We start from the raw sequence: 57,671 nt of genomic DNA, 5'->3' as shown, positions 1-57,671 counted from the left end.
GACATTTAACGACGCTTTATCGTGATTGGCGTCATAAGCTTATGAAGGCGCGTGCTTTTATTGAGGCAGAACTTGATTTTGTTGATGAAGCAGATATTCCCAACGCAATATCTGATAAAGTTTGGAAAGATGTTGAGGATCTTTGTACTTCTATTAGGGAATATATTACTGAAGGAGAACGTGCGAGTATTTTACGTGATGGATTAAAAATTGTTATTGCTGGTGCTCCAAATTCTGGAAAATCAAGCATTATGAATCGTCTTTCAGGAAGATCTGTTGCTATTGTAACGGAAGAAGCAGGAACAACCCGTGATGCTTTAGAAATGAGAATTATTCTTGGTGGTTTACCTGTTTTTTTAACCGATACTGCTGGTTTTAGAAAAACAGAAAATAAAATAGAACAGATGGGAATAGAAGTTGCTAAACAGCATGTTAGAGAAGCTGATTTGGTTATTTTGGTTTATGATATAGGAAATCCTAAGCAAGTTGATTTACCAGAAACATCGGCTGAAATATGGCATGTTGGTAATAAGCTTGATCTTTATGAAAAAAATGATCAGCGTTGGTCTATACAATTTTCCGCATTAACTGGTTTAAATTTTGATTCTTTTATCAAAGAACTTGAATTATTTTGTTATCATCGTGGTTCTGAAATTGGAAATATTGTTCCAGCACGTAAAAGGCAACTTCAATTATTAAAAGAAGCTGTTAAAGAGATTGAGTTTGCTCTCAATTATCATTCTTTTGATCTCAGTTTACGTGCAGAACATCTCCGTCGTGCAAGTGATTTTCTTGGAAAAATTACAGGAGATATTGATGTTGAAGATTTGCTTGATATCATTTTTTCAGAGTTTTGTGTTGGTAAATAATGATTCACGTGAAACATTGATTATTTCATAGACAGATTATAAAGATTATGTAATTTATATCCTGTTTCACGTGAAACCTTAGAAATTTTCTACGGAATGAATTAAATGCGATCATATGATGTTATTATTGTTGGTGGTGGTCATGCTGGCTGTGAAGCGGCTTCAGCTTCAGCACGTGTAGGAGCCAAAACAGCGCTTGTTACACATAAAATATCAGCACTGGGAACAATGTCGTGTAATCCTGCTATTGGTGGTCTTGGAAAAGGGCATCTGGTTCGTGAAATAGATGCGTTAGATGGTCTCATGGGAAGAGCAGCAGATGCTGCTGGAATTCAGTTTAGACTTCTTAATAGACGTAAAGGACCGGCAGTAAGAGGACCACGGACACAAGCAGATCGACAACTTTATAGAGAAGCAATTCAAAAATTATTAAAAGAACAAGAAAATCTTATTCTTATTGAGGATGAAGTACTTGATTTGGTTGTTAAAGATAATTGTGTATCAGGTGTTATTTTAAAAAAACAAGGAACAATTTTTTCTGGTGCTGTTGTTTTAACAACAGGTACATTTTTAAATGGCTTTATTCATATTGGTAATAAAACATGGGCTGCTGGTCGTATGGGAGATCAGTCAAGTGTGAAACTTGCTGAACATTTGAAAAAATATCATATAAAACTTGGACGATTAAAAACAGGAACCCCTGCTCGTCTGAGTAAAAAAACAATTGCTTGGGAAACTCTCCAAAAACAACAAGCAGATGAAAATCCCGTTCCCTTTTCTCTTTTAACAGAGAAAATTGAACAGCCACAAATTGAATGTGCAATAACGCGTACAAATGCACAAACACATAAAATTATTCGCGAAAATATCTATCGTTCTGCTTTATATTCTGGAAATATTGAAGGATTAGGACCACGTTATTGTCCTTCAATTGAAGATAAAATCGTTAAATTTGGAGAACGTGATGGACATCAGATTTTTCTAGAACCAGAAGGATTAAATGATGATACTGTTTATCCAAATGGTCTTTCTACTTCTCTTCCTGAAGATGTACAAATTTCTTTATTGAAAACCATTGAAGGATTGGAAAATGCTACAGTTTTGCAACCTGGCTATGCTATTGAATATGATTTTGTTAATCCTCAACAATTAACGAAAAGTTTGGAAGTACGCTCTTTACCAGGTTTGTTTTTAGCGGGCCAAATTAATGGCACAACAGGATACGAGGAAGCGGCAGCACAAGGTCTTTTAGCTGGATTAAATGCTGCACGCAAGGTAGGTAAATTAGATGAAATACTTATAAGTCGTTCTACTGCTTATATTGGTGTTATGGTTGATGATTTGGTTTCACGTGGTGTTTGTGAACCTTATAGAATGTTTACATCACGTGCTGAATTTCGTTTATCTTTAAGATCTGATAATGCTGATACGCGTTTAACACCTTTGGCAAAAGAATGGGGTATTGTGAGTAAAGTACGTTGGGATTATTATCAGAAAAAGCAACAACGGCTTGATCAAGCACGATCAATATGTCAAAATCTCTTTTTAACACCTAATGAAGCTTCTGCTCATGGATTACACGTTAACCATGATGGAATTCGGCGTTCGGCTTATGATTTTCTTGCATATCCTCATATGACTGTAGAGCGTCTTTCACATTTATGGCCACAATTACAAGAAATTGATTCTAAAACAGTTGAAGCTTTAGAAATTGAAGCACAATATGCGGTTTATTTAGATAAACAAGCACAAGATATTGCCTCTCTTCAAAGAGATGAACGTTTAGAAATTCCTTCTTCTCTTAATATTGAGGCAATTTCAGGTCTTTCAAATGAACTTAAATCAAAAATTCAAGAAGTATCGCCTCGTTCAATTGCTGATGCACAAAAAATTGATGGCATGACTCCTGCCGCATTATCACTTATTATTACATATATTCAACGTCAACGGCGTGAAAAGGCTAAAACAGCTTAATGGATTTTTCTACAGAAAAAAAATATCAACAATTATTAAATATTATTCCTTCTGTTTCACGTGAAACGATGGAAAATTTAATGCAGTTTGAGTCTTTAATACTTCAATGGAATGCACATATTAATTTGATATCTGCTACAACTATACCAGATCTATGGACACGACATATTTTAGATTCAGCACAAATTTTTCCTTTGTATGCTCACTCTTTACATTGGTGTGATTTAGGATCAGGAGGAGGTTTTCCTGCAATTGTGATTGCTATCTTTTTGAAAGAAAAAAAAGCAGGACATATTAATCTTGTTGAAAGTAATGGGAAAAAAGTTGCTTTTTTGCGAACAGTTATTGCTCAACTTAATCTTCCAGCAACGGTTTATCACGCTAGAATTGAAGATATATATCAAAAAATTCCCATATCTGATATTATAACGGCACGAGGATTAGCGCCGCTTGATACTCTTTTACAACTCATTTTTCCTTTATTAACAGAAAAAACAATAGCTCTTTTGCAAAAAGGTCGGGATTACGCTACAGAAATAAAAAATGCCTCTGCCAATTGGCACTTTGATCTGTTAAAACATAAAAGTAAAGTTGATGAAAATTCTGTTATTTTGGAAATTTCTCATATTCGATCATATAGAGGGTAGAGCAAAATGAGCGAAACACGAATTATCGCTATTGCAAACCAAAAGGGTGGAGTCGGAAAAACAACCACAGCAATTAATCTTGCTACAGCTTTAGCGGCTATTGGTGAAAATGTCCTTATTATGGATGTTGATCCACAAGGTAATGCTAGTACAGGTTTAGGGATTGATCGTAATAGCCGTCCTTTATCTTCTTATGATGTTTTGGTTTCGGGCGTTTCAATTACACAGGCGGCTTTAAAAACAGCCGTACCCAATCTTTATATAGTTCCCTCTACACTTGATCTCTTAGGAGTGGAAATGGAAATTTCTTCATCAAAAGATCGCATACAACGCTTACGTAAAGCTCTCTATGATGATCCGGAAATGGAAAAAAAATTCAATTATGTTTTAATTGATTGTCCTCCTTCCCTTAATCTTTTAACACTTAATGCTATGGGGGCTGCGGATTCTGTTTTAGTGCCTATGCAGTGTGAATTTTTAGCACTTGAAGGTTTAAGTCAATTACTTGAAACAGTAAAACAAGTGCGATCCGTACTTAATCCATCTTTAGAGATCCAAGGTATTGTTCTAACAATGTATGATGGACGTAATAATCTTTCAAATCAAGTTGTTGAAGATGTACGCTCTTTTATGGGAGATAAAGTTTATCGTACTGTTATTCCACGAAATGTAAGAGTATCAGAAGCGCCCTCTTTTGGTAAACCTGTATTGCTTTACGATCTCAAATGTGCTGGAAGTCAAGCTTATTTGCGTCTAGCATCAGAAGTGATTCAACGTGAAAAACAAGCACGCGCTGCTGCTTAGTAATATAAAAAAATAATCTAAAAATTCAAAGAGAAAAATTATGAATGATGATCTCTCAAAAAAAAGACTAGGACGTGGATTAGCGGCATTGATTGGAGATATCAATTTAAACAATAATATTGCACGTTCATCAAGCTTTGATAAATTAAATGAATCCGGTAGTCTTTCTGAGCAATTTATTCCACTTGAATCTATTTCATGTAATCCTCATAATCCTCGGCGTCATTTTACTGAAACAGAGCTTGATAATTTGACACAATCAATTCGTCAACACGGTGTGGTTCAACCGGTTATTGTAAGGCCTTTAAGAGATCATCCTCATCGGTTTGAATTGATTGCTGGTGAACGGCGCTGGCGTGCAGCACAACGTGCAAATTTAAACCAATTGCCAGTTATTATTCGCGATGTAGATGATAAAACGGCTTTGGAATTGGCAATTATTGAAAATGTTCAACGTGCAGATCTTAATCCTATCGAAGAAGCAAAGGGATATGAGATGCTTCTAAATGAACATGATTATACACAAGTAGATTTAGCGCAAGTTATAGGAAAAAGTCGTAGTCATGTTGCAAATACGCTTCGTTTGTTAAAACTTCCAGAAAAAGTACAACAATTTTTAACTGATGGACAACTTTCCGCAGGTCATGCACGTTGTCTTATAACCGTTGATAATCCACAAGATTTAGCTGAGAAAATTATTCGTGAAGGGCTTTCTGTACGTCAAACAGAAATACTTGCATATGAGCAAGCTAATCCTAAAACTAAAAAACGTACCAATTCGGAGAAAGATGCTGAAACAAAATCTTTAGAAAAATTACTTGCAGATGTGATAGGAATGAAAGTTATTATTCGACATGGTAAAAAAGGTGGAGATTTAAAAATACATTACTCTTCATTAGAACAATTAGATGAAATTTGTCGGCGTTTACAAAGTTAATCAATTGTTCTAAAAATGTTTTTTAACAGTTATCTTTTAAAATTTTTATTATTCTATACATATACTCTTTAGCAAATTCTATATTGCTTGAAGGTAAAAAGTTTTTTTCATAAGTAGAATTTTCTTCATTAGTAAGTACATACAATGTCGCTTGAAGTGCTAGGTGAGCAACAACAAAATCTTTCGGTGTTATATTATTTTCTTTTAAAATATTCACAAGTTTTGGATTATTAGAAATATAGGCAGCGTATTTTTCAATATTATCATTATAAGTATTTAAATCACTTTTTTTATTTGTTTGTTCTGGTTTTGAATATAAATTTTTACATTCTATTTTGATTTTTTCCAGCTTTAAAAGAAGATCTTCTGTTAAGGGATAATTTGCAATGAAAGGCGATATAAAAGAAAGCTCATCTATTTCTTGTTTTTTTTCTTGAGCGTATGATGCAAAAGGAAAAATGAAGAAAAAGCACAATAGAAGTTTAAACATGACTAAAATTATCCTTTCTTTTTTGAGTTTCAATAAATATTTTTTCGTCTGTTATTCTTTATTTTTAGAAAAACATTTGTTAAATGTAATCGAAATAAACACAATTATTAGGAATGATAAAAACACGGTGATTTTTTAATGCACGGACTTTTTTATTAGATTAATGGGATGATATTTTTTAATGTCTCATAGCTGATTAGTTGCTCAAAATGAGTTTTTCACAGCTATCTAAAAGAATTGTCGCTTTAAAAAAATGTTTTTTAACAAATTCAAGATTGTTTAGAAATATAGTATTTTTCTCAGTAGAATATTCCTTTTCAGGTACAAATATGAGAAGCATTGATATTTCTTTAAGAGCTAAGGTTCCTGAAGCAAAATCTTTCGGTGTTATATTATTTTCTTTTAAAATATTTACAAGTTTTGGTTTACTAGAAATATAGGTAGTGTAATTTTCAATACTAGAATGGATACTAGAATCATAACTTATAAGATTATTTTTTGTTTCTGGAAGTAAATTTTTACATTCTTTTTCAATTTTTTCCAGCTTTAAAAAAAAATCTTCTGTTAAGGGATAATTTGCGATGAGAGATGATATAAGAGAAGAATTATCTGTTTCCTTTTCCTCTGCCCTTGTTAGTTGAATATGTATCACGAAAAGAAAAAGGAGGAACAAACGTAATACGAACTTAAGCATGATTAAAAATTATCCTTTCTTCTTCGAATTTCAGCAAAGACTTCTTCATCTGTTTCTTCTTCCATTACAAGGTTTCTTCGCAACACACTATCATCCCAGCGGAGAAAGGGATTTGTTGTTTTTTCTTGCCCTAAAGTAACAGGAAGAGTCATGGCATTTTTTGCGCGCAGTAAAAAAACATCTTCTACTCTTTGCTGGAGTTTTTTATTATGTGGGTCAATTGTTAGCGCGAAAAGAGCGTTATTTTTTGTGTACTCGTGTCCACAATAGAGGAGTGTTTCATCGGGAAGTTTACGAAGTTTTTTTAAAGAATTTAGCATTTGTGCAGCTGTTCCTTCAAAAAGACGTCCACAACCAAGTGAAAAAAGTGTGTCTCCAGCAAACAGTAATTTTTTTTCAGAAAAATAGTAAGATAGCGCTCCTAGCGTATGGCCAGGTGTTGATAGAGCTAAAAGTGTGTGAGAACCAAAAAAAAGTTTCTCATCATGGTGAAGTGTTTGATCAAGATGATGAATCTTTTCTTTTTCTGCTTCTGGTCCAATAATTATAGCATTGTAAACTTGTTTTAATTCTGCTAGGGCTTCTACATGGTCGTGATGATGGTGAGTCACAAAAATAGTGTTAAGTGTCCAATTACGGCGCTTTAAAGCGTTATGAATCGCTTTGCTTTCTGGAGCATCTATTGCGGCTGTCATACCACTTTTTTCATCATGAATGAGCACACCAAAATTATCTTTTCGACAGATAAACTGTTCAATCAACATGTTTTTTCTCCTGAACAGTGTTTCGCAATGAATCTATAAAATAATTTGTGATGGTAAGTTTTTTAAGAATCAGATTTGTCCTCTTCTGTAAAAAGTCCTTTTGAATGTTTTATAATGATAGGCATTTGGGTAAGCATGAAAAGGACTGTTATAGGCATGACGCCAAAAACTTTGAAACTCGTCCAAAAATTATCGCTAAAATTGCGCCAAATAATTTCATTCAAAAGAGCAAGAAAAATGAAAAAAAACGCCCAACGATAGGTCAATTTTTGCCAGCCTAAATCATCAAGTTTTAAGGTAGAATCAAGAGCATAACGCAAAAGCGGTTTTTTAAAAAACATTCCACCAAAAAGTATCAAAGCAAATAAGCTATTAATGATTGTTGGTTTCATTTTTATGAAAGTTTCATTATGAAGCCAGAGAGTTAAAAAACCAAAAACTAAAACAAATATTCCCGAAATAAGAGGCATAATAGGAATTTGTTTTGCAAGAATCCATGATAAGCTTAGAGAAATAATAATTGCTACCATAAAAATAGCTGTTGCAGGGAAAATAGGCTTGCTAAAATTTTGAAAAAATTCAATGTTTTTTATCAACCATTCTCCTTTATAATTGGCAAAAAAGAAGGCGACCAATGGTCCCATTTCTAAAAGAAACTTAAGTGTTGGTGAAAGGGGCGTTTTTTTATTGTTATTCACATTTTTTTCAGAATTATTATGTGAATTAGAGTTAGATAAAGGCTGTTTCATGCATGTTTTCCTGCGATAGTTTCGGCAAAGTCAGAAGCAGAAAAGGGTTGAAGGTCTTCAATATTCTCTCCTATACCGATAAAATAAACGGGTAATTTATATTTTGCTGCGATAGCGACAAGAATTCCTCCTCGTGCTGTTCCATCCAGCTTTGTCATGACCAAACCATTAACACCAGCAATATCACGGAAAATGTCCACTTGGTTGAGTGCATTTTGTCCGGTCGTTGCATCAAGTGTTTGAAGGATTGTATGGGGCGCTTGGGGGGTGTGTTTTCTTAAAACACGAATAATTTTTGCTAACTCATCCATCAATTCAGATTTATTTTGTAAACGTCCTGCTGTATCAATAATTAATACATCACTGTTTGCTTTTTTTGCTTTCTCAAAAGCATCAAAGGCTAAACTTGCAGCATCTGCACCTAATTTTGTAGAAATAACAGGAGAATCAGTACGTTCACCCCAAATATGCAGTTGCTCAATAGCTGCGGCTCGGAAAGTGTCACCGGCTGCAAGCATAACTTTTAATCCCCCTGCTGTTAATTTGGCTGCAAGTTTTCCAATAGTTGTCGTTTTTCCAGTGCCATTTACACCTACTAGCAAAATAACATGAGGCTTATGGCTGAGATCAAGTTCTAATGGTATTGCAACAGGTTCCAGAACTTTTTTGATCTCATCAGCTACAATAGTATGAATGTCATCTGGAGAGAGGTCTTTTCCATAACGACTGGAAGCTAAAGTATTCGTGATGCGCGTTGCCGTTTCTACACCGAGGTCAGCTTGAATCAGAATATCTTCGAGCTCTTGCAGTGTAGCTTCATCAAGTTTTCTTTTAACAAAGAGGTCACTAATTGATCCGCTTAGGCGTTGTGAAGAAAGCGATAGACCTTTTTTAAGGCGTCCAAACCACGCTGTCTTTTTTTGTTCAACAAAGGATTCAGACAAAATTTCTTCATCCTTTTTTTCACGGATGGTGTTTGTGACAATAATTTTTCCATAAGGGGGAATTTTAACAGAAAGGGAAGCTTTATCAGAATGAGATTCTAAAGGTGGAGATTTTTCATCACACTTTGTAGGTGTTGACTTTTTATTTTTTGTTTGTTCTTCTTTTTCTGTATCTATAGAGATTTCGTTGTTTTTTGTTCTTTCATTTTTGTCCTTCTTTTTTTCTATGATATCACTTTTATCAGGAATAGAAATTTGTTCCATTTCCTGCTCTTTAGATTTGTTAAAAGAAAATATTTTTTTTATAAAAGATTTTGTCATAAGAAATTTCCTGTTCAAGCAGCGTTTAATTTTGGAAGGACAGCAATTAATTTATCGCCATCATGGTCAACGATAAGGGCTTGAACAATTGTTCCTGCTTTTACACCTTTAATTTGTACAAGAGTATAATCTTCCGTTCGTCCGATTTCATCTCTTTCAACGAGAATTGTTTGTTGACTGTTTTTTAAATGAGCAAGATGCTTTTGGTAAGCTTCCTCACCTGCTTTACGTAGTCTTTCAGCACGCATTTTCACTATTCTACGGTTGATTTGTGGCATACGTGCGGCAGGTGTTCCTTCTCTTGGACTAAAGGGAAAGACATGTAGGTGGGTTAAATTACACTCTTTAATCAAAGCAAGACTGTTTTGAAACATCTCTTCTGTTTCGGTAGGAAAACCAGCAATTAAGTCGGCACCATAAACCATTGTAGGACGTTTGGCATGCAATTCTTGGCAAAATTGAATGGCATGTTCACGCAAATGCCGTCGTTTCATCCGTTTTAAAATCATATTATCACCTGCTTGCAAAGATAAATGCAAATGGGGCATGATTCTTTTTTCATAGGCTAAAAGATTTATGAGTTCTTCATCTGCTTCAATAGAGTCAATAGATGAGAGGCGTAATCGCGCTAAGTCAGGAATATGATGCAAAATAGCTGAAGTTAATTTTCCTAGAGTAGCTTTTCCAGGAAGATCGTGGCCATAACTTGTAAGGTCAACACCTGTAAGGACCACTTCTTGAATACCCACATCTGTCAGCTTTTTAATTTGTTCTATGACAGCACCCATGGGAACTGAACGAGATGGTCCACGTCCATAAGGAATAATGCAAAATGTACAGCGGTGATCGCATCCGTTTTGTACCTGTACAAAAGCGCGGGTACGTTCTTGCATTGCACTAACCATATGTGGAGCAATTTTTTTCACTTCCATGATATCATTGATACGCACCTTTTCGGTATGGTTAATACCAAAATCAGGAAGTTGACGATAAGAATGGGCGTGAAGTTTATCTTCGTTTCCTAAAACGAGATCCACTTCTGTCATTGAGGCAAAATTTTGTGCTTCTGTTTGGGCTGCACATCCTGTTACAATGATGCGCGCATGAGGATTTTCACGTCGCGCTTTGCGGATAGCTTGTTTTGCTTGTCGTACGGCTTCGGCAGTGACAGCGCAGGTATTAAAAATAATAGCACCATCTTTAAGCTGGTTTAGCCCTGAAGAAGTGCTTTCTTTGCGAATTATTTCCGATTCGTAGCTATTGAGTCGACAACCAAAAGTTACAATTTCTACTGCCATCAGGAGTGATCCTTTTTGTAGCACCCTGTTAAAGGGCTTAAAAAACCACTAAATTGATATTTTATTGGTCCTGTCATGATAATATGATCGTCTTCTCGGTAAAAAATATTAAGAGCTCCCTTTGGTAAATTCACATCAACATGGCGCTCTGTAAGTCCACGACGATAAGCAGCCACAGCACTTGCACAAGCAGCACTCCCACATGCTTGTGTTAATCCTGCCCCTCTCTCCCATGTGCGTAAATTTAGACTTTTCTTTGACGTTATGCAAGCAATGGAAATATTGCACCGTTCGGGAAACAGGGGATCATGTTCAAGTTTTGGTCCATATTTTTCTAAAGGAAAATGTTGAATATCATTTTCAATAAAAAAGATAGCATGGAGATTGCCAATGGATATAAGGCAAGCATCTTTTAGAGGACCAGCCGTAATTTCTACGTGATTGGTATCAACTATTTCACGTGAAACAGGCATCTCTTTTGCATTGAAATTTGGGCATCCCATATCAACAGAGATAAGATCGCCGGTTTGGCGTTTTCCTTCAATAATGCCAGCAGGAGTTTCTAAACGAAAATTTTCACCAAAATTACGGTCTGTGAGCCATGCAATAACACAGCGGGTACCATTGCCACAAGCTTTAGCTTTTGAACCATCAGCATTCCATATTTCGATGCGGAAGTCGGCTTTTTTCTGGGTTGGTGTGTGGATAGCCATGATTTGATCAAAATGCATTTCGGGATCTACCGATAAAGCAAGGATTGCTTGTGGTGTAAAAGCATGTGCGCTTTCACGCATATCCGCAACAATAATTTGATTTCCAAGACCGTCCATTTTGCTAAATGGCGTTTTCATGAAACTTCTCTATTTCTAATGATTACTTAATTAAGGGATATATGACTGAAAATCTTATAAATTTCTAGTGTTTAATAAATATAAAATTGGGTATATAAATTATTTCATTTAAAATAAGTAATTTAAATCCTGTTTTTTTTCATTTGTTAATTTATCTTTGTAACTATAACAAATATTCACTTGATTTTTTATAAGCTTATTTATTGCTGTGGGAGAGAGTACAGACATGGCGTTTTCAAAAGTTTCGTTTTTCGTTGCACTATCAACTGTAATGTTTTTAGGGGGATGTTCAACAACACGGTTTGATGGTAATGACGATGGTAACGCATTAGAAGTTTTTTATCCATCTCAACAAATGACAATATTAGAAGCGTCTGATCTGTCGTCCACTTCTTCGTCGATATCTGAAGATGCAAACGCTCCGATGTATGAAAAAGGAGATTCTCAGAGCGATGGACGAATGGCTAGTCTCGAATTGCCAAGCAATGCCACTGATTTATTTCCTGCAAGTATTGCTGGGGTATGGAATCTTTCTATGGGAGGAAAAGTTTGCCGGATTGCAACTCCACAAACAAAGTTTGGACAAGGGTACCGTGCTGGTCCTTTACACTGTCCAGGAATTGCTTCCCAAGTGAGATCGTGGGCTGTTAAAGGAAAAAGATTATATTTTTATAATAACTCTGGACGTGTTATCCTCGTTTTTTATTCTTCAAATGTTGATCGTTTTGAGGGACGCACACTTGATGATCATCCCGTTATTTTAAGTCGTTAAATCATTTTTGACCGTTTATGAAAAAGTAAGTTATAGAAACAGATTCGTGAAAAAAATTTGTATTTTTCATTGAGAACGGTTTGAAAAAGGTTGTTTGGATGATTCTCGTTTCAACACGCTATAAGGAGTTGGTCTCTAAAGGAGAAGTTTGTTTTGATCCAGCTCAATTAGTTTTAACAGAGCATTTTGATCATTTATTAAAAAAAATTGAGGAACAAAATGTTTCTCGTCCTTGGTTTTTGGTATTTTTGTCTTTTTTAAAAAGAATACTTAAAAGGAAAAAACAAAATATTGCTCGTGTTGCAAAACAAGGGGCTGAAAATGGATCTTTTCAGGGGCTGTATATTTATGGTGAAGTAGGACGGGGCAAAACCATGCTGATGGATTTGTTCTTTTCTTGTTTGCCGAAAGGTCATAAAAAGCGCGCCCATTTTAATGACTTTATGGCTGATGTGCATGAGCGCATTAATTTGTATCGTCAAGCATCTGGGCATACAAAATCTAAACAGGATAATCCTATTTTAGCTGTTGCTGAAGATCTTGCACGAGAAACAAAGGTGCTTTGTTTTGATGAATTTAGTGTAACAGATATCGCTGATGCTATGGTGTTGGGGCGGCTTATTTCTGCTTTGTTTGATAAAGGAATTTTCTTTATTGCAACTTCAAATGTGGCGCCCGATAACCTTTATTATAACGGTTTAAATCGCGAACTCTTTTTGCCTTTTATTCAAGTTTTGAAAGCATATGTTCGTGTTGTTAATCTTGATGCAAAAACAGATTATCGTCTTGAAAAATCAAATCTACAGCCCGTGTATGTAACACCTTTAGGGAAAAAAGCAGATGAATGCATGGATAAAGCATGGGCACTTGTATTGCAAGGAAATAAGGAGATATCTGATGAGTTTTCTATAAAAGGGCGCCTTATTCCTATTCCGCGTTTTGGTGCGGGATGTGCACGCTTTGATTATCGAGATTTGTGTGTACAGCCTTTGGCCGCGGCTGAGTATTTGGTATTAGGCGAGCGTTATCATACGATTTTTATCGATAATGTACCGGTTATGGATGATACATGTCGCAATGAAACAAAACGGTTTATTTTGCTCATTGATACTCTTTATGAGCGCCACATACGATTATTTATGTCTGCAGCAGCAGATGTGGAGCATTTGTATAAGGGGCATGCGCAGATCACGGAAACATTTGAGTTTCAAAGAACACAGTCACGTCTTTTTGAAATGCAAAGTCACGATTATTTGAAACTTTGGGAAGAACATTTTCTTTTGAAGAAGAAGCATTGATTATACTTTTACCTTTACGTAAACTGTAAAAATAATAACTCTTTGAAATTAAAGATATGCAATAATTCTGTTGTATTTTTTTTAAATTCACTTTATCGATACATCATGATAATTTTCTAATAGTTGTTTGTGCGGAGGGTTATTGTTTTTGTGAAGAGAGAAATTTGTAAATTTCATTGCTTTACTCCTTTTTATGATATTGTTTAAATATGGTTGAAGTCAAAAATATTCAGTATACGGACGCAAATGAGTGTGCGCTGGATTGTCTAAAAGTTAGGAAAAAATAAAATGGCACGAAAAAAAATAGCTCTCATTGGTTCAGGTATGATTGGTGGTACTTTGGCACATATTATTGGGCTTAAAGAGCTTGGTGATGTTATCTTATTTGATATTGCAGAAGGTGTACCACAGGGTAAAGCTCTTGATATTGCTGAGTCTTCACCTGTTGATGGTTTCGATGTTCATTTAAAAGGGGCAAATGCCTATGATGCAATTGAAGGTGCTGATGTTGTTATTGTAACAGCAGGGGTTGCACGGAAACCTGGTATGAGCCGTGATGATCTTTTGGGTGTTAATCTAAAAGTTATGGAACAAGTTGGTGCTGGAATTAAAAAATATGCACCTTCAGCTTTTGTTATTTGTGTTACAAATCCCCTTGATGTAATGGTATGGGCATTGCAGAAATTTTCAGGTCTTCCAGTGCATAAAGTGGTTGGTATGGCTGGTATTCTGGATTCAGCGCGTTTTCGTTACTTTTTATCTGAAGAACTTAAAGTCTCTGTCAAAGATGTGACAGCTTTTGTTTTAGGTGGGCATGGTGATTCAATGGTGCCTTTGGTGCGTTATTCAACAGTTGGTGGTATTTCTTTGCCTGATCTTGTTAAAATGGGTTGGACAACACAGGAAAAAATTGATCAAATTATTCAACGTACCCGTGATGGTGGTGCAGAGATTGTTAGTTTGTTAAAAACAGGTTCTGCTTATTATGCACCAGCAGCTTCTGCTGTTTCTATGGCTGAGGCCTACTTAAAGGATACTAAGCGTGTTATGCCTGTTGCAGCCTATCTTTCAGGGGAATATGGGGTTAATGATACCTATGTTGGGGTACCTGTTGTACTTGGTGCAGGTGGTGTTGAACGAGTCATTGAAATTGATCTTGATAAAGAAGAAAGAGGTGCTTTTGATTATTCAGTAAATGCGGTTAAAAAGCTTTGTGAAGCTTGTATTGCTCTTGTGCCTAGCCTCAAGTAAATTGAACAGGATTTTGTTCATTAAAATTAAAGTATTTAGAATATTATAACTTTAGGACTAATAATAATCCATAAAAGAAAAGGACAAATGCATGAATATCCATGAGTATCAGGCCAAACGTCTGCTTCATGAATATGGAGCACCAATTGCAAATGGTGTCGCTGTTTATTCTGTAGAGCAAGCTGAAAAATGGGCGGAAAAATTACCCGGATCTCTCTATGTGGTTAAAAGTCAGATACACGCTGGTGGTCGTGGTAAGGGTAAGTTTAAAGAACTTGGTCCTGATGCAAAGGGTGGTGTTCGGCTTGCAAAATCTGTTGAAGAAGTTGTTGCAAATGTTCAAGAAATGCTTGGAAAAACTTTGGTAACCAAACAAACTGGTCCAGAGGGTAAGCAGGTCAACCGCCTTTATATTGAAGATGGTGCCGATATTGAACGGGAGCTTTATCTTTCACTTTTGGTTGACCGTAGCGTTGGTCGAATTGCTTTTGTTGTTTCAACAGAAGGTGGAATGGATATTGAAACGGTTGCTGAAGAGACACCAGAAAAAATATTCACGCTTCCCATTGATGCTGTAGAGGGTGTTACTTCTGCTGATAGTGCAAGACTTTGTGATGCGTTGGAACTACAAAGTAGTGCGCGAGAAGATGGTGAAAAGCTTTTTCCGATTCTCTATAAGGCATTTTGTGAAAAAGATATGAGCCTTTTAGAAATCAATCCGCTTATTGTGATGAAAGATGGTCACTTGCGCGTTCTTGATGCAAAAGTTTCTTTTGATAATAATGCTCTGTTTCGTCATCCAGATATTTTAGAATTGCGCGATCTTTCAGAAGAAGATCCAAAGGAAATAGAAGCATCAAAGCATGATCTTGCTTATGTTGCTCTTGAGGGTACGATTGGTTGCATGGTTAATGGTGCTGGGCTTGCTATGGCAACAATGGATATCATTAAGCTTTATGGAGCAGAGCCAGCGAATTTTTTGGATGTTGGTGGTGGAGCATCAAAAGAAAAAGTGACAGCTGCTTTTAAAATTATTACGGCCGATCCGAATGTTAAGGGCATTTTGGTTAACATTTTTGGTGGTATTATGCGTTGTGATGTCATTGCTGAAGGTGTGGTTGCTGCTGTTCGTGAGGTTGGTTTAAAGGTTCCCTTGGTTGTTCGTCTTGAAGGTACTAATGTTGAGCAAGGTAAAGCAATTATCAATGAGAGTGGTTTGAATGTTATTCCTGCTGATGATTTAGATGATGCTGCCCAAAAAATTGTTGCAGCCGTGAAGGGAGCTTAAGTTATGTCGATTCTTGTGAATAAAGAGACAAAAGTTCTCGTTCAAGGGCTTACAGGAAAAACAGGAACATTTCATACAGAACAGGCGCTTGCTTATCATGGTACGCAAATGGTTGGTGGCGTTAATCCTAAAAAGGGTGGAGAAACATGGGAGGGTTCAAAAGGCGAAACTCTTCCTATTTTTGCTAATGTTGCAGAAGCAAAAGAAAAAACAGGCGCGGATGCTTCTGTTATTTATGTTCCTCCTGCAGGGGCTGCGGCAGCTATTATAGAGGCTATTGAAGCTGAAGTTCGTTTAATTATCTGTATTACGGAAGGTATTCCCGTTATGGATATGGTGAAAGTAAAGGCGCGATTAGAAAACTCAAAGTCGCGTCTTGTTGGTCCTAATTGTCCCGGTATTCTTACACCAAATGAATGTAAAATTGGTATTATGCCTGGTTCTATTTTTAGAAAAGGTTCTGTTGGCGTTGTCTCGAGGTCGGGAACTTTAACTTATGAAGCCGTTTTTCAAACGAGTCAGGAAGGTCTCGGGCAAACAACTGCTATAGGGATTGGTGGCGATCCTGTTAAGGGTACTGAATTTATTGATGTGTTGGAAATGTTTTTAGCGGATGATGAAACCGAGTCTATTGTTATGATTGGTGAGATTGGTGGTTCTGCTGAAGAAGAAGCAGCACAGTTTCTGCAAGATGAAGCAAGAAAAGGTCGTAAAAAGCCAGTTGTTGGCTTTATTGCTGGCCGTACGGCTCCTCCAGGACGCACAATGGGACATGCTGGTGCTGTTATTTCTGGTGGTAAAGGTGGAGCAGAAGATAAAATTGCGGCAATGGAATCAGCAGGGATTCGTGTGTCTTCTTCGCCATCACAGATAGGTAAGACTTTGATGTCAGTTTTGAAAGGCTAAAAGAAAGTTTCACCTGAATAAGAAAAGGTTCTTAGATTCAGGTGAAAAAGCTTGAGTATAAATAAGGTAAAACTTTTTTGAATGTTCGATCACTGCTTGTTTGTAAGCATTTAAAGATCAAAAAGAGATATGAGATATAAGGAGACGGAATAAATGTTCCGGAGAAGTATATGGCAAGGCAGGACGAAATAAATAGCCTTTTTGCACAGACATCATTTCTTTATGGTGGGAATGCGGATTATATAGATCAACTTTATGCTCAATATGAAAAAGATCCTACCAGTGTTGATTCACAGTGGCGTGCTTTTTTTGAAGGACTTCATGATAACAAAGAAGATGTTCTTAAAAATGCTGAAGGAGCAACATGGCAGCGTGATCATTGGCCATTAAAAGCAGAGGGTGAATTGATTTCTGCTCTTGATGGTGATTGGTCTTCTCTTGAAAAATATTTTGGCGATAAATTAAAGGAAAAAGCAATAACAGGTGTTGCACAAAAGGGAAAAACTTCCAGTGAACAAGATATTATTCGTGCAACACGTGATTCTGTTCATGCAATTATGATGATTCGTGCGTTTCGAGAACGGGGACATCTTCATGCACAACTTGACCCTCTTCAATTGGCCGAAAAACAAGAAGATTATAAAGAACTTTCTCCAGAAGCTTATGGTTTTACTCCAGCTGATTACGAGCGTCCCATTTTTATTGATAATGTTTTAGGGTTGGAATATGCAACTATTCCGCAAATGCTTGAGATTCTCAATCGTACCTATTGTTCAACAATCGGTGTGGAATATATGCATGTTTCTGATCCGGTTCAGAAAGTATGGCTTCAAGAACGCATTGAAGGGCGAGATAAAAAAAATTCTTTCACACAACAAGACAAGAAAGCTATTCTGAATAAGCTTATTCAGGCAGAGGGATTCGAACAGTTTTTAGACACTAAATATAAAGGTACAAAGCGTTTTGGACTCGATGGTGGTGAGGCGCTGATTCCCGCTCTTGAACAGATTATCAAATGTGGTAGTGCTTTGGGGGTTAGGGAAGTTATTTTAGGAATGGCACATCGTGGTCGTTTAAATGTTCTTTCACAAGTTCTTGCCAAACCGCATAGGGCTATTTTTCATGAATTCAAAGGGGGATCTTACAAGCCTGATGATGTGGAGGGATCCGGTGATGTCAAATATCATTTGGGAACTACCGCTGATCTGGACTTTGATGGTAAAAAAGTTCATTTATCGCTGTTGGCCAATCCATCTCATCTTGAGATTGTTGATCCGGTTGTTATGGGAAAAGCACGTGCTAAACAAGATCAACTTATGGGACCTGCGCATACTGATTTACTCCCATTAAGTGAGCGTTCAAAAGTGATGCCATTGCTTATTCATGGTGATGCTGCTTTTGCAGGACAAGGCGTTATCCAAGAAACTTTTGGTCTTTCAGGTCTTAAAGGTTATCGTGTTGCGGGCTCACTTCATGTTATTATCAATAACCAGATTGGTTTTACAACATCCCCACGTTTTTCACGTTCTTCGCCTTATCCATCAGATGTCGCAAAAATGATTGACGCACCAATTTTCCATGTGAATGGTGATGATCCTGAGGCAGTTGTTTTTGTTGCCAAAATAGCAACAGAGTTTCGCCAAATTTTTCATAAACCAGTGGTTATTGATATGTTTTGTTATCGCCGTTATGGGCATAATGAAGGTGATGAACCTTCCTTTACGCAGCCGCTTATGTATAAAGCAATACGTAATCATAAAACAACACTTCAACTTTATAGTGACCAATTGGTAGAAGAAGGAATGGTTACTTCAGAAGAGATTGAGCAACAAAAAAAATTATGGCGCGATAAGCTTGAAGGTGAACTTGAAGCAAGTGCTTCTTACAAACCTAATAAGGCTGATTGGCTTGATGGAAGCTGGACGGGACTCAAGGCTTTTAGTAGTTCTGATGAGCAGCATTCTAGAACAACTGGTGTTGAATTAAAAACTTTAAAGGAAATTGGTCAGAAAATTGTTGAAATTCCAGCAGATTTTCACGTTCACAAAACCATTCAACGTTTTTTAAATAATCGTGCTAAAATTTTTGAAACCGGTGAGGGTGTTGACTGGGCAACTGCTGAAGCTTTAGCTTTTGGTTCACTTTGTTTGGAAGGAGCACCGGTTCGTCTTTCCGGTGAAGATGTTGAGCGAGGAACTTTTTCACAACGTCATTCAGTTCTTTATGACCAAGAAAATGAGGCGCGTTATATTCCTTTGAATCATTTACAAAAGGGGCAAGCACTTTATGACGTTGTTAATTCTATGCTTTCTGAAGAAGCTGTTCTTGGTTTTGAATATGGATATTCTCTTGCTGAACCACGAGGATTAACACTTTGGGAAGCACAATTTGGTGATTTTTCTAATGGTGCACAGGTCATTTTTGATCAATTTATTTCATCCGCAGAGCGTAAGTGGCTTCGTATGTCTGGTCTTGTGTGTTTATTGCCTCATGGTTTTGAAGGGCAAGGGCCGGAGCATTCTTCTGCACGTTTAGAACGGTTTCTTCAACTTTGTGCGGAAGATAATATGCAGGTTGCTAATTGTACAACCCCTGCAAATTATTTTCATATTTTGCGTCGACAAATTAAGCGTGATTTCCGTAAGCCATTGATTTTGATGACACCGAAATCACTTTTACGTCATAAGCGAGCTGTTTCTCTTCTCAATGAAATGGGGCCAGAAACAAGTTTTTGTCGTGTGTTACTTGATGATGCAGAATGTCTCAAAGATTCTGTCATTAAGTTGCAAAAAGATAATAAGATTCGCCGTGTCGTTCTTTGTACTGGTAAGGTTTATTACGACCTTTATGAAGAACGTGAAAAAAAGGGTATTGATGATGTTTATCTCCTTCGTATTGAACAGCTTTATCCTTTCCCTGCAAAAGTTTTGGTGAATGTGTTGTCGCGCTTTTTGCAGGCGGAAGTTTTTTGGTGCCAAGAGGAACCAAAAAACATGGGGGCTTGGTCATTTATTGAGCCTTATTTGGAATGGGTTTTGACGCATATTAATGCGCAATATTCACGTGCTCGTTATGCAGGACGTCCTGCGAGTGCGTCACCGGCCTCTGGGTTAATGGTGAAACACCTTGAACAACTGGCTGCGTTTCTTAAAGACGCGTTAGGTTCTTAATTTATTACTACTCTGATGTATGGAAAAATATTATGACTACTGAAATTCGTGTTCCTACTTTGGGCGAATCGGTTACCGAAGCAACGGTTGGCAAATGGTTTAAAAAACTTGGCGAAGCTGTCGCTATGGATGAGCCTTTGGTTGAATTAGAAACTGATAAGGTAACCGTTGAAGTTCCTTCTCCTGTTGCTGGGAAATTATCTGAAATCATTGCAAAAGAAGGCGATACGGTTGAAGTAAATGCTCTTTTAGGAGTGGTGAAAGCTGGCGAAGCTGGTGTCTCCCAATCATTTTCGTCTTCTGCTGCACCTGTTCCAGTTGCTTCATCTGAATCGGAGAAGCCTGCTTTGAGCAGTGCAATGCCTCCTTCTCCTTCAGCAGCAAAATTGATGGCTGAAAATAATGTTGCAAAAAGCGATATTTCAGGTTCTGGAAAACGCGGACAAATTCTTAAAGAAGATGTTCTTGGTGGATTAAAACAAAGTACAAATGCTCCTACACCCTCTTCTTCTGCGACGAGTTCTTCGGCAACTCCTGTCCAAGAAACACGTGAAGAGCGGGTTCGTATGACGAAATTGCGTCAAACAATTGCTCGCCGTCTTAAAGATGCACAAAATGTAGCAGCAATGTTAACCACATTTAATGAGGTTGATATGTCAGCGGTGATGGATTTGCGCAAGCGGTATAAGGATCTTTTTGAAAAGAAACATGGTGTTAAGCTTGGTTTTATGGGGTTTTTTACTAAGGCTGTTTGTCATGCATTAAAAGAACTTCCTGCTGTTAATGCAGAGATTGATGGGACAGATATTGTTTACAAAAACTATGTCAATGTTGGAATTGCTGTTGGAACGGATAAAGGACTTGTTGTCCCAGTGGTGCGAGATGCAGATCAAATGTCATTGGCAGAGATTGAAAAAGAGATTGGTCGTTTGGGGCGTCTTGCGCGTGATGGAAAATTAGCCGTTTCTGATATGCAGGGCGGAACTTTTACCATTACCAATGGTGGTGTGTATGGATCGTTGATGTCAACACCGATTTTGAATGCACCACAATCTGGTATTTTGGGAATGCATGCGATTAAAGAGCGAGCAATGGTTGTTGAGGGTCAAGTTGTGATCCGCCCCATGATGTATTTAGCGCTTTCTTATGATCACCGTATTGTGGATGGGCAAGAAGCTGTGACTTTCCTTGTGCGTGTTAAGGAAAGCTTAGAAGATCCGGAACGCCTTGTTCTTGATTTGTAAAATACAGTTTTCAGGATGAAAGGAGAAACGGATGTCTTATGATGTGGCTGTGATCGGAGCGGGTCCAGGTGGTTATGTAGCAGCAATAAAGGCGGCGCAACTGGGACTTAAAGTAGCAATTATTGAAAAGCGTACAACATTAGGAGGAACATGTCTCAACGTTGGTTGTATTCCTTCTAAAGCGTTGTTGCATGCTTCAGAAGTGTTTTCTGAAACCCAACATGGTTTTGAAACGCTTGGTATTTCTATTGGTAAATCTAAGCTTAATCTTGAACAAATGATGGTTCATAAGAAAGCTGTGGTGACGGCCAATACGAGTGGTGTTTCTTTTTTGATGAAAAAAAATAAAGTTGATACTTTTTTTGGGACAGCCAAAATTTTGAGTGCGGGTCATGTGGAAGTTGTTGCCAGAGATGGTAATAAACAAACAATTGAAACAAAAAATATTATTATTGCTACCGGTTCAGAGAGTTCAGGCATTCCAGGAGTGAATGTTGAAATTGATGAAAAGACTATTGTTTCTTCTACGGGAGCTCTTTCACTTGAAAAAGTACCAACGCATATGATTGTCGTGGGTGCTGGTGTCATTGGTTCAGAACTTGGATCAGTTTGGAGCCGTTTAGGTGCTAAGGTGACCATTATTGAGTATCTTAATAAAGTTTTGGGCTCAATGGATGGTGAAGTTTCACGGCAATTTCAGAAGTTAATGGAAAAACAGGGGATTGAATATAAAACGGGTGCAAAGGTAACAGCTGTTACACAATCTGGCTCAACTGCTCAGGTGAGCTTTGAATCTGTCAAAGGTGGTGAATCTGAAACTTTAGAGGCTGATGTTGTGCTTATTGCTACTGGACGTTCTCCTTATACAGAGGGGCTTGGCTTACAAGAGGTTGGTATTCAGTTAGATGAACGCGGATTTATTGCAATTGATGCTCATTGGCAGACGAATGTTCCAGGAATTTATGCGATTGGTGATGTTGTAAAAGGACCAATGCTAGCACATAAAGCAGAGGAAGAAGGCGTTGCTGTGGCAGAAATTTTGGCAGGTCAAAAAGGGCATGTTAATTTTGATGTTATTCCTAGTGTTGTTTATACACAGCCGGAAATTGCGAGTGTAGGAAGGACAGAAGAAGAGCTAAAAACTGCTGGCATTGAATATAATGTTGGCAAATTTCCTTTTATGGCCAATGGTCGTGCACGTGCAATGCAAAAGAGTGATGGGTTTGTTAAAATCCTTTCTGATAAAAAAACAGATCGGGTATTAGGGGGGCATATTCTTGGATTTGGTGCTGGTGAAATGATCCATGAAATTGCAGTTTTAATGGAATTTGGTGGTTCATCAGAAGATCTGGGACGTTGTTGCCATGCACATCCTACCTTATCAGAAGCTGTGCGTGAGGCAGCTTTGGCAACATTTGCTAAACCACTTCATATTTAAAAAGCTTTTAAAAAGTAAATTTTAAAAGGTACGGGGGGCAGAAAATATTTGTGAAGCATGCAACAACATTTTAAAACTTTAAAAAAGAATATAACCAATTGTATTGAAGTGTTCCGTTTGTTGTATGCTTTTCGATAATTACTGTTTTAGATATCTGTTGTGCAGTTTTGATTGATTATTCTGTTGTGCACTATCGTTTAGAGAGGTGGTGTTTAGTCTATGTAAAGTTTTATATATGGGGTAGTTTTTATACTGTTATAAAATATTTAAGATAGGATTCTGAGCCTATCTGCGTGCTTTGTGTTAAGAAAACATCTCTCAAAATGCCCAAATCTACTTCGCAATGGTGCTCGTGAATGGTATAGCTGTAAAGTTTCTCTTGAAATATATGAAATTCATTCAAACTGTTATAAGACCTATTGTGCACCATCATCTTTATGTTTAGTAAAAGTACACGCTGACATTGATAATACACTTTTTCAGTTCTCAATATTGCTAAAGCTTTTTATTATTTGAGAGTTTTCATAAGAGAATTTTTATTCTGTTCTTTTATCATTTTACCTCACACGCTCGCTTTGTTTGTGATGTGCAGAAAAAAGATTTTAATTGCTTCAATGTGAGAGAGTTTGTGATTAAGAGAATTTTACAGTATTCAGCGTTATGAATCAACATGTTATATATGATGATGAATCATATGAAAAGGGAAGCCAAGAGGAATTCATTCACCCGAAGAAATTGAATTGTTTAATGATTGGTATAGGTTAAGGATCTTTGTCATTTAAGATGAAGAAGGGAGGAATTGAATATTCTACAAAATACCGCTCTTCTTTAAAAGAGCGGTATTTTTATATCTTTTGTTTATGACACTATCTTTTTGATGATAATGACAAGTTATACAGTGTGATTAAATTAGTTTTTTCTTCTCTGTTTTTCTTGATCATTGCTCGCTATGTCTTAAAAAGATGCTATGTCTCTTCTTTACGGTTGTTAAGAAATCGCAATGTTGCCAAAACATAACGAATAGCTAAAATTTTTTTGAAAACCATAATTACACGAGAATATTAAGTTTGTTTTCATTGGGCAGTTTTATGATAACTTAAAAAATTAAGCATATGCTTTCTATAGGTATTAAAATTGTAATTTTTTATCCTCTTGTTGTTCTCTTATAAAAGTGGGAAGCCCCATATGATCAAGATATTTAAGGAAAGGGTGGGGTGGTAACTCTTCCACATTGACCATAGTTTTAACATCCCATTCACCTGTGGCAATAAGAAGAGCTGTTGCGGCTGCTGGTACACCAGCCGTATAGGAAATGCCTTGTGCCCCAGTTTCATGAAAAGCTTGTTTGTGATCGGCTATATTATAGATAAAAATTTCTCTCGGTTTTCCATCTTTTTCGCCTTTAATAAGATCTCCAATACAGGTTTTTCCTGTGTAGTCTGGGGCGAGAGAGGAAGGGTCGGGTAAGACGGCCTTTACGACTTTCAAGGGAACGACTTCTTGTCCTTCTGCTGTCTTAATGGGCTGTTCAGATAAGAGACCAAGATTTTTTAGAACCGTAAAAACAGTGATATAACGATCACCAAATCCCATCCAGAAACGGACATTCTCTACATCAAGATTTTTGGAAAGTGAATGAATTTCATCATGTCCTGTCATATAGGCTTTTTGTTTTCCCACAACGGGAAGATCCCATTCATGGCTGACTTCAAACATTTTATTGGAAGTCCATTTTTTATTTTGCCACGACCATACTTGTCCTGTAAATTCACGGAAGTTAATTTCTGGATCAAAATTTGTAGCAAACCAACGTCCATGATTTCCGGCATTAATATCAATAATATCAATATCTGTGATTTTATCAAAATAATCATCGCGCGCTAATGCTGCATAAGCATTCACTACACCTGGGTCAAAACCTGCTCCTAAAATAGCGGTTATACCAGCTTTTTCACATTCTGGACGCCGAGGCCATTCATAATTTCCATACCAAGGAGGTGTTTCACAAATTTTCAATGGGTCTTCATGAATTGCGGTATCGATATAAGCGCATTTGGTTTCAATACAAGCTGAAAGAACAGACATATTAAGAAAAGCAGAACCAACATTAATGACAATTTCGCATTTGGTCTTTTGGATGAGCTTTATAGTTTCTTCTACATTCATGGCATTGAGCGAATAGCTTTTGAGAACACCTTGCTCTTTCATTGTGTTTTTTTCTTTAATAGAAGAAATGATGGCTTCACATTTTTTGAGTGTTCGTGAAGCAATATGAATTTCACCAAGAATATCATTGTTTTGAGCACATTTGTGTGCAACAACTTGTGCAACACCTCCAGCACCAATAATGAGAACATTTTTTTTCATTGTAGGTCCATCTCCCTTTTTAATACTGTTGTATGACGTTTTTATGGTTGGTCTTTATGAAAGGCTTTCCTGATAGTCGTTATAGCTGAATTGGCGTTGAAGTATTAATGTACCATCGCACTCTTTGAGAACAATAGCAGGCATTGTAACGCCATTAAACCAGTTTTTCTTGACCATTGTATACCCTGCTGCATCCTGAAAAGACAGTCTATCGCCTATTTTAAGAGGTTTTTGAAATTGAAATGTTCCAAAAATATCGCCGGCGAGACAAGATTTTCCACAAATCATAATTTCGTGTGGTCCTTGATTGGGTTCTAATTTAGCATTTTCACGATAAATGAGAAGATCGAGCATATGTGCTTCAATTGAGCTATCAACGATGGCTAGATTCTTTTCATTATACAATGTGTCAAGAACACTGACTTCTAATGTGGTACTTTGGGTAATAGCAGCTTCTCCTGGTTCTAGGAAAAGAGTGACACCATGGGTTTCAGAAAATTGTTTTAAGCGTTTTGCGAAAGCTTCTAGAGGGTAATTCTCAGCCGTAAAATGGATTCCGCCGCCAAGGCTTATCCAGTCAACAGCAGAAAAAAGTTCTGCAAATTTTTCTTCCATATATCCAAGCATTTGGTTAAAAAGATTAAAGTCAGCATTTTCACAATTGTTATGGATCATCAATCCGTTGATAAGAGGCAGAACTTCTTTAATAGCGCTTTGGTTTGTTTCTCCTAAGCGGCTAAAAGGGCGGGATGGATTGGCAAGATCAAAATTTGATGCACTGATTCCTGGGTTTAACCTTAAACCTCTTTGAATGGTTTTTGTTGCATCAGAAAAGCGTTGGAGCTGTTGGATGGAATTAAAGATGATTTTATCTGCATAACCACAGGCTTCATCAATTTCATTATCTGCCCAAGCCACTGAATAAGCATGGGTTTCTTTGCCAAATTTTTCTCTTCCTAAACGTAGTTCATAAAGGGATGATGATGTGGTTCCATCCATGAACTCAGACATTAAATCAAAAACACTCCATGTGGCAAAACATTTTAAAGCAAGTAAAATTTTAGCTCTGGACATTTCCCGTAAACGAGAAATTGTTTGCATATTTTTGATGAGTTTCGATTTGTCTATAAGATAATAGGGGGTTTTTATCATCATTTATTCATTCTTTTTTGAAGGATCTTATTGCCAAGATCAACGTTTAGTACAAAGAGTAACAGAATGTCTCAAGAAAAAAGAGTCTTAAGAAAAGAATCTGTTTCTGTCTAGCAAGAGAAAGGCTTTCTGTAATTACTGTTGTTTATTATGTTGAGTTTTTTGTTATGAGTATGAAAAAAAAATTATATTATGCTTTAGCTTTTGTATTTGTTAGCAGTTTTTTCATTATAACAACCACTTTTGTTAATTGGGGGCAAAATAGAAGTGACGCTAAAGCCAAATTGGTTAGTCAGACTTCTGTCCTAGATAGTTCGGTGCCTCTGATTTTTACGGGGCGTAGAGAGCTTAATGGTTTCAAAGGTTATCGTCATTATCGGCGTGGTTATCGTAAATACAGTGATAATTGGTGGTATCCTGAAATGGCATTTGTTACATCACTACACTTAAGCACAAAAGGCGCATCATTAAAAGTTGTACCAGATGCTAAAAAAGTGTTTTTAACGTCTTCTTCGGAAAAATTAGAAAAAAAAGAGCCATGGATGCTTAAACAACACATTGAATCTTGCCGTGTACGTTATCGCTCTTATAATAAAAATGATAATAGTTTTCAGCCTTTTCATGGGGGGCGTAGGCAGTGTCTATCACGCTTTTTTAAAGGATAGAAATTAAATAAAATTTTAATTGCTTCTTGTCGTGAGCGTTATTGTTCTTACAATAAAGAGAAGACTTGTGTGGTGCGCAGTATTTTCATGCAAGCATTGTTTTTTTTAAATTTAAATGCTTTTAAGTTTTATTAAATCTTATTATCATTAAGTGTAGAATGGGGGGTGAGAATATAAGTTTTTGTTTTGTCGATGACAAAATATTAAGGTAAAATGGAGTTTAAAGAATGACAACACGGGAAGCAATGTTGGTATTGCTCGTTTTGCTTCCCTTTGGTGGAAGTGCTGTCATTGGCTTTTTTCGTTCGACAGCAAAAAATAATGAAGCTTGGTTTGCTGGGGTTGTCGCACTTTTCTGTCTTATTTTTACAATAATGCTTTATCCGGAAGTTCGTGGAAACCACATAGTGCGTTTAGATATTTCTTGGCTTCCAGAATGGGGAAGCAATTTGATTCTCCGCATAGATGGTTTGTCGTGGCTTTTTTGCTTGCTTATTACAGGGATTGGGCTGCTTGTTGTCATTTATTCACGTTATTACATAGATCCAGCGGATTCTGTACCGCGTTTTTTTTCCTTTTTTTTGGCCTTTATGGGATCAATGATAGGAATAGTTTTATCAGGTAATCTCGTCTTTTTGGTTGTTTTCTGGGAACTCACCAGTATTTTTTCTTTTTTGCTGATCGGCTATTGGTACCATAATGCAAGTGCGCGTGAGGGTGCGCGTATGGCTCTAACGATCACAGGTTTTGGCGGCTTTGCTCTTTTTATTGGCGTTTTATTGATTGGGTATACTGTTGGCAGTTTTGATTTGGATAAGGTGCTACAGTCTGGAGATATGATCCGGTTAAGTTCTCTTTATAGTCCTATCCTTATTTGTATTTTATTGGGAGGGTTAACAAAAAGCGCGCAATTTCCTTTTCATTTTTGGCTACCCAACGCGATGGCTGCTCCAACCCCCGTATCGGCTTATTTGCATTCGGCAACAATGGTAAAAGCGGGATTGTTTTTGCTCGTTCGTTTATGGCCTGTGCTCTCTGGAACAGAATCTTGGTTTTGGCTGGTTGGCTTTTCAGGACTCTCAACTCTTCTTCTAGGTGCCTATTTTTCCATGTTTCAGCAAGACTTGAAAGGACTGCTTGCTTACTCGACTATTAGTCATCTTGGATTAATTACAACACTTTTAAGTCTTGGTAGTCCACTTGCATGTGTTGCGGCGATCTTTCATATGGCCAATCATGCTACTTTTAAAGCTTCTTTATTTATGGCTGCTGGCATTATTGATCACGAGACGGGAACACGTGATATGCGTAAACTGTCAGGGCTTTATCGTTCTATGCCTATTACAGCAACTCTTGCTTTAGTTGCGAGTGCAGCGATGGCTGGGGTTCCTTTGTTGAATGGTTTTTTATCGAAAGAGATGTTTTTTGCTGAAGCTGTTGAAACGCATATGGAATCATGGCTCGATTGGATTGCACCTTATGTGGCAACGCTGGCCAGTCTGTTTAGTGTGACCTATTCTATACGCTTTATTCATGGCGTTTTTTTAGGATCAAAGCCTGACAATTTGCCCAAGACTCCCCATGAACCACCGCATTTCATGCGTTTACCAATGGAGCTTTTGGTGTTTATTTGTTTAGCGGTTGGTATTTTTCCTAATTTAACAATAGGACCTATTTTAGATAATGCGGTCGTGTCTGTTTTAGGACCAATGACAATTCCTTATAGTTTGGCTGTTTGGCATGGGTTTAACACTCCATTAGTGATGAGCTTTGTTGCATTATTAGGGGGCGGATTGCTCTATGCTGTTGGGCATCGTTATTTTTTATCCTGTGATGATGGGGCTCCTTTTTTCCGTCACTTAAAAGGGCCGCGTATTTTTGAACGCATTCTCGTAATTATTTCTTGGAAATGGGCACGTGCGGTGGAGTCTGCTTTGTCAACACGCCGTTTGCAGATCCAATTGCATTGGATTTTTTGGGTCTGTTTTGCCTTTGTTGGTCTTTTACTTTGGTGCGATGGTTTCATTCCAGTGGGGACATTACCGCTTTTTCCACTTGATATTCCTTTTCTCGCTCTTTGGCTGGTTGGCGGATTATGTGCGCTTTTAGTGGCTTGGCGAGCAAAGTTTCATCGTCTTGCTTCACTTATGCTTTTAGGGGGAGCTGGTTTGATGACTTGTACAACCTTTTTATGGCTTTCTGCTCCTGATTTAGCAATAACACAATTGGTTGTTGAGGTTGTTACAGTCGTTTTATTATTGCTTGGTTTACGGTGGTTGCCTAAACGTTTGCATGACCCTGGGCCAGCTGCTGTTCATTTTTGGGTTCGCTTGCGTCGTTTCCGTGATTTCATCATATCCCTTGTAGGAGGTGCTGGTGTAGCATGGCTTTCTTTTGCAGTGATGACACGTCCTCAAGGTACGACGATTTCTGATTTTTTTCTAACACATGCTTACTCAGATGCTGGTGGTCGCAATGTTGTGAATGTGTTATTGGTTGATTTCCGTGGTTTTGATACCATGGGAGAAATTGTGGTTTTGGGTGTTGTTTCCCTTACTGTTTTTGCACTCTTACGACGTTTTCGTCCTGCGCCTGAGAGTATTGATGCGCCTTTTCAACAACGTATCCAGAAAGCCTTTGATATAGCACAGCCTAATCGAAATGTGGGAGATACAGTATTGAATTATTTAGCTGTTCCTGCTGTTATTATGGGTTGGCTCTTTCCGATTATTATCGCTTTTGCTATTTATTTATTCATGCGAGGGCATGATCTGCCAGGAGGTGGATTTGTCGGTGGTATTACTTTGGCTATAGGATTTATTTTACAATATCTTGCACGCGATATTCGGTGGGTGGAAACGCATTTGAGAGTTTTACCTTTGCGTTGGATAGGCTTTGGTTTATTATTGTCAGTCGTAACGGGGATGGGCTCTTGGTTTTTTGGATATCCTTTTTTAACATCCTTTTTTCGATATATTCATCTTCCGTTAATTGGGAAAGTTCCCATGGCATCTGCTTTTTTGTTTGATTTTGGTGTGCTTTCTCTTGTGTTAGGAGCAACTGTTCTCATTTTAATTGCACTTGCACACCAGTCAATTCGGAGTTACCGAATCGGTAAGAAACCTATTTTAAAAGAGAAGGAAAATTAATGGAAATTGTTCTTTCTTTGGGTATCGGTGTTTTTGTCGGATCAGGTATTTGGCTTGTTTTGCGTCCACGTACTTTTCAAGTCATTCTTGGTTTGTCCTTGATCTCCTATGGTGTTAATCTTTTTATATTTTCAATGAGTAGACCGCGTAGTAATGCTGCTCCAATTGTTGATTCTACCACTGTTATTAATCCAGCTAATTATGTCGATCCTCTCCCACAAGCCTTGGTTTTAACTGCGATTGTGATTGGTTTTGCAACAACAGCTTTATTTTTAGTTATCTTGTTGGTTTCACGTGGTTTAACGGGTTCTGATCACGTTGATGGACGTGAGGTGCAATAATGGAAATAGGAGTGCATCATCTCCTTATTTTGCCTATTCTTTTGCCGTTAATCACTGGAGCACTTCTTCTTTTTTATGATGAACGTCGTGCAAAACTTAAATCATTCATCAGTCTTTCTTCTGCGGGATTGTTGGTTGTTACTGCCATTTTATTGATTATACATACTCTTGAAATAGCACCGGCTTGCGATGTTTATCGACTTGGTAATTGGCCGTCTTCTTTTGGAATTGTTTTAGTCCTTGATCGCTTAAGCGCTATGATGCTTTTACTTTCCAGCTTGTTGGTGACTAGCGTGTTGGTTTTTGCGCGGGCTCATTGGTACAAAGCTGGCTCTCATTTTCAGTCACTAATGCAATTTTTTATGGTGGGGATAAATGGTGCTTTTTTGACTGGCGATTTATTTAATTTATTTGTGTTTTTTGAAGTTATGTTAACGGCTTCCTATGGGCTTGCTTTGCATGGTTCTGGTCAGACACGCGTGCGTGCAGGGTTGCATTATGTTGTGGTTAATCTTGTTGCTTCATTATTTTTTTTAGTTGGTATAGCGCTCATTTATGGAGTCGTTGGTACTCTTAATATGGCCGATTTGGCTGTTAAAATAAAATATATATCTTCTACAGATATTGTTTTGTTCGAAATAGGTGTTGCACTTTTAGGTATTGCTTTTTTGCTTAAAGCGGGTATGTGGCCGCTTAATTTTTGGTTGGTGCCAGCTTACAGTGCAGCAGCAGCGCCTGTTGGAGCTTCTTTTGCACTTTTGAGCAAGGTTGGTATTTATATTATTTTACGTTTAACGTTGCTATGGTTTGGTCCTGAAAGTGAATATTTTAACCATTTTGGTCATACAGTTTTGTTTTATGGTGGGCTTGCCACTATGATTATTGGTTTTATTGGAGTATTGGCGAGCCAAGTTTTGGTGCGTTTGGCAGCTTATAGCGTTCTTGTCTCTTCTGGCACATTGTTGGCTGCGATCGGGATAGGCAATGCAGCACTGACAGCAGGCGCACTTTTTTATATTGTTTCTTCAACTTTAGCACTGGGAGCTTTTTTTCTTTTGGTAGAGTTGGTTGAACGCTGTCAAGATGTGGCTGCTAATGTTCTTGCTGTCACAATGGAGGTGTATGGTGACGATGAAGAGGAGGAAGAAGATGAAGTTGGCATCTATTTTCCAGTAACCTTGGCAATTCTTGGAGCTTGTTTTGGTATCTGTGCCATTTTGATTATTGGATTGCCGCCTTTTTCTGGTTTTGTTGCTAAATTTATGATGTTCATGGCAATTTTAAATCACAGTAGAGAGGATTTTTCTGCCTCTCTACCGGTTTACCAAGATTGGCTTTTTGTAGTTTTTGTCACTCTCTCTGGTTTTGCGGCTTTGATTGCATTGACACGAACGGGTATCCGAACTTTTTGGGTTTCTCTTGAAGGGCGTATTCCCCGTGTGCAAGTGATAGAATTTGCGCCTATTGCCGCTCTCCTTGCTTTGTGTTTTCTTATAACAATTGTAGCCAGTCCTGTTAGTCATTATATGTCTGAAACTGCTAAGACTTTGTATGAACCTCAAAACTATATTAGGAGCGTTTTAACGGATTTTTCTCTCGAAAATAGGGAGGTGAGTAAATGAATCGTTTTTGTCCTTCCCCTTTTTTCAGTGGTGTCATTGTCCTTATGTGGCTTATTTTAAATGGTTTTAGTTTAGGGCAATTGCTTTTAGGGATTTTAACCGCTTTGTTTTGTGGTTGGATGATACGGCTTCTGGAGCTGGAGAAGGCTGTTATTAAAAGCTGGAGTGCGGTTTTTCGTCTCGTTTTTCGAGTATTTATAGATTCTATATTCTCAAATGTTTCGGTGGCTTGGTCTGTTTTAACAAAAAGGTCTCGAGAGCAGAAATCTGGTTTTATTGTAGTACCTCTTCTGCTTCATAATCGCACTGCTTTGGCTATTTTAGCATGCATCCTTTCGGCAACCCCTGGAACTGCTTGGGTTGCCTATAATAGTAAAAAGGGTGAACTTTTGCTTCATGTCTTAAATTTAAAAAATGGATATGATTACAAACAGTTGATCAAACAACGGTATGAGCAATTGCTTTTGGAGATTTTTTTATGAGTATGGTGATTCTTTATTGGGGACTTTTCTTTTCACAGTTTTTTTTAAGTTTAGCGGTGATTTTTGCGCTGTTTCGGTTGATTCGTGGTCCACGGGCGCAGGATAGAATTGTTGGTTTGGATGCCCTTTATATAACCACTATTCTTTTGTTTCTTACATTCGATATTCGTTCAGGAACAACCACTTATTTTGTCGCAGCTCTCATTATTGGATTGTTGGGATCTGTCTCAAGCATCGCTTTGGCGAAATTTCTTATGCGGGGGGAGATTATTGAATGAAAGATGATATATCGCTTTTGGTTGCTATTGCTATCACAGTTTTCTTAATATTAGGGTCTGGATTGACATTGATCGCAACGATAGGTTTGGTGCGTTTTTCCAATTTTTATAAGCGTTTGCATATGCTTTCAGTATGTACGAGTTGGGGCGTTGGTAGTATTCTTATTTCTTCATTTCTTTATTCAATATTTGTGGACCATTATTTTGTTTTTCATGAAGTTTTGCTGATGTTTTTTTTGTTTTTAACAGCACCGGTAGCTTCTATGTTGCTTTCACATACAGCAGCTTATCGACATCATTCAGAAGAACAGTCAGAAAAACCGCTGGCTCTTTTATTACACCAGACGGAGGAAAAGTTACCCACGTCAGAAGGAACATCAAGAGATGAGAGCCAGCGCGGTTCTTGAAATCTTCTTTATTCTGTGCTTTTTTCTTCTACACAGTGGATGGGTTTTTCTTCTTTTGGATCATTAATAAGATCGTAAAATATGGCTTCATTTTTAGTTATCCACCAAATGTATTGACCACCCACATATTTTCCTCCAGAAGCGGCAATTACATTAGAACCAACGATGCGCTTACCGTTCCATTTTAAATCAACAAGTGCAATATTGCCAGCATTATGATAAGTTGCCTCAACATGCTCTTTACTTGTTCCCATGTCGCATTGATAGGAGACGGTCTCTGTTGTTGGTTCTGGATCATCTGGTACTTCAATGACTAAAGAACTTGCTAATGCATTAATTGAACCGAGGAGTAAAACACTTAAAGTAATGAAAAATTGTTTAGTAAAAGAAATTTTTTTCATAATATTTCCCGTATTATTTAAAATAATAATGTTGACTCATCTTTACAGAGGATAGGTTTTTTTTCTTCTGGATCCTGAGCAAGGTCATAAAGCGTGACTTCTTTGTTCTTCTCCCACCAGATATACTGAGCTCCTGCAAATTTTGCTCCTGTTGCCGCGATGACATTAGCAGCAATGACACGGTTACCGTTCCATTTGAAATCAACCAACGAAATATTGTCAGCATTAAGATAGACTGCCTCTACGCGCTCTTTACCTGTTCCAGTATCACATTGATAGGTAATGGTCTCTGTTTTGGGCTCTGGATTGTCTGGTACTTCAATGATTAAAGAACCAGCTAAGCTATTGTTTGAGCTGAAGAGTGATAAACTTAAAGCGGTGAAAAATCCTAAAATGTGCAAAGTTTTTTTCATGATGCTTCCCTATATTCCTAATATTGTGCACAAAGAATAATTTGACTGATACGATGGTGTCTACGGCAGGATTCGAACCTGCGACCCCAGGATTCATACCACTTCGATTTTCACCGCCAGCCTTATCGGCTGTTTGTGGTCTGGACTGTCTCTTCACCTTGAAGCTTTTGCTCTTTAGGTGCTGCCCGTTCAGTCTCTACACCTTTCTCTCATTTGAAAAGAGACTTGGCTCGGGATTGGCATATAGTCGCCCATGAAGCTTTCCCCGAATTTGAGCAGATTCACTTTGAGGATTTCTCCTCAAAGTGCCCAATTTCTTTAGGAATCCTGTGCTCTATCCTACTGAGCTACGCAGACATCATCATATTTAATCTTTAATAGAAGTATAAAAACGAATCAATTATATTCAATATGAATTAACGAATTTCTGTTAATTTTTGTTCCAAAAAGGATAAAACTGCATCTGGTGAAATATTTTTTGCAATAAATGATTGGCCAAGTCCGCGTGTTAAGATGAAAGTCAAATTGTTTTGCGAAACTTTTTTATCTTGGGCAATGAGAGTCATTAAAGTTTCAGCATCTGGTAGAGGCCCTGGGATATCCTTTAATTGTGTAGGCAATCCTATAAATTTGAAGTGCGCTTCAATGCGTTGTGTAAGCGTGGGGCTTATTAAATTTAATTGAGCAGAAAATTGATGAGCTAGAATCATCCCAATTGCTACACTTTCGCCATGGATTAAACGGTTAGAGTCATAAGCGGTTGCTGTTTCAAGCATGTGTCCAAATGTATGGCCGAGATTTAAGAGTGCGCGCTCTCCGGTTTCGTATTCATCGCGTGCTACAATGTCAGCTTTAAATTGGCATGAGCGAACAATGGCCTCTGTTCGCATAGGGCCATTAGAGAAAATTTTCTGCCCATTTTTTTCAAGCCACTCAAAAAAGTCAGGTTGGTTAATGAGACCGTATTTTACTATTTCTGCGTAGCCAGCGCGAAATTCGCGCGGCGGCAGGGTATCAAGAAGACACGTGTCAGCAATAACGCATTGTGGTTGATAAAAAGCACCGATAAGATTTTTGCCATATTGGTTATTGATTCCAGTTTTTCCACCAACAGAGGAATCAATTTGTGCAAGAAGCGTTGTGGGCATTTGAATGAAGTTCATACCACGGCGGATTATACTTGCTGCAAATCCTGCTAGATCGCCAATGACACCACCGCCAAAAGCAATAACACAGTCGCCTCTTTCTAAACGCGCAGCAAGAATTTGATCGATGACAACTTGCAGGGTTGAAAATGATTTTGATTGTTCTCCCGCTTCTACAATAATAGGGACAGTATGAATTTTATTTTTTGTCAATTCTGCTTGCAATATCTCCAAATAAAGGGAGGCAACATTTGTATCTGTAACAAGTGCCAAGCGCGTTTGATGAGGATCTTTTTTGTTAAGAGCATGTTTAATCTGTGAAGCAGCTTGTGTAATCAGACCCGGACCAATGATGATATCGTAACAGTGTTTGTCCAGTTTAACAGTGACGGTTTTGGTTTGCATGCTGGTTATCCCTATTGTTAATTTCTGTGTATAGGTAGTGCTGTACGGATCGTATAACATTTTGTGCTACGGTATGACGGCTTTCTTTATGACTGTTAATTGTTAAGTTTGCCTTTGCATAGATAGGATAACGCTGTTCCATGAGTTTTTGCATAGTTTCTTTAGGATTGGCTGTTTGAAGCAGGGGACGTGTTGGGTGTTTTGAGACACGTTGCATGAGGATATCAAGATCGACTTTTAGCCATATGGATATACCATTTTGGTGAATGGCTTTTCGGATATTTTCATTTATGTAGGCACCACCACCTGTTGCTAAAACAAGGGGACTTTTTTTCATGAGGTTTAGAATAACACGCTGTTCAAGAGCACGAAATTCGGATTCACCATAAATTTCAAAGAGTTCCGTGATTGTCATTTGTGCAGCTTTTTCAATTTCTTGGTCAGAATCATAAAAAGGTAAACGAAGCATGGTGGCGACGCGTTTTCCGATCACTGATTTGCCTGCCCCCATAAGACCAACAAGGACAAGTGCTCTTTTATCAAGGGACGATAAGAGCTGATTCTTTATTTGTGTTATGGGGACGCGTTTTTGTCGATTGCTTTTCATAACTTTATTTCGGCATTTATCCATCTTAAAGTCAATTCCTGTTAATCTTTGTGAGGCATAATACGAGATAGAATATTTTTGGGTAGGTTATTGTCTTATGCCAACATTGACTAGATTTTTGATGATTCTTTTCATTTTGCTTTCTGTTCTTTTCATTATAATGGGTGCTCTTGTGGTTTGGGTTGAACCAGTAACTGTGGATATGTACATTGATGTTCCTTTGGATTCATGGAATCTTTCTACGGGAGCGAATCAATGAAATGAAAAGTGATGCTGTGATAGATCATTTTCTTGAGATGATGAGTGCGGAGAGAGGGGCTTCGCCTCATACGCTTGCGGCTTATCAGCATGATTTGCAGTGGGCACAAGACGAATTGTCTTCACACTCTGTTTCGCTTTTTTCAGCACAAAAAGAAGATTTAATTACCCTTTTGTCGCTTATGCATACTTTTGGTTTTGCGGCATCGTCGCAAGCGCGCCGTTTATCGACTTTGCGTCAGTTTTATCAATTCCTTTATGCTGAAGGGTTGAGAGCAGATGATCCCTCTCATGATATTGATGCACCTCATCAGGGGCGTCCTTTGCCCAAAATCATGAGTGAAGATGCAGTGATAAAATTGCTTGATTTTGCGGAGTTAGAAGTCAATCAAGCAGACTATGGGTCCAAAGGTTATTTCCGTGCACTGCGTCTTCAGCTATTGATTGAAATGCTTTATGCAACAGGGTTACGTATTAGTGAGTTGGTGAGTCTGTCGGTTCAGTCTGTTCGAAGGAAAGAGTACAGCGTTTTGGTTCGTGGTAAGGGCAAAAAAGAACGAATGGTGCTGTTATCAAAAAAAGCATGCCAAGTTCTTTCACAGTGGTTAAATTTGCGTGATCAGGGAAAGGATGCTACGAGTTCTTATCTTTTTCCGGCGCATTCCGAGACAGGATATATTGCTCGTCAAGTCGTTGCACGGGAGTTGAAAAATCTCGCTAGAAGAGCAGGGATAGGAAGTGATAGCTTTTCTCCCCATGTGTTGCGTCATGCTTTTGCTAGTCATCTTTTGCAAAATGGTGCTGATTTGCGTGCCGTTCAACATTTGTTAGGTCACTCTGATATTGCTACTACTCAGATTTATACCCATGTGTTGGAAGAGGGACTTTATCGTTTAGTCAATGAGCATCATCCACTTGCCGATGAGCAAAAGGCTCGTTAAAGAAAAGGTGATGTTTTTGAAAAAGACTTTATAAAGCAAATTATAAGTGTATAAGTGACACTGAATGAGTTGACACAAATGTATAATTATCTTGATTTTGAAAAACCAGTTGCTGATCTTGATGGGAAAATTCTTGAATTAAAAAAAATTTCTCAGGAAAAAGGCAGTCTTGATATGAGTGACGAGATTGCTCGTCTTGAAACGCGTTCCCAAACAGCGTTGCGCGATATTTATAAAAAATTATCGCCGTGGCAGAAAACACAAGTTGCTCGTCATCCGGATCGTCCCCATTTTATGGACTATTCTAAACGCCTATTGAGTGACGTTACGCCTTTGGCCGGAGATCGCAAGTTTGCTGAAGATGAGGCTATTCAAGCGGGGTTTGCACGCTTTAAAGGTGAGGCCATTGCTTATATCGGTCAAGAGAAAGGTCACGATACGCAAACACGTTTGCGCTATAATTTTGGTTCTGCACGTCCAGAAGGCTATCGTAAAGCTGTACGTATTATGGAAATGGCTGACCGCTTTGGTTTGCCACTCCTCACTTTTATTGATACAGCAGGTGCTTATCCTGGGGTAAGCGCTGAAGAACGTGGGCAAGCGGAAGCAATTGCTCAATCAACAGCTACAACTTTGCGTTTGAAAGTTCCTGTGGTTTCCGTTGTTATTGGAGAAGGCGGTTCTGGAGGGGCGATAGCAATCGCGGCTGCCAACAAAGTTTATATGTTGGAGCACGCAATTTACTCTGTTATTTCACCAGAAGGAGCAGCTTCTATCTTATGGCGTGATCCAGCTCGTGCAAAAGATGCTGCAATGAATATGCGTATTACCGCTCAAGATTTGTATCGCTTAAAGATTATTGATGGCATTATTTCGGAACCTTTAGGGGGAGCGCATCGTGACAAAGAGATTGTCATTGATGCAACGGGTGATGTTATTTCAGAGGCTTTAAAAGCTATGGCTGGAAAAGATGGTCAAGTGCTTAAACAAGAGAGAAGGGAAAAATACCTTCAAATTGGTCGATCTCTAACATAGGTTATTTTTTGTGAGGGGTGTTGGATTGGAGTTTTATTCGATGACATTTAGCAGATTCCTCGCTGTGTGTGTGTTGTTTGTAATGGGACTATTGACAGCATGTGAAGGAAGATTACCAGCCTCTATTCGCGCTAAAGTTGAGCAGCCATTGCCGCAAGAAATTAAAAATAGAATGGTTCTGTATGATATAGATCCCTATGCACCGATTATGATGCGGTTTTTTAAGGAAGAAAATCTTGCTGAAGTTTGGAAGCAATCTCGTTCAGGACCTTTTATATTGGTTGCTCGCTATGGCATTTGCAAATGGTCTGGTAAGCTTGGACCTAAATATAAAGAAGGGGATCTTCAGACACCAGAGGGTTTTTATACTATTAGCGCAAACCAAATGAATCCTTATTCAAAATATTATCTCTCTTTTAATATAGGATTTCCTAACCTGTATGATCAGGAAAATGGTCGCACAGGAAGCAATCTTATGGTGCATGGTTCTTGCTTTTCCGCAGGTTGTTATTCTATGAGTGATAAGAACATGGCTCAGATTTATGCGTTTGCACGGGATGCTTTTAAAGGAGGACAAAGAGAGTTTCAGTTGCAGGCTTTTCCTTTCCGCATGACCGAGGATAATATGTCACGTCATAGCAAGAATCCTCATTATCAATTCTGGGTTATGCTTAAGAAAGGTTATGATTTTTTTGAAAAAAATCGTCAACCTCCAACTGTTGAGGTTTACGGAAAACGTTACGTTTTTAATCGCGATATTGATAAAACTTCAGTTTCTCTAATGCAGTGAGTGTTATTGTATCCTACAGCACCGTAAACACTATTACTTAATAATGGTGATACAGGATATGCAAAAACTTTGCACATAAGGTATTTAAGCGAGTAGTCAATATTTTAAAGCGCAGAGTTTTTTCATAGAGCTTTATGTAAGTAAATCATATGAAGTGAGAAGCCAAGAGGAACTTTCTCAAGGAAGTTGGATTGTTTGCACATCGTTACTGGTATCAACCTTCGTTTGAGTAAGTTAACATGAAATGTACCTCTCTTTTTATTCTTTTATGCTGTGAAATATTGTCTTGTCGTGCTGTTATATAAGATACATTCACATATTTTAAAATGCGATATTGCCTCTGTCTGATTTTGGTTTTTTTCTTAACAGGGATTTTGATTTCAATTAGCTTGAATAAATATAGAGTTGAGCAGAATATTTTAGAACCAAGAATTTGGCCAATCGGTCTGTGAAATGAATCACATGAAGTTATTTGCAGATGAAGCGCATTTAGAGAGAAAACAATCTGTTTTCAGATTGATGGGTATTAATTTTTTTATCGTAACAATTTGATTTATAATGATAATTTAGTTTTTTCAAGTCAAATTAGAGCCCTGAATGCCGTAAGATTTTCTCATTTCAAAGCCGTTCCATGTTGAATAAATTAAAACCATTTGCTTGCACGTTACAAGCGGGGATCGCTGCGTGGGTGAAATTGTACAAGAAAGACTAAAATGCTTTTTACAAACCGTTTTAAGTGCCAAGAGCTTGTTTCAACATTGGGAATTAGCAAAGTGTGTAATGGTGCCGGTTTGCTCCTTTAAAAGCATAAAGATGGTGGTGCCAATGAATTTAATGTTATATCATTGAAGGGGCGAAAAAATTAAAATTTTATTCCTGGAATGACCAGAGGATTTTCTAAGAGAGCTGTTTTATCTGCAGTATCTATTGCTGGTTTATTAAAAAAAGCATTGAGGAGCTTTTGTATTGCTTCTTTTTCAACACCATCGGCAATGATGACAAAACGTGTTTGTTTTATTCCTTTTGGCCATGCTGGCAATCTTATGGGAGGATGAAAAAATGTTTGTACGCCATGTAATACAAGTGGGCGATAAGGGTCATCACGCAATGCGATAATTGCTTTAATACGTAATAATTTTGTACCATAGCGCTCTTGTAGGAGATCTAAAAAAGCTTCAATTGTGGCGTAATCAACAGGATCCTCACAGTTTAGTGAAAAGGTACGAATGGTTTTATGGGGGGTATGATCATGTGGGGTAGTCGTAAGATTTTGTTTAAGTTTTGTATTTTCTCCTTTTTCATCCCATAATGTGTTATTTATTAATAGATTTGAACAGAAACCTTCAGAATGGGCGTCAATGATTTGTGCTGTGGGATTCATTGTTTTAAGTGTGCTAAGGAGTGTATCTGAAAGCGTTTGTGGGTCTCTAAGATCTGTTTTGGTGAGAATGATTTTATCAGCAAATATTAATTGTTTATATATTTCAGGGTAGCGCTTACATATGGAAAGTGGGCTTAATGTATCAAATGTTGCAATAACAGCATTTATGGACAATGTTTGAATAAACAATGGGTGGCTTAAAAGTATTTGTAAAATAGGGGCGGGATCAGCCATCCCTGTGGTTTCAATGATAATATGATGGAGTTGTTTGATCTGTCCTGTCTGAACGCGATTTATTAAATCAATTAATGTGTCGATGAGATCACTGCGTAAATTGCAACATAAGCAACCATTGGCAAGCTCAATAATTCCTTCTGTCGTTTTTTCAACCAGAAGGTGATCAATACTGATTTCGCCGAATTCATTGATGATAACAGCACATTCTGTTAGAAGAGGGTCTTGTAGCATACGGTTGAGCAAAGTTGTTTTGCCAGAGCCTAAAAAACCCGTAATAAGCGTGAGAGGGATGCGCTTTATTTTCATGTTAATCATCAATCATAGTTTTGTTTTTAAAAAATATATCTCAGTATGTCGAACCAATTTATAATGGTGTCCGTGAGGGATATAATGGTTAATCCCCCATGAAATCTACTTTACCACTATCTTTACGCTTATAAAGGTAGGTGCACGTGGGTATATCATACACTTTTTAGCGTCAATTTTATGATAATTCTTGGTTCTTAAAAGGATTTATAGGAAGGATTTTTATTCCTTGTTTTAATTATTTTATCTACATGTTCATCCATCTTGTGGCGCGCAAGAGACTGGTTTTATTGATTCAACAAATACAGATTTGAAATGAGAGAATCTTACAATACTTGTGGGTCTGACATAAGGTACAAAATAATTAATTATCATTATAAATCAAAGTATTATAATTAATTGTAGATTATGATTTATGGCTTTTTATAGAATGGTTTGCGTGCTTTTTATACGGAATATAGGGTTTTCTTAGTGGTTTTACTGTCATTTTAGGTGCTTGTGGCGTACGAATGAGGTGTACTGATAAAGGATGAGAAAAAGAAGGTGGAGCAGTGATAAAAGGTGAGGTGAGAATAATATTTCCTTGATCATCATATGAATTTGCATGCATTTTTATGGCTTCAGGTGTGCATGTTTGTTGTCTCATATTGTTGGCTTGTGTTATGTTGCTCCCATAAGGTTTTAATGTTGCTAGTGTTAATTGGGGGCTTCCTTGGTGCAAAAATCCTATTTCAAGAAGTTGTGCAGCTTTTTCTTCTCTTTCGCTTATGTTGTTAGCACCTAGAATGACAGCAATAATTGTACGTTTATTGCGGGTGGCTGAGGCAACAAGATTAAAACCAGAGGCACAGATAAAGCCTGTTTTCATACCGTCTATCCCATAAAAACGGCCAATGAGGTTGTTTGAGTTATGCTGAATTTTTCGATTATTACCAAAATCAATGGCTGGAATAGAAAAATAATGAGCATATTGTGGAAATTCTCGACGTATTTGAACGGCTAAAAGAGCAATATCGCGTGCCGTGGAGTAGTTTTGAGGGTCTGGTAAACCACTTGCGTTTGCAAAATGGGTGCCAAACATGCCTAAACGTTTAGCTTCGCTATTCATTTTACGTACAAAATCTTTCTGTGAACCTGCAATGGCTTCACTCATGGCAATAGCTAAATCATTGGTAGATTTAACCATGGTGATACTTAAGGCTGTATCAAGTGTGAGTACAGAACCAGCTTTATAGCCTGAACGATATGAGGGAGCTTTTGCGGCGTATTCGCTGATGGTGATATGTTTGTTTGGTGAAACTTCTCCTCGGCTCATGGCACGAAAAATAACATAAGCGGTCATTAATTTTGTCAAGGAAGCAGGATACCAACGCTCAAAAGCTTGATTATGTTTTAAGATACGCCTCGTTGTAACATCAACAGAAATAAAAGGCTGCGCTAGAGCGACAGCGCTGGATAAACTCAAAATCACAGAAAAAAATAAATTATAGAAGAGACGTTGCATTAATTTAAATCTAGTTCCCTCTTATTCGTTATTTAGAATTGTTTTAATGTAGCACACAAAGCTTTTAAGTCTAGGATAGGGAGGAAAGATGGTTAATTGCTGTATCCGTTGTGTCTGTGGGATAAAAACCAACACTCATTTTTATTTTCCCCTTGAATTTGGTTTGATGACTTAAGTATCTCAAGAAATACTTTTTAAATAATGAAGATTGTACAAGATTTCATGTTCTTGGAGGGATTGAATTTCTCAGAAAAGAATGAATCTGCATAATCATGCATTTTTCTTGCTCTCCTGTTAGGATAGCCCTTGGCACTTGAGACTGTTCGTAAAAAGCATTTTAATCTTTTCTTGTATCGTTTTATTCACACAGATATCCCCGCTTGTAATGTGTAAGAAAATGATTCTAATTGATTCAACCTAGAATAGATTTGAAATGAGAGAATCTTACGGTATTCAGGGTTCTCATTCAAGTTGAATAACGCTAAAACATCCTTATAAGTCAATGAGATGTATGTTATTTAAATGATTTTAAAGAGAGGAAGAATTCTTTTTCAAAAAAATTTACACATTGATTATTTCTTATCATGTACATGTGTTTTATAATTTTGAATTAGAAAGTTTGAAGTATCTTTCTTATATTTTTGTTTCTTATACTCCGCTCAATATACAAAGTGATACATTATTCTTATCAATCAGTGCATTGTTTCATGATGATTTAGTTTTTGAAGTTTCTGAACAGCGTATGGTGGCATAGGAGGAGGGCTAGGATCTTGAGCTGCTAAGAGAAGCAGTTCATCACACGCTTTTTCAGTTTTTTGGACAAGTTGATCTAGAAAATCACGTTTGCTTAAACCTGCCTCTATCGGGGGAAGAATACGGACACGAATTGTTCCGGGATAGCGGCGAAAATTATTGCGTGGCCAATATAAACCCGCATTGTGTGCAATAGGAACAACTTGAAGTCCTAATTCATTATAGAGCGCGACAATTCCTGACTTATAATCTGGTTTTTGACCGGGTTGTCGGCGTGTTCCTTCGGGAAAAATCAAGATTTGGCGCCCTTGTTTTACTTTCTCTTTTGCTTTTTGTATAACCATTTTTAAGGCTTTGATGGGGGTTGTACGGTTAATAGGGATAATTTGTGTTTTTGCCATATACCAGCCAAACAATGGAATCCACATCAATTCACGTTTTAAAATGAGAGTGGGATCATCAAAATAGGGAACAAGACTGAAAGTTTCCCAAGCCGATTGATGCTTTGGAGCAATGATATAGGGTCCTTTGGGAAGATTTTCTAAACCTTCAATCTCATAACTTGTGCCTGCGATGTATTTTTGCAAAAAGAGTGTAACGCGTGCCCATGTTTTAGGGACAATCCATGCCTTTTTGCGGGGCATTAAAAAATAAACGGGAGCGTAAAGAATCATTTGTATGAAAGTTGTTGTATAAAAAGCGAACGTAAAAAGAATAGAACGAAGGATAAGCACTACATTTTCCATTTTATATCTATAAGAAGACTTCATATATAATATAATTCACATGAGAAAACATCTTCTTTATGTTTTTTCAAGCATCTATTTTTTCGGTAACTCATTTTCCGATATTTAAAAACAGAAGGGAAGAGATTAATGGAATTACAAAAAGATAAACTTTTTATTCCACGGATTTTATCTATTGCGGGAACAGATCCTTCTGGTGGCGCTGGAATGCAGGCGGATTTGAAGGTTTTTTCAGCTATGAAAACTTATGGTATGAGTGTGGTTACAGCTGTTGTTGCACAAAATACTCAGGGTGTGCGTTCTTTTCAGGCATTAGATGCTTCTTTTGTTGCAGATCAAATTGATTCTGTTTTTGAGGATATCCATGTTGATGCCGTTAAAATTGGTATGGTTGCAAATGCTCAGATTGCACAGGTTATTGCAGAACGTCTTGCTTATCATAAAGCGCGTTTCATTGTTTTTGATCCGGTTATGGTTGCAAAAAGTGGTGATGTTCTTTTAAAGTCTGATGCAATTGAAATTATGCGTGATGTTCTTTTGCCGATGTCAACTTTGATCACGCCAAATTTGCCTGAAGCTGCACTGTTATTGGGAGGTGAAGTGCAATGGTCTTTAGAGACTATGTATCAATATGCTCCACGACTCTTGGCGCTAGGGTGTCATGCAGTTTTGTTAAAAGGGGGACATTTGAATACGATTACCAAAAATAGTACAGAAAATTACGATTGTTCTAGTCCAGATCTTTATTGTGATTGTGAAAACCTTTTTATACTTGAAGCCTCTCGTCTTTCAACCACTCATGATCATGGGACAGGGTGTACCATTTCTGCTGCCATTGCAGCTCTGTTACCTACTCAACCTTTGGATTGCGCTGTTAAACAAGCAAAAGATTATTTGCATGGCGCTTTAACTGCTTCAGATGCTTTAAAAGTAGGGAAAGGGCGAGGGCCGCTTCATCATTTTTATGCATTATGGAAAGATTAATACAACGGTTGATTGTGAAAAATCTTCATTCTATGAATTTGTGTCGTCATTATATGATGTTTTGGGCTTATGATTGATAAGTGTTAGCGCATTGTAGCTTAACAGTTATTTTGTATTAAGAAGGATAAGAAAAAATGTTATAATTTGCTTCTTTTATATATTTTTTACGATTAATCTATCCTGTTTCAGAGGCAATTTTGAGTATAAAAAAGAGAGCAAGGAATTGTAAAATCAGGATTTGATAGCAAAAAGTGTAGAGGGAAAGACCTTTTACAAGGCGATATTAAAGCTGGCGGATCCACTATATTTGCTGTTTCTTATATTGGTGGCAAAACAGGATGAGCCAAAATCGTCATCAAAATTATTATATATCTAACATTTACATAGTTTTTGTCGGCACGGATAGGGTTTTCTAAATAGAAATTGATACTTCCTGATGGAATTATCAATGATCTTTCAGGTGATATGGTAAATTTTTTTCGGATATTACAACGTCATTATCCTTTTTTATGGAGATGCTTTATGGAATTATTGGCGTTTCAGATGAGTAGCCATGAGGAGTTTCAACATTTATACAGCAAGATCTAGAAATTTTTACGAATTTAGAGCGGACTTTAAGGTTTTTATATTTATAGTGATTAAATTTTAGCAAAAAGGTAGTCGATTGCACAATCGGAGTTTCAATAGACCTGTAGCGTGTGGTTTAATCTTTTCAAAATTGAATTTTTATTCTGTTGTTTAGCAGATGTTACCATTAAACATTTAAAATGGTCTAATTTTGTTGTGCACTATGACGATTTCAATACTTTATGTTACCTTATCTTGATTTGAAGTTATGCTTCTCATGTAAAATAGGATGCATTTATATTGTTAATCCACATGTCTATTTTAAAGAGATTTCTCTCAAAGTGTGTCACATCCATTTTATAATAACGTTCGTGAATGGTCTAAAGCCTCTATGAAGTGTATAAAGCTATTATGCTTCCCATTTTTACATTTTCAAGGTGAAAGGGGTACCTCCTATACTATTTGGGCTCCCAATTTTGCGATAGTCTTTGGTATTTCAGAGCGTTCAGAAGAAGAGTTTTTATTCCTTTCTTCAAGTGAATTTTATTGATGCCTCAATTTTTCCTGTTATGTGTGAGCAGATGATTGTGAGTGATTTTAATGTATAGAGATTTGAAATGAGATAATCCTATGATATTTGAGACGCTTGCTCAATATGAATAATGATAAATTATCTTTATAAACCAAGTTATTAATTTATTTTTGTATTGAAGATTATTCTGGATAAGAATTTGTTCAAGAAAGAGGATTATCAAATGATGTGCCAGAAATCCCAAAAATTTAATTTACTCTAAATAATAGGTGAAAACAGTTTATTTCGTTTGAAAATAATTACAATTAGCGTGAGAGATTTTTCATCATCAACTGTGATATAGAAAAAGAAACAATACATATAAAGGACCTTTAAAAGTTTTTTTAAGCTCCTTTGGTTATTGTATAAAGCAAAAATTTTTTCTATTAATTAACTAACAGACTAACCATCTAACAAACTATGATGCAACTGTCGTTTTAAATGTTTTCTTTCGAGTTCTTCATAATTATCAGTAACATACAGTAGATTATCGATCATATAAAAAATTACATTTGTTCAACTTAGATTTGTGATAGATATCTTTTTAAGACAAATTAAAAAAATAAGAAAATTTGAGTGCGTCATTTGAAACAATTATGTTTGTAATAACTGATTTTAGCTTTTCACTATCAGTATTAAAGGGGATTGGTCAAGCTTCCTTGGTTATATCGATTGCTTGATCATATTTGAGTTTTGTTGAAAATAATAAATTTTTTAATTGATGAGCAAAAAAAGAGTTCATAGCTAAACCACTACGTGTTTATTGGAATAAATTTTAAATTTACCAAAGTTTGTAAAACCAAATTTTTTATAAATGCTAATTCCCTCGTGAGAGGCTTGCATACCAATTACATGACATCTCCTTCTTTTTAAATGCTCAATAGCAATTTTTGTCATGAATGTCCCAATACCTCTTTTCTGAAAATCCGGCTTGGTGACAATATCATACACTCCACCAATCCCATCCGCTTTAATACAAAAACATATTGCTACAGGATTATTATTTATATAACCAACGAACATCTCTACATCAGAGTCTTTTTTATAATAATGGCCTATTGCTTCATAAAATATAACCGCTTCTTCATCAAAAGGCTCGAATACTGATGCCATAACATTTCCGTAATCTCTAAAATCTTGAAGGGATTCAACTTCTTTGATTTTGAAGTTATCCGGCATAGAAGTAACATGTGAGTCTATATCTTGCGCTAAAGCTGCCATTCCTACCTCTGTTTCAACATGCTCTAAGCCAATAGATAAGAGAACTTCATCAACTTTATAATGAGACGAATGAGGTCAACCCACCAAGCTAAAGGTAGTTTCTGCGCATTAAAGGAATCGATAATAGACTTTGCCTGCTCTACAGGTATAGTTTTTTGTAAATTTTTAGCAGAGATAATATTGAATGTATCTGAAGCAAATGTTGAATTAATAGAAGACACGCCATTTGGAAAATCAACAATCTTTATTTTAGGGCACAATTTTGGTAAAAAACATACTTTTGAACAAAAATTATTCTCTAATGATAAGTCAATTTTTGATTTGTTTAACATTTGTTTTTCTTATCATTGCTCATCATTTTTAATTAATCTTTTATATGGTGGCTGTAAAAAATCCGTCTAAGTTCAAAATTATTATCTTAAATCTAAGCCCCCCAATCCAATAGATGTTTCATAAGAAATTACGAATCTTAGAAAAACTTTGAAAAAAATAAATTGATACAAAACCGAATGGAAAAATATACAAAACCTGCTGGCAAGCTACATACAGCTACAACAACCGATGACAAGCTATAACTCCACACAAGAACGAATAAATACAAAATTCAATGGAGCGGGCGATGGGATTCGAACCCACGACCCCAACCTTGGCAAGGTTGTGCTCTACCCCTGAGCTACACCCGCTTACCGATTCGATATATGTCTTGTCTGTATGGCGTAGGCTTCTACGAATTGCAACAAAAAAATATCATTTTAGTTTGATTTATTTTGTCCATGTTTAAATAAAATGAAATAAAGATTGATTTTAGAAAATTCTTCAGTAATAAATTATTCCTTTTTTAATTTTTGCATGAAGAGGGGTGGAGTATAATGTTGAAGAGAATAAATATATTAGGGATTATCATTGCAACTGTTTTTATGATGAACAGTGTTGCAAAGGCCGATGACCAAGTTAAACACGTTAAAGTTGCAATAACGCAAATTATGGTCCATCCTGCTGCGGATGCTGTTCGTAAAGGTGTGGAAGATGTGCTTGCAGCAAATGGTTATAAGCAAGGTGAAAATTTTCACCTTACCTTTTTATCAGCGCAGGGTAATATTTCAACAGCAACGCAAATTGCACGTAAATTTGTTGGTGATAAACCCGATGTTATTGTCGCAATTACCACGCCTTCAGCACAAACGATGCTTGCGGCAACAAAAACAATTCCTATCGTCTTTGCAGCAATTTCTGATCCTATCGGAGCTAAAATCGTTTCTTCGCTTACCAAACCTGGCGGTAATATGACAGGGAGTTCGGATCGTATAGATGTTGCAGAAAGTGTTAGACTTTTACAAGAAGTAAAACCAGATTTGAAAAAAATTGGTTACCTTTATAATGCTTCTGAGGCAAATTCTGTTTCGACACTTAAGGTATTAAAGGATGTAGCAAAAAAAGCAGGAATTGAAATCATTCCTTCATCGGCACCAAAACCTTCAGATGTTCAGGCAGCAACACGCGCTTTAATCGGTAAGGTCGATATTATTTTTGTTCCTGCTGATAATACGATTTTATCTGTTTTAGAAGGTGCAATAAAGGTCTCAGAGGAAGCCAATATGCCTGTATTTACTGTTGATGCTAATACTATCGGGCGCGGGCCTTTTATGACGCAAGGTGTGAATTTCTATGATGTAGGGGTTGATGCTGGGAAATTGGTTGTACGTATTCTAAAGGGTGAAAAGCCTGGTGATATTGATGTTGTGCAGGCGGCTAATAATGACATTCGAATTGATTTGAAAGCAGCTAAAAAAGCAGGGATTGTTATTCCGCAGGCAGTTATTGATCGTGCAACAAAAGTGATTCAATAACTTTTATTGATAGAGTGTTGATACAATAAAAATACGTTAAGTTTTCATGGGGATTGTCTTTACATGAATATATTTGCGTTTTCTGGCGCTGTGGAATTAGGCCTTATTTATGCGTTTGTTGCTATAGGGGTTTATCTTTCATTTCGGGTTTTAGATTTTCCTGATTTAACGGTTGATGGCTCGTTTCTTCTTGGTTCCTGTGTCTGTGGTGTTTTGATTCTCTTAGGTTTCAATGCGTGGACAGCTATGGCTTGCGCTTTTTGTGCAGGTATGGCGGCTGGTTTATTAACAGCTCTATTGAATTTGCGTTTTGGCATTTTGAATCTTTTAGCTTCTATTTTAACAATGTCAGCACTTTATACAGTTAATCTTCGTATTATGGGAATTATGGGAGGGTCTAATGTTAATTTAGCACTTGCTGATACGGCGTTAACGCCCTTTTATAATCTGTTTGGTTTGTCCGATATTTTTGTGCGTCCTCTTTTCGTTGGTATTGTGTTGCTAGTTATGGCGTTTTTGATTTGGCGCTTTTTGGAAAGTGAAATTGGTCTTGCTATGCGTGCAATGGGCGCTAATCCACGCATGGCGACGGCGCAAGGTGTTCATACATCAGCATTGATTTATTTTGGTATGGGGCTTTCTAATGCGTGTGTTGCTCTTGGTGGTTCTCTTTATATTCAAACTGCCATCGCAACAGATATTACTGGTGGAATTGGAACAATTGTTTTTGGATTGGCAGCCGTGATTATCGGTGAAACTCTCTTTCGTACGCGCAATATTTTTTGGATTATAATCAGCTGTATTGTAGGGTCTGTGCTTTATCGTGTGGCGGTGCAATTTGCATTTGAAGCAAATGGCATTGGCATTGATACATCGACAGATCTTCAGTTGATTACTTCGCTGTTGGTTGTTTTAACTCTTATTGTGCCACGTTATTGGAGGAGGCGTAAACGTGATTGAGTTGTTTCATGTTGGGGTCACATTTAAACCGCAAACGCCTTTGGAAAAACAGGCTTTAATTGATATTAACCTCAAAATTGAGCAGGGTAGTTTTGTTACGGTTATTGGTTCAAATGGTGCTGGTAAATCCACTTTGCTTAGTGTTTTGGCAGGTGCAACGCTTCCCTCGACAGGAAGAGTCGTTATTAATGGACAAAATGTTTCTAGGCAATCAGTCAGTGAACGTGCGGGAAAGATTGCTTGTGTTTTTCAAGATTCCTTAGAGGGAAGTTGTGGTTCTTTAACAATTGAAGAAAATTTGGCTCTTGCTGCTCTTCGAGGAAGTCGTCGTGGTTTGCGTTCAGCTTTAAACCATGAAAAACGGCAACTTTTTCGAGAAAAAATTGCTCAATTAGGCATTGGTCTTGAAGCATATATTCATAATCCTATGGATAGTTTATCAGGTGGGCAACGCCAAGCAGTTTGTCTTGTGATGGCAACATTAGCACATGCGGATGTTTTATTGCTTGATGAACATACCTCAGCACTTGATCCTGGAATGGCTGATTTTGTGATGCGATTGACTGAAAAAATCGTTGAAGAGAAAAAATTAACGACTATCATGGTGACTCATTCTATGCGTCAGGCTCTTGATTATGGCAATCGTACCTTGATGTTGCATGGTGGAAAAGTGATTTTGGATGTCTGTCATGAAGAGCGTAAGGGCTTGGATGTCAATGATTTAATTGGCATGTTTCAGAAAGTTCGCGGGGAAGTTCTTGATGATGATGAACTGTTAATAGGTTAATAATGTGGCTCAGAAAAAAGCACATGAAGTTGATCAATTTCTAACGCGTTTTTCACGTGCTTTTCCTATTGTTCTCATTTATGGAACGGATCGTGGACTGATTTGTGAGCGTGCACAACATTTTGCTAAGCTTACACGGGTGGCAATAGAAGATCCATTTTCAACAGTTCGTTTGGATGCTGGTGAAATTGATAAAGATCCTGCACGTTTGGAAAATGAAGCGCGTACGTTATCGCTTTTTGGGGGAGATCGTTTGATATGGATCTCTAATGCGGCTAACCAAAAAGGTTTTCTTGCTGCTTTAAAGCTTTTAATTGAGAAGCCACCAGAAGCTTGTTTTATTCTCATTGAGGCAGGAGATTTAAAAAAAGGAACAGGGTTGCGCAATGTTGTTGAAACATCGTCAAAGGCAATGGCTTTGCCTTGTTTTGCTGATGATATGCGTTCTCTTGACAGTTTAATTGATGAGGTTTTAGGACAGTTTAAGAAGACTCTTTCTTTGGATGCACGTAGATGGTTGCATGAAAGTTTAGGGGCGGATCGTCTTGTGTCTCGCGGTGAATTAGAGAAGCTTTGTCTTTACGCTGAAAATGTTCATATTACTCTTGAAGATGTGAAAGCTGTTGTAAGTGATGTAAGTGTTCTTTCTCAAGATGAAGTCATTGATGCTCTTTTATTGGGCGATATATCAGGCTTTGAAGTGCATTTTAACCGACATGCAGCATTGCATGGGACGCTTTTTTTTATTTTAAGTACAGCACAGAGGCATTTTCAGCAATTACAGCTCTTGCGTTATCAGGTAGAGATTGAAGGAAAATCGCCTTTTACGGTGGTTTCTCAAGCACGTCCTCCTATTTTTTTTCAACGGAAAAAGATCGTTGAACAAGCTTTAAAATATTGGAAGTTAGAGCAAATTTCTTATGCGATGGAAAGAATTCAGAGTGCTGTTTTAGACAGCCGTAAAAATCCGCTTTTGGCTGAAGCTATCATTCGTCAAGTTTTGTTAGGGCTTACAATTATTGCACGACGCCAGATGGCCGCTTAGTGTTTTAAAAATATTATGATTTTTTATTTTAAATACAATACAGAAGCATTTTCAGCAATTACAGCTTTTGCGTTATCAGGTAGAGGTTAAAGGAACGCTATTTTTGAGGAGGCGTTTTAAGAGCTTGAAAGTTTGATAAAAACTTTCCTTCAAAAGACAATCTTGATACAGTTTTATTATCTTATTGTGCCGCAAAACACTGTTCTTTAGGTTAGTAATATAAGGCTCAGGTGAAATTTTACGCATTCGGTGTTTTTTGTGTGGGGATGTGGTGAATATTAGGTTGGTTCATAGAGTCTTAATGGAGTAACACCCCCATGTAAAACAGAGTGTCTCAAACAAAAGAAGACACTTGTATGGTAGATTCATACGCTTTCTTAGAAATATTTTTCAATGCGCGTCATATCTATTTCGCGTCGGTGTTTATGAATGGTTTAGAAGTAAAGTTCCTTGTGAAGAATATAAAACCCATAGAGCAACTTTATCTTTACGCTTAATAAAAGTGCAAGTCGACACTCATTATATACTTTGCTAGCCTCTAATGTTGCTACAGTTTTTAGCATTAGAGAGCGTTTTTCATCATTTTGCTCACATGTCTTCTTGTGACGTGTAGACAAGAGATTTTAATTGATAAGAGGGTTTGTGATGGAAAAATTTTACAGTATTCGAAGTTATGATTTAAATTGAAAACAATAATTATATTTATAAATCAATGTATTATAGATTAATTGAATCACATAAAATAGTGAGCTAGAGGAATCTTTTAGACAAGAAAATGAATTGTTTGCAGATCGGTATGAATTAAGAATTTTCTTGGGATGAGGAGAAAGTCAAAATAGATTATGATGAAAACGACAGCACCTATGGGGAAACTTTTATGTTTGATACAGAGATGATAATCTTAGCAATGAATGTGTCTCATAAACAGAACTAGCCATTGTTTATTATTAATAATTTATTATTTTTCATATTGAATCAATCAGAACAATGTCTTTTGCACGTCATAAGTGGGGGCGTGTGGATAAAAACTGTACAAAAAAGCAATAAAAATGCCTCTTATGAATGCTCTCAAATTCCAAGGTTTTTTGCAACATTGGGGGTAGGAAAATATAATGATAGTGTTTTATTAAGTGTGAAGAGGGTCGTGCTTAATAGATTATAGTTATAACATTTATGAACACTGTCGTGAGATAGGCTAGGGAGCGAGATGCCTTTTAAAACAAACCCATGAATTTGTAATCCAAATTTATTCTGTTGAGGGCGTTCTATTTTACGTGAGGGGTGTGATTCCATTAAAGGGATATTCGGTGTTTTTGTTATCAAACTTTTTCTTTATTGAGAGGGCGTGTTTTTCTCATATTTATTTGATTTATGGTATCCGGAATCGGGAGAGGAAAATGTTTTTAATGGTATCTGTTGGTATGCGTTGTTTTACGGTGTTTTCAATATTCGCGAAACTTATGTTGATGTTGTAGGTGGAGGCGTAATACGTTTTTATATAGGTCTAATGTACAAATTAATGAACGTATCGGGATAATTGGAGAAGAGTTAGTGTCTGCTTACGCTTTTGATGTGTTTTTTTGTGAGTAAATTAGTAAGATAAAGTAAACTGATGGGATTTTATGTAGAGTCGTTGTTATCCTAATTGAGAGTGCATTTTATTTTGTTTCGGTGATGCGCTTTGATCAGTAATTAAGAGGGAGCTTTAGAGCGTGATGTTAGATTTCTCGTCATTTATTTTTTATGTGTTTTCTAGGTAAAGTGATCTGTTGTCAGCTTGTGCAGATGATAATTGGTAAATTGCGTTATTCTTTATTTCCTAGTTGTCATTTTTTAATATTTTACGCATAACTCGTGAACAAACAAACAAGAAAATTGTGATTTTACGATTGTCTTTATTGCCATTTGCAAAGAATCTTTGAAGGTGAAAGATGCTCCATATTCAGTTTGAAAAAATAGCACTCATTGGGATCGGTCTGATTGGGTCTTCTTTAGCAAGAGTGATTAAAAAGAAAAATCTTGCAGCTCAGATTTCTATTGCAACACGTCGTACAGAAACCCTGAAAAGAGCGCGTGAATTGGAGCTTGGGGACTTTTATACGACAGATAATGCAAAAGCTGTTGAAGGAGCAGATTTGGTTATTCTTTCTGTTCCTGTTGGGGCTAGTGCAGAAGTGGCAAAAACCATTCGTGATCATTTAAAACTTGGGGCGATTGTAAGTGATGTTGGTTCTACAAAAGAATTGGTTATTACAGAAATGGCACCTTTATTGCCCAAAACGGTTCATTTTATTCCAGGGCATCCTATTGCTGGAACGGAATATTCAGGTCCAGACGCTGGTTTTGCTGATTTGTTTATCAATCGCTGGTGTATTTTAACGCCTTTTGCAGATAGCGATGTTGCTGCTGTCGCACAATTAACAGCGTTTTGGGAAGCTTGTGGTGCGCGTGTCAAAAAGATGGAGCCTAAGCATCATGATCTTGTTTTGGCTATTGTTTCGCATTTACCACATTTAATTGCGTATAATACTGTTGGGACAGCGAGTGATTTAGAAAAAGTAACAAATTCAGAAGTGATTGCTTATTCTGCTTCTGGTTTTCGTGATTTTACGCGTTTGGCCTCTTCTGATCCCGTTATGTGGCGGGATATTTGTTTGCATAATAAAGATGCTATTTTAGAAATGTTGGGTCGTTTTAGTGAAGGGCTTGCTTTTTTAGAACAGGCAATTCGTTTAGGGGATGGTGAAACACTGTTTAATTTTTTTACGCGTACGCGTGCTGTACGTCGCAATATTATTGATGCCGGACAGGAAATTGATGCTCCTGATTTTGGACGTCAGAGTGTTTCTAAAAAAGGGTGAATAAAAGCAAGGGGGGTTGTTGAATTTCGTTGGTTTTTTCTAGAAATCGATAAGAAGTTTTTTCTTTATTCAGTCATAGATTGCAATAAAAAAGAGTGGCGATTGCTTCGATACAGATAACCATGACTTCAAAAGGTTTTATGTGTGCACGATCATCTTGCTTAGTTCTCTATAGGGCATGTGATGTACAGAAGAGGTTACTGATCTGTAGAAGTAACAAAAAAATGAAGTCGTTGTAGAACTTCATAGAGTGGGTTATTGTTTTTGTTTTGGTATAAAGTCGGGCTTGACCGTATTGATTATTGACCTTTATATTGCAACATTGCAAAATGTTTATTTGCAGAGTTTTGATGATTTTTATAAAACTTGAAATAGACTGAGGAAGAGTTTTACCAGAAAGTATTGAGTTTTGTTAAAAAATATCTTTTGGTATAGCTATCGTATTTTTGGTGACGCAGTAAGTCATTATTGGCGTGATAATGGGAGTGCTTTTGCAAGCCATGTTGCGCTATCGGGGCTTTTAGCATTTTTCCCTTTTTTTATTTTTGGAACATCTTTTGCTCGTTTTCTAGGTGCTTTTACCTATACACCGCAAAAAATTAAAGCACTGGTGCAGTTATTGCCTGATGTTATTGCAGAGCCTTTATCTCAGGAAATTGTCAATGTTTTAACCATTCATCGAGGAGGTGTGTTGACGCTTTCTGTCATTGGAGCGGCTTATTTTGCTTCTAATGGGATAGAGGCTTTGCGTACGGCTTTAAATAAAGCTTACCGTGTTACTGATCGACGGAGTTTGTTGTTTTGTCGTTTTCAAAGTCTGTTTTTTGTAATCCTTGGAGCTTTTGGTCTTGTTGTGATTAGCTTTTTATTGATTCTGGCGCCTTTGCTGACCAAAATTATGCAAAATCATTCTTTTTTTATGACTGAATACATTGGTGTTATTCGTTTATGGCGTTATACAGTTGCAGTCGTTATTTTGTTTATCAGTCTTTTGATTGTTCATAAATGGCTTCCAGCAGGACAGCGGAAATTTATAGATATTTTACCAGGAATCGTGGTGACAATGTTTGTATGGTTTATGGCTTCTCTTGCTTTTGCACAATATTTGACGATGTTTGATTATATTTCAACCTATGCGGGGTCAGCATCTATTATGGTTGCCATTATTTTTCTTTACATCTTAAGCGCAATTTTTATTTTGGGAGGTGAAATAAACGCCGCAATAATGTTTTATCGTAACTATTGGCGCTCTCTTCGATGAATGAAAAAAACAGTAGATCGTACGAAAATCAAAAGATAGATAGAGGAATAAAACTTGCCATTACTTTGTTGGTTGATGCGGATGCTTGTCCCGTAAAAGATGAAGTTTATCGTGTGATGAATCGTTATCAGCTTAAGACATTTGTTGTGGCAAATCGTTCTTTGTTCCTTCCAGATGAAGCGCTCATTGAGAGAGTAGTCGTTGCTGGTGAATTCAATGGTGCTGATGATTGGATCGTAGAACATGTGCATGAGGCGAGTATCGTTATTACCAGTGATATTCCTTTAGCAGCAAGGGTTGTGCAAGCTGGGGGTTTTTGTCTTTCGCCAACGGGGCGTATTTTTGATGTAAATTCAATTGGTCAGGCTTTGGCGATGCGCAATTTGATGGAAGATTTGCGTGGACAGGGCAGTATAATAGGTGGTCCCCGTCCTTTTTCTCGTAAAGACCGTTCTGCTTTTTTGTCAGCACTGGATCTTGTTATACAACGTTTAAAAAGACGCGGTTATTAAAGTTATAGGGCTTCTTTAATCACTGCTTTTATAAGTGTTTTGGCATCGTCATTGGCCCATGGAGCTGCACCATTGAAGGAAGCAATGAGATATCCCTCTTTATCAATGAGCAATGTAATGGGGAGTCCTAAAGCAAGCCCCTGTTTTCTAACATTATTGAAAATATCCATTGTTTCATCGCGATAGTAAAGCAAATTATCTGAATGAATATCTCGTAAAAATTGCTGAATTTTTTCAGGAGAAGCAGTTTTATCGATATTAATCGCTATGACATCAAAGTTTTCTCCACCTAATTCACGTTTTAATTGCGCAAGTTCGGGCATTTCTGTGCGGCAAGGTGCACACCAAATAGCCCATAGATTGACCAGCATTGGTTTTCCGGTAAATTCGCTGAGTGTACGCTCTTTTCCTAGAATATCCTTGAAAGAGAGTTTATTCATATCCGAGGGTGTATCAGCAAATCGTATGTGGCTAAAAAAGCCTTTTGCTGCTTTTCGTATCGCCATCATTTTTTCTGCTCGTGCTTTATCAGTGTTTATTTCTTGTGCTTGTGCTGCTGAAATGAAATTGAAAAGAAAAAACTCTCTTTTAGTATCGTAGTTTATGGTTGCGTATAAACTCAATGCAATGATAAAGAATGCAAGGGAGAGTTGCCTTTTTTTATTGTTTTTTTCGCTGATGAAAATTTGAAAAATCATAATTTTGTCCTTTGGATGGGTGTTTTCAGAATATGACAGATGAGAAGTTAAAGAACCAAATATGGGGTGGTCGGTTTACGGCAGGTCCTGCTGCAATTATGGAAGAAATTAATGCCTCTATTGATTTTGATCAAAAACTTTATCGACAAGATATTGAAGGTTCTCTTTCTCATGCGGCTATGTTAGCGCAAACGAAAATCATTTCACAATCAGATTATGAAAAAATTGTTCATGGTTTGAAACTTATTCGCCAAGAAATTGAA

At 37.2% G+C, this 57,671-nt stretch carries 51 protein-coding genes and 1 tRNA gene (2 of these 52 cut by a window edge); 32 read left to right on the top strand and 20 right to left on the bottom strand.

What is annotated here, in order from left to right:
- The 5 genes from mnmE to ACFILZ_RS00470 form a co-directional block, all read left to right on the top strand.
- Positions 1 to 869: the 3' portion of a tRNA uridine-5-carboxymethylaminomethyl(34) synthesis GTPase MnmE gene (mnmE, locus tag ACFILZ_RS00490; RefSeq protein ID WP_375609983.1), read on the top strand. The gene continues 439 nt to the left of window position 1, outside the view; only the last 869 of its 1,308 coding nucleotides appear in the window; its start codon lies off the left edge, out of view; it ends in the stop codon at positions 867 to 869.
- Between the two features lie 105 nt (positions 870 to 974).
- A complete protein-coding gene (gene mnmG, locus ACFILZ_RS00485; protein WP_375609982.1) occupies positions 975 to 2,843 on the top strand; it encodes a tRNA uridine-5-carboxymethylaminomethyl(34) synthesis enzyme MnmG in 1,869 nt (622 codons plus the stop codon).
- A complete protein-coding gene (gene rsmG, locus ACFILZ_RS00480; protein ID WP_375607902.1) occupies positions 2,843 to 3,490 on the top strand; it encodes a 16S rRNA (guanine(527)-N(7))-methyltransferase RsmG in 648 nt (215 codons plus the stop codon). Before mnmG ends, rsmG begins: the two co-directional genes overlap by 1 nt.
- Positions 3,491 to 3,496: 6 nt before the next feature.
- Positions 3,497 to 4,294 (top strand): ParA family protein, encoded by a 798-nt coding sequence (locus tag ACFILZ_RS00475; protein WP_375606091.1) that lies wholly within the window; start codon positions 3,497 to 3,499, stop codon positions 4,292 to 4,294.
- Positions 4,295 to 4,334: 40 nt separating this feature from the next.
- Positions 4,335 to 5,231, top strand: a complete 897-nt coding sequence (locus ACFILZ_RS00470) for a ParB/RepB/Spo0J family partition protein (protein ID WP_375606090.1) — start codon at positions 4,335 to 4,337, stop codon at positions 5,229 to 5,231.
- Between the two features lie 22 nt (positions 5,232 to 5,253).
- Here ACFILZ_RS00470 and ACFILZ_RS00465 read toward each other — a convergent pair whose 3' ends face one another.
- The 7 genes from ACFILZ_RS00465 to dapF form a co-directional block, all read right to left on the bottom strand.
- A complete protein-coding gene (locus ACFILZ_RS00465; RefSeq protein WP_375609981.1) occupies positions 5,254 to 5,721 on the bottom strand; it encodes a hypothetical protein in 468 nt (155 codons plus the stop codon).
- A 196-nt stretch (positions 5,722 to 5,917) separates the two neighbouring features.
- A complete protein-coding gene (locus tag ACFILZ_RS00460) occupies positions 5,918 to 6,415 on the bottom strand; it encodes a hypothetical protein (RefSeq protein WP_375609980.1) in 498 nt (165 codons plus the stop codon).
- Positions 6,416 to 6,417: 2 nt separating this feature from the next.
- The gene (gene gloB / locus ACFILZ_RS00455; RefSeq protein ID WP_375609979.1) at positions 6,418 to 7,179 is read right to left on the bottom strand and encodes a hydroxyacylglutathione hydrolase; all 762 of its coding nucleotides are present in this window, start codon (positions 7,177 to 7,179) and stop codon (positions 6,418 to 6,420) included.
- 62 nt (positions 7,180 to 7,241) lie between these two features.
- Positions 7,242 to 7,928: a septation protein A gene (locus ACFILZ_RS00450; protein ID WP_375609978.1), complete on the bottom strand. Its 687-nt coding sequence runs from the start codon at positions 7,926 to 7,928 to the stop codon at positions 7,242 to 7,244.
- A complete protein-coding gene (ftsY, locus tag ACFILZ_RS00445; protein ID WP_375609977.1) occupies positions 7,925 to 9,193 on the bottom strand; it encodes a signal recognition particle-docking protein FtsY in 1,269 nt (422 codons plus the stop codon). The genes ACFILZ_RS00450 and ftsY overlap by 4 nt, the downstream gene beginning before the upstream one ends.
- Before the next feature lie 14 nt (positions 9,194 to 9,207).
- Positions 9,208 to 10,491, bottom strand: coding sequence for a tRNA (N(6)-L-threonylcarbamoyladenosine(37)-C(2))-methylthiotransferase MtaB (gene mtaB, locus ACFILZ_RS00440; RefSeq protein ID WP_375609976.1), 1,284 nt, complete (start codon positions 10,489 to 10,491; stop codon positions 9,208 to 9,210).
- Complete coding sequence (gene dapF / locus ACFILZ_RS00435; protein WP_375609975.1) at positions 10,491 to 11,342, bottom strand: diaminopimelate epimerase; 852 nt, start codon at positions 11,340 to 11,342, stop codon at positions 10,491 to 10,493. Before dapF ends, mtaB begins: the two co-directional genes overlap by 1 nt.
- A 226-nt stretch (positions 11,343 to 11,568) precedes the next feature.
- On the opposite strand from dapF, the gene ACFILZ_RS00430 reads away from it, so the two are divergent.
- The 8 genes from ACFILZ_RS00430 to lpdA all read left to right on the top strand — a co-directional run bounded on the left by ACFILZ_RS00430 (position 11,569) and on the right by lpdA (position 22,709).
- Positions 11,569 to 12,114 carry an AprI/Inh family metalloprotease inhibitor gene (locus tag ACFILZ_RS00430; protein ID WP_375606082.1) on the top strand — a complete coding sequence of 182 codons (546 nt, stop codon included), beginning with the start codon at positions 11,569 to 11,571 and terminating at the stop codon, positions 12,112 to 12,114.
- Positions 12,115 to 12,212: 98 nt separating this feature from the next.
- A complete protein-coding gene (gene zapE, locus ACFILZ_RS00425) occupies positions 12,213 to 13,412 on the top strand; it encodes a cell division protein ZapE (RefSeq protein ID WP_375606081.1) in 1,200 nt (399 codons plus the stop codon).
- A 288-nt stretch (positions 13,413 to 13,700) separates the two neighbouring features.
- Complete coding sequence (gene mdh / locus ACFILZ_RS00420; protein WP_375609974.1) at positions 13,701 to 14,663, top strand: malate dehydrogenase; 963 nt, start codon at positions 13,701 to 13,703, stop codon at positions 14,661 to 14,663.
- A 91-nt stretch (positions 14,664 to 14,754) separates the two neighbouring features.
- Positions 14,755 to 15,951: an ADP-forming succinate--CoA ligase subunit beta gene (gene sucC, locus ACFILZ_RS00415; protein ID WP_375606079.1), complete on the top strand. Its 1,197-nt coding sequence runs from the start codon at positions 14,755 to 14,757 to the stop codon at positions 15,949 to 15,951.
- Between the two features lie 3 nt (positions 15,952 to 15,954).
- Positions 15,955 to 16,857 carry a succinate--CoA ligase subunit alpha gene (sucD, locus tag ACFILZ_RS00410; protein ID WP_375606078.1) on the top strand — a complete coding sequence of 301 codons (903 nt, stop codon included), beginning with the start codon at positions 15,955 to 15,957 and terminating at the stop codon, positions 16,855 to 16,857.
- Positions 16,858 to 17,027: 170 nt separating this feature from the next.
- Entirely contained in the window at positions 17,028 to 20,027 is a 3,000-nt protein-coding gene (locus ACFILZ_RS00405) for a 2-oxoglutarate dehydrogenase E1 component (RefSeq protein WP_375606077.1), read from the top strand.
- A gap of 32 nt (positions 20,028 to 20,059) precedes the next feature.
- Positions 20,060 to 21,271 carry a 2-oxoglutarate dehydrogenase complex dihydrolipoyllysine-residue succinyltransferase gene (gene odhB, locus ACFILZ_RS00400; RefSeq protein WP_375609973.1) on the top strand — a complete coding sequence of 404 codons (1,212 nt, stop codon included), beginning with the start codon at positions 20,060 to 20,062 and terminating at the stop codon, positions 21,269 to 21,271.
- A 31-nt stretch (positions 21,272 to 21,302) separates the two neighbouring features.
- Positions 21,303 to 22,709: a dihydrolipoyl dehydrogenase gene (gene lpdA / locus ACFILZ_RS00395; RefSeq protein ID WP_375606075.1), complete on the top strand. Its 1,407-nt coding sequence runs from the start codon at positions 21,303 to 21,305 to the stop codon at positions 22,707 to 22,709.
- Positions 22,710 to 23,837: 1,128 nt separating this feature from the next.
- On the opposite strand, the gene ACFILZ_RS00390 is transcribed toward lpdA, so the two are convergent.
- Together ACFILZ_RS00390 and ACFILZ_RS00385 are read right to left on the bottom strand one after the other, a co-directional pair.
- The gene (locus ACFILZ_RS00390) at positions 23,838 to 25,076 is read right to left on the bottom strand and encodes a saccharopine dehydrogenase NADP-binding domain-containing protein (RefSeq protein ID WP_375609972.1); all 1,239 of its coding nucleotides are present in this window, start codon (positions 25,074 to 25,076) and stop codon (positions 23,838 to 23,840) included.
- 54 nt (positions 25,077 to 25,130) lie between these two features.
- Positions 25,131 to 26,228 carry a carboxynorspermidine decarboxylase gene (locus ACFILZ_RS00385; RefSeq protein ID WP_375606224.1) on the bottom strand — a complete coding sequence of 366 codons (1,098 nt, stop codon included), beginning with the start codon at positions 26,226 to 26,228 and terminating at the stop codon, positions 25,131 to 25,133.
- 167 nt (positions 26,229 to 26,395) lie between these two features.
- Here ACFILZ_RS00385 and ACFILZ_RS00380 point away from each other — a divergent pair, with 167 nt between their 5' ends.
- The 7 genes from ACFILZ_RS00380 (at position 26,396) to mnhG (ending at position 33,172) form a co-directional block, all read left to right on the top strand.
- The gene (locus ACFILZ_RS00380) at positions 26,396 to 26,893 is read left to right on the top strand and encodes a BA14K family protein (protein WP_375609971.1); all 498 of its coding nucleotides are present in this window, start codon (positions 26,396 to 26,398) and stop codon (positions 26,891 to 26,893) included.
- A 227-nt stretch (positions 26,894 to 27,120) separates the two neighbouring features.
- Positions 27,121 to 30,042: a monovalent cation/H+ antiporter subunit A gene (locus ACFILZ_RS00375; RefSeq protein ID WP_375609970.1), complete on the top strand. Its 2,922-nt coding sequence runs from the start codon at positions 27,121 to 27,123 to the stop codon at positions 30,040 to 30,042.
- The gene (locus ACFILZ_RS00370) at positions 30,042 to 30,383 is read left to right on the top strand and encodes a Na+/H+ antiporter subunit C (RefSeq protein ID WP_375606071.1); all 342 of its coding nucleotides are present in this window, start codon (positions 30,042 to 30,044) and stop codon (positions 30,381 to 30,383) included. The genes ACFILZ_RS00375 and ACFILZ_RS00370 overlap by 1 nt, the downstream gene beginning before the upstream one ends.
- Positions 30,383 to 32,005: a monovalent cation/H+ antiporter subunit D gene (locus ACFILZ_RS00365; RefSeq protein WP_375609969.1), complete on the top strand. Its 1,623-nt coding sequence runs from the start codon at positions 30,383 to 30,385 to the stop codon at positions 32,003 to 32,005. Before ACFILZ_RS00370 ends, ACFILZ_RS00365 begins: the two co-directional genes overlap by 1 nt.
- A complete protein-coding gene (locus ACFILZ_RS00360) occupies positions 32,002 to 32,487 on the top strand; it encodes a Na+/H+ antiporter subunit E (RefSeq protein ID WP_375606069.1) in 486 nt (161 codons plus the stop codon). Before ACFILZ_RS00365 ends, ACFILZ_RS00360 begins: the two co-directional genes overlap by 4 nt.
- Positions 32,484 to 32,765, top strand: coding sequence for a K+/H+ antiporter subunit F (locus tag ACFILZ_RS00355; RefSeq protein ID WP_375606068.1), 282 nt, complete (start codon positions 32,484 to 32,486; stop codon positions 32,763 to 32,765). The genes ACFILZ_RS00360 and ACFILZ_RS00355 overlap by 4 nt, the downstream gene beginning before the upstream one ends.
- Positions 32,762 to 33,172 (top strand): monovalent cation/H(+) antiporter subunit G, encoded by a 411-nt coding sequence (gene mnhG, locus ACFILZ_RS00350; protein WP_375606067.1) that lies wholly within the window; start codon positions 32,762 to 32,764, stop codon positions 33,170 to 33,172. Before ACFILZ_RS00355 ends, mnhG begins: the two co-directional genes overlap by 4 nt.
- A gap of 8 nt (positions 33,173 to 33,180) precedes the next feature.
- On the opposite strand, the gene ACFILZ_RS00345 is transcribed toward mnhG, so the two are convergent.
- The 4 genes from ACFILZ_RS00345 to ACFILZ_RS00330 all read right to left on the bottom strand — a co-directional run bounded on the left by ACFILZ_RS00345 (position 33,181) and on the right by ACFILZ_RS00330 (position 36,143).
- A complete protein-coding gene (locus tag ACFILZ_RS00345) occupies positions 33,181 to 33,573 on the bottom strand; it encodes an MliC family protein (protein ID WP_375606066.1) in 393 nt (130 codons plus the stop codon).
- Between the two features lie 17 nt (positions 33,574 to 33,590).
- Positions 33,591 to 33,986, bottom strand: a complete 396-nt coding sequence (locus ACFILZ_RS00340; RefSeq protein ID WP_375609968.1) for an MliC family protein — start codon at positions 33,984 to 33,986, stop codon at positions 33,591 to 33,593.
- Between the two features lie 416 nt (positions 33,987 to 34,402).
- Positions 34,403 to 35,536 (bottom strand): 3-dehydroquinate synthase, encoded by a 1,134-nt coding sequence (gene aroB, locus ACFILZ_RS00335; protein ID WP_375606064.1) that lies wholly within the window; start codon positions 35,534 to 35,536, stop codon positions 34,403 to 34,405.
- On the bottom strand, positions 35,511 to 36,143 hold the full coding sequence (locus tag ACFILZ_RS00330) for a shikimate kinase (RefSeq protein WP_375606223.1): 633 nt from the start codon (positions 36,141 to 36,143) through the stop codon (positions 35,511 to 35,513). The genes aroB and ACFILZ_RS00330 overlap by 26 nt, the downstream gene beginning before the upstream one ends.
- Before the next feature lie 260 nt (positions 36,144 to 36,403).
- On the opposite strand from ACFILZ_RS00330, the gene ACFILZ_RS00325 reads away from it, so the two are divergent.
- The 3 genes from ACFILZ_RS00325 (at position 36,404) to ACFILZ_RS00315 (ending at position 39,167) form a co-directional block, all read left to right on the top strand.
- On the top strand, positions 36,404 to 37,342 hold the full coding sequence (locus tag ACFILZ_RS00325) for a site-specific tyrosine recombinase XerD (RefSeq protein ID WP_375609967.1): 939 nt from the start codon (positions 36,404 to 36,406) through the stop codon (positions 37,340 to 37,342).
- 78 nt (positions 37,343 to 37,420) lie between these two features.
- Positions 37,421 to 38,377: an acetyl-CoA carboxylase carboxyltransferase subunit alpha gene (locus ACFILZ_RS00320; RefSeq protein WP_375606222.1), complete on the top strand. Its 957-nt coding sequence runs from the start codon at positions 37,421 to 37,423 to the stop codon at positions 38,375 to 38,377.
- Between the two features lie 40 nt (positions 38,378 to 38,417).
- Positions 38,418 to 39,167, top strand: coding sequence for a L,D-transpeptidase family protein (locus ACFILZ_RS00315; RefSeq protein ID WP_375606062.1), 750 nt, complete (start codon positions 38,418 to 38,420; stop codon positions 39,165 to 39,167).
- 862 nt (positions 39,168 to 40,029) lie between these two features.
- Here ACFILZ_RS00315 and ACFILZ_RS00310 read toward each other — a convergent pair.
- From ACFILZ_RS00310 to ACFILZ_RS00300, 3 genes are all read right to left on the bottom strand, one after another.
- Positions 40,030 to 41,091, bottom strand: a complete 1,062-nt coding sequence (locus ACFILZ_RS00310; protein ID WP_375609966.1) for a CobW family GTP-binding protein — start codon at positions 41,089 to 41,091, stop codon at positions 40,030 to 40,032.
- Between the two features lie 406 nt (positions 41,092 to 41,497).
- On the bottom strand, positions 41,498 to 42,595 hold the full coding sequence (locus ACFILZ_RS00305) for a D-alanyl-D-alanine carboxypeptidase family protein (protein WP_375609965.1): 1,098 nt from the start codon (positions 42,593 to 42,595) through the stop codon (positions 41,498 to 41,500).
- A gap of 692 nt (positions 42,596 to 43,287) precedes the next feature.
- Complete coding sequence (locus ACFILZ_RS00300) at positions 43,288 to 44,094, bottom strand: lysophospholipid acyltransferase family protein (protein WP_375606059.1); 807 nt, start codon at positions 44,092 to 44,094, stop codon at positions 43,288 to 43,290.
- Positions 44,095 to 44,223: 129 nt separating this feature from the next.
- Here ACFILZ_RS00300 and thiD point away from each other — a divergent pair, with 129 nt between their 5' ends.
- The gene (thiD, locus tag ACFILZ_RS00295) at positions 44,224 to 45,078 is read left to right on the top strand and encodes a bifunctional hydroxymethylpyrimidine kinase/phosphomethylpyrimidine kinase (RefSeq protein WP_375609964.1); all 855 of its coding nucleotides are present in this window, start codon (positions 44,224 to 44,226) and stop codon (positions 45,076 to 45,078) included.
- A 1,882-nt stretch (positions 45,079 to 46,960) separates the two neighbouring features.
- On the opposite strand, the gene ACFILZ_RS00290 is transcribed toward thiD, so the two are convergent.
- From ACFILZ_RS00290 to ACFILZ_RS00280, 3 genes are all read right to left on the bottom strand, one after another.
- Positions 46,961 to 47,437, bottom strand: a complete 477-nt coding sequence (locus ACFILZ_RS00290) for a GNAT family N-acetyltransferase (RefSeq protein ID WP_375609963.1) — start codon at positions 47,435 to 47,437, stop codon at positions 46,961 to 46,963.
- 23 nt (positions 47,438 to 47,460) lie between these two features.
- Complete coding sequence (locus tag ACFILZ_RS00285; protein ID WP_375606056.1) at positions 47,461 to 47,769, bottom strand: hypothetical protein; 309 nt, start codon at positions 47,767 to 47,769, stop codon at positions 47,461 to 47,463.
- A gap of 276 nt (positions 47,770 to 48,045) precedes the next feature.
- Positions 48,046 to 48,120 (bottom strand) — tRNA-Gly (locus ACFILZ_RS00280).
- 186 nt (positions 48,121 to 48,306) lie between these two features.
- Here ACFILZ_RS00280 and ACFILZ_RS00275 point away from each other — a divergent pair.
- The 7 genes from ACFILZ_RS00275 (at position 48,307) to ACFILZ_RS00245 (ending at position 56,710) form a co-directional block, all read left to right on the top strand.
- Positions 48,307 to 49,284, top strand: a complete 978-nt coding sequence (locus ACFILZ_RS00275) for an ABC transporter substrate-binding protein (protein ID WP_375609962.1) — start codon at positions 48,307 to 48,309, stop codon at positions 49,282 to 49,284.
- A gap of 63 nt (positions 49,285 to 49,347) precedes the next feature.
- Entirely contained in the window at positions 49,348 to 50,244 is an 897-nt protein-coding gene (locus tag ACFILZ_RS00270) for an ABC transporter permease (protein ID WP_375609961.1), read from the top strand.
- Positions 50,237 to 51,031, top strand: coding sequence for an ABC transporter ATP-binding protein (locus ACFILZ_RS00265; RefSeq protein ID WP_375609960.1), 795 nt, complete (start codon positions 50,237 to 50,239; stop codon positions 51,029 to 51,031). Before ACFILZ_RS00270 ends, ACFILZ_RS00265 begins: the two co-directional genes overlap by 8 nt.
- A 4-nt stretch (positions 51,032 to 51,035) precedes the next feature.
- Positions 51,036 to 52,076, top strand: coding sequence for a DNA polymerase III subunit delta (gene holA / locus ACFILZ_RS00260; protein ID WP_375609959.1), 1,041 nt, complete (start codon positions 51,036 to 51,038; stop codon positions 52,074 to 52,076).
- Between the two features lie 1,931 nt (positions 52,077 to 54,007).
- Positions 54,008 to 54,937: a prephenate/arogenate dehydrogenase family protein gene (locus ACFILZ_RS00255; protein WP_375606051.1), complete on the top strand. Its 930-nt coding sequence runs from the start codon at positions 54,008 to 54,010 to the stop codon at positions 54,935 to 54,937.
- 409 nt (positions 54,938 to 55,346) lie between these two features.
- Positions 55,347 to 56,198: a YihY/virulence factor BrkB family protein gene (locus tag ACFILZ_RS00250; protein ID WP_375609958.1), complete on the top strand. Its 852-nt coding sequence runs from the start codon at positions 55,347 to 55,349 to the stop codon at positions 56,196 to 56,198.
- Complete coding sequence (locus ACFILZ_RS00245; protein WP_375606049.1) at positions 56,195 to 56,710, top strand: YaiI/YqxD family protein; 516 nt, start codon at positions 56,195 to 56,197, stop codon at positions 56,708 to 56,710. Before ACFILZ_RS00250 ends, ACFILZ_RS00245 begins: the two co-directional genes overlap by 4 nt.
- A 2-nt stretch (positions 56,711 to 56,712) precedes the next feature.
- On the opposite strand, the gene ACFILZ_RS00240 is transcribed toward ACFILZ_RS00245, so the two are convergent.
- Positions 56,713 to 57,408, bottom strand: a complete 696-nt coding sequence (locus tag ACFILZ_RS00240; protein WP_375609957.1) for a TlpA disulfide reductase family protein — start codon at positions 57,406 to 57,408, stop codon at positions 56,713 to 56,715.
- Between the two features lie 32 nt (positions 57,409 to 57,440).
- Here ACFILZ_RS00240 and argH point away from each other — a divergent pair, with 32 nt between their 5' ends.
- Positions 57,441 to 57,671 carry the beginning of an argininosuccinate lyase gene (gene argH, locus ACFILZ_RS00235; protein WP_375609956.1) on the top strand. It continues 1,170 nt past the right edge of the window, so the window shows 231 of its 1,401 coding nt (coding positions 1-231); its start codon is at positions 57,441 to 57,443; its stop codon lies off the right edge, out of view.

It is taken from the genome of Bartonella sp. AP40SXNS (assembly GCF_042195825.1).
Lineage (GTDB): Bacteria > Pseudomonadota > Alphaproteobacteria > Rhizobiales > Rhizobiaceae > Bartonella.
Note: the sequence above shows the minus strand (reverse complement) of the source record. Positions and strands in the feature narration are given on the sequence as shown.

What these genes read in the sequence shown, in the direction of transcription:
- ACFILZ_RS00345 (WP_375606066.1), bottom strand. Translation starts at nt 33,573, where the DNA reads ATGAAAAAAATTTCTTTTACTAAACAATTTTTCATTACTTTAAGTGTT.
- ACFILZ_RS00390 (WP_375609972.1), bottom strand. Translation starts at nt 25,076, where the DNA reads ATGAAAAAAAATGTTCTCATTATTGGTGCTGGAGGTGTTGCACAAGTT.
- ACFILZ_RS00305 (WP_375609965.1), bottom strand. Translation starts at nt 42,595, where the DNA reads ATGCAACGTCTCTTCTATAATTTATTTTTTTCTGTGATTTTGAGTTTA.
- zapE (WP_375606081.1), top strand. Translation starts at nt 12,213, where the DNA reads ATGATTCTCGTTTCAACACGCTATAAGGAGTTGGTCTCTAAAGGAGAA.
- ACFILZ_RS00270 (WP_375609961.1), top strand. Translation starts at nt 49,348, where the DNA reads ATGAATATATTTGCGTTTTCTGGCGCTGTGGAATTAGGCCTTATTTAT.
- ACFILZ_RS00370 (WP_375606071.1), top strand. Translation starts at nt 30,042, where the DNA reads ATGGAAATTGTTCTTTCTTTGGGTATCGGTGTTTTTGTCGGATCAGGT.
- ACFILZ_RS00300 (WP_375606059.1), bottom strand. Translation starts at nt 44,094, where the DNA reads ATGGAAAATGTAGTGCTTATCCTTCGTTCTATTCTTTTTACGTTCGCT.
- ACFILZ_RS00450 (WP_375609978.1), bottom strand. Translation starts at nt 7,928, where the DNA reads ATGAAACAGCCTTTATCTAACTCTAATTCACATAATAATTCTGAAAAA.
- ACFILZ_RS00375 (WP_375609970.1), top strand. Translation starts at nt 27,121, where the DNA reads ATGACAACACGGGAAGCAATGTTGGTATTGCTCGTTTTGCTTCCCTTT.
- ACFILZ_RS00310 (WP_375609966.1), bottom strand. Translation starts at nt 41,091, where the DNA reads ATGAAAATAAAGCGCATCCCTCTCACGCTTATTACGGGTTTTTTAGGC.
- ACFILZ_RS00240 (WP_375609957.1), bottom strand. Translation starts at nt 57,408, where the DNA reads ATGATTTTTCAAATTTTCATCAGCGAAAAAAACAATAAAAAAAGGCAA.
- ACFILZ_RS00285 (WP_375606056.1), bottom strand. Translation starts at nt 47,769, where the DNA reads ATGTTAAACAAATCAAAAATTGACTTATCATTAGAGAATAATTTTTGT.
- mnmG (WP_375609982.1), top strand. Translation starts at nt 975, where the DNA reads ATGCGATCATATGATGTTATTATTGTTGGTGGTGGTCATGCTGGCTGT.
- ACFILZ_RS00340 (WP_375609968.1), bottom strand. Translation starts at nt 33,986, where the DNA reads ATGAAAAAAACTTTGCACATTTTAGGATTTTTCACCGCTTTAAGTTTA.
- ACFILZ_RS00385 (WP_375606224.1), bottom strand. Translation starts at nt 26,228, where the DNA reads ATGATAAAAACCCCCTATTATCTTATAGACAAATCGAAACTCATCAAA.
- ACFILZ_RS00255 (WP_375606051.1), top strand. Translation starts at nt 54,008, where the DNA reads ATGCTCCATATTCAGTTTGAAAAAATAGCACTCATTGGGATCGGTCTG.
- ACFILZ_RS00380 (WP_375609971.1), top strand. Translation starts at nt 26,396, where the DNA reads ATGAGTATGAAAAAAAAATTATATTATGCTTTAGCTTTTGTATTTGTT.
- gloB (WP_375609979.1), bottom strand. Translation starts at nt 7,179, where the DNA reads ATGTTGATTGAACAGTTTATCTGTCGAAAAGATAATTTTGGTGTGCTC.
- mdh (WP_375609974.1), top strand. Translation starts at nt 13,701, where the DNA reads ATGGCACGAAAAAAAATAGCTCTCATTGGTTCAGGTATGATTGGTGGT.
- sucC (WP_375606079.1), top strand. Translation starts at nt 14,755, where the DNA reads ATGAATATCCATGAGTATCAGGCCAAACGTCTGCTTCATGAATATGGA.
- ACFILZ_RS00405 (WP_375606077.1), top strand. Translation starts at nt 17,028, where the DNA reads ATGGCAAGGCAGGACGAAATAAATAGCCTTTTTGCACAGACATCATTT.
- ACFILZ_RS00320 (WP_375606222.1), top strand. Translation starts at nt 37,421, where the DNA reads ATGTATAATTATCTTGATTTTGAAAAACCAGTTGCTGATCTTGATGGG.
- ACFILZ_RS00360 (WP_375606069.1), top strand. Translation starts at nt 32,002, where the DNA reads ATGAATCGTTTTTGTCCTTCCCCTTTTTTCAGTGGTGTCATTGTCCTT.
- dapF (WP_375609975.1), bottom strand. Translation starts at nt 11,342, where the DNA reads ATGAAAACGCCATTTAGCAAAATGGACGGTCTTGGAAATCAAATTATT.
- ACFILZ_RS00245 (WP_375606049.1), top strand. Translation starts at nt 56,195, where the DNA reads ATGAATGAAAAAAACAGTAGATCGTACGAAAATCAAAAGATAGATAGA.
- ACFILZ_RS00475 (WP_375606091.1), top strand. Translation starts at nt 3,497, where the DNA reads ATGAGCGAAACACGAATTATCGCTATTGCAAACCAAAAGGGTGGAGTC.
- rsmG (WP_375607902.1), top strand. Translation starts at nt 2,843, where the DNA reads ATGGATTTTTCTACAGAAAAAAAATATCAACAATTATTAAATATTATT.
- ACFILZ_RS00315 (WP_375606062.1), top strand. Translation starts at nt 38,418, where the DNA reads ATGACATTTAGCAGATTCCTCGCTGTGTGTGTGTTGTTTGTAATGGGA.
- lpdA (WP_375606075.1), top strand. Translation starts at nt 21,303, where the DNA reads ATGTCTTATGATGTGGCTGTGATCGGAGCGGGTCCAGGTGGTTATGTA.
- ACFILZ_RS00325 (WP_375609967.1), top strand. Translation starts at nt 36,404, where the DNA reads ATGAAAAGTGATGCTGTGATAGATCATTTTCTTGAGATGATGAGTGCG.
- ACFILZ_RS00355 (WP_375606068.1), top strand. Translation starts at nt 32,484, where the DNA reads ATGAGTATGGTGATTCTTTATTGGGGACTTTTCTTTTCACAGTTTTTT.
- sucD (WP_375606078.1), top strand. Translation starts at nt 15,955, where the DNA reads ATGTCGATTCTTGTGAATAAAGAGACAAAAGTTCTCGTTCAAGGGCTT.
- odhB (WP_375609973.1), top strand. Translation starts at nt 20,060, where the DNA reads ATGACTACTGAAATTCGTGTTCCTACTTTGGGCGAATCGGTTACCGAA.
- ftsY (WP_375609977.1), bottom strand. Translation starts at nt 9,193, where the DNA reads ATGACAAAATCTTTTATAAAAAAAATATTTTCTTTTAACAAATCTAAA.
- ACFILZ_RS00430 (WP_375606082.1), top strand. Translation starts at nt 11,569, where the DNA reads ATGGCGTTTTCAAAAGTTTCGTTTTTCGTTGCACTATCAACTGTAATG.
- mnhG (WP_375606067.1), top strand. Translation starts at nt 32,762, where the DNA reads ATGAAAGATGATATATCGCTTTTGGTTGCTATTGCTATCACAGTTTTC.
- mtaB (WP_375609976.1), bottom strand. Translation starts at nt 10,491, where the DNA reads ATGGCAGTAGAAATTGTAACTTTTGGTTGTCGACTCAATAGCTACGAA.
- thiD (WP_375609964.1), top strand. Translation starts at nt 44,224, where the DNA reads ATGGAATTACAAAAAGATAAACTTTTTATTCCACGGATTTTATCTATT.
- ACFILZ_RS00465 (WP_375609981.1), bottom strand. Translation starts at nt 5,721, where the DNA reads ATGTTTAAACTTCTATTGTGCTTTTTCTTCATTTTTCCTTTTGCATCA.
- ACFILZ_RS00365 (WP_375609969.1), top strand. Translation starts at nt 30,383, where the DNA reads ATGGAAATAGGAGTGCATCATCTCCTTATTTTGCCTATTCTTTTGCCG.
- aroB (WP_375606064.1), bottom strand. Translation starts at nt 35,536, where the DNA reads ATGCAAACCAAAACCGTCACTGTTAAACTGGACAAACACTGTTACGAT.
- ACFILZ_RS00330 (WP_375606223.1), bottom strand. Translation starts at nt 36,143, where the DNA reads ATGAAAAGCAATCGACAAAAACGCGTCCCCATAACACAAATAAAGAAT.
- ACFILZ_RS00290 (WP_375609963.1), bottom strand. Translation starts at nt 47,437, where the DNA reads ATGGCAGCTTTAGCGCAAGATATAGACTCACATGTTACTTCTATGCCG.
- ACFILZ_RS00470 (WP_375606090.1), top strand. Translation starts at nt 4,335, where the DNA reads ATGAATGATGATCTCTCAAAAAAAAGACTAGGACGTGGATTAGCGGCA.
- ACFILZ_RS00275 (WP_375609962.1), top strand. Translation starts at nt 48,307, where the DNA reads ATGTTGAAGAGAATAAATATATTAGGGATTATCATTGCAACTGTTTTT.
- ACFILZ_RS00460 (WP_375609980.1), bottom strand. Translation starts at nt 6,415, where the DNA reads ATGCTTAAGTTCGTATTACGTTTGTTCCTCCTTTTTCTTTTCGTGATA.